Source organism: Bradyrhizobium sp. ORS 278, assembly GCF_000026145.1.
GTDB lineage: Bacteria > Pseudomonadota > Alphaproteobacteria > Rhizobiales > Xanthobacteraceae > Bradyrhizobium.
Genome location: NC_009445.1, coordinates 510,050 through 567,720, shown reverse-complemented (window position 1 = coordinate 567,720; position 57,671 = coordinate 510,050). Strand labels below are relative to the sequence as shown.

General features: G+C 65.1%; 47 protein-coding genes (1 of these 47 cut by a window edge). 20 read left to right on the top strand and 27 right to left on the bottom strand.

The window, feature by feature from the left end:
• The 4 genes from BRADO_RS02595 to BRADO_RS02580 form a co-directional block, all read left to right on the top strand.
• Window positions 1–172 carry the 3' portion of a nuclear transport factor 2 family protein gene (locus BRADO_RS02595; RefSeq protein WP_011923760.1) on the top strand. Its footprint begins 203 nt before the window's first position, so 172 of the gene's 375 nt are visible here — the last part of the coding sequence; the start codon falls outside the window, past its left edge; its stop codon occupies window positions 170–172.
• Window positions 173–202: 30 nt separating this feature from the next.
• The gene (locus BRADO_RS02590; protein ID WP_011923759.1) at window positions 203–1,810 is read left to right on the top strand and encodes a Na+/H+ antiporter; all 1,608 of its coding nucleotides are present in this window, start codon (window positions 203–205) and stop codon (window positions 1,808–1,810) included.
• Window positions 1,811–2,759: 949 nt separating this feature from the next.
• On the top strand, window positions 2,760–2,969 hold the full coding sequence (locus BRADO_RS02585; protein WP_157872501.1) for a hypothetical protein: 210 nt from the start codon (window positions 2,760–2,762) through the stop codon (window positions 2,967–2,969).
• Window positions 2,966–3,253 (top strand): type II toxin-antitoxin system RelE/ParE family toxin, encoded by a 288-nt coding sequence (locus BRADO_RS02580; RefSeq protein ID WP_011923758.1) that lies wholly within the window; start codon window positions 2,966–2,968, stop codon window positions 3,251–3,253. The genes BRADO_RS02585 and BRADO_RS02580 overlap by 4 nt, the downstream gene beginning before the upstream one ends.
• A 34-nt stretch (window positions 3,254–3,287) precedes the next feature.
• Here BRADO_RS02580 and BRADO_RS02575 read toward each other — a convergent pair whose 3' ends face one another.
• Window positions 3,288–3,800, bottom strand: a complete 513-nt coding sequence (locus BRADO_RS02575; RefSeq protein ID WP_011923757.1) for a GNAT family N-acetyltransferase — start codon at window positions 3,798–3,800, stop codon at window positions 3,288–3,290.
• Window positions 3,801–4,156: 356 nt separating this feature from the next.
• Between BRADO_RS02575 and BRADO_RS34885 the strand changes: the two genes are divergently transcribed.
• Complete coding sequence (locus BRADO_RS34885) at window positions 4,157–6,760, top strand: NB-ARC domain-containing protein (RefSeq protein WP_011923756.1); 2,604 nt, start codon at window positions 4,157–4,159, stop codon at window positions 6,758–6,760.
• 124 nt (window positions 6,761–6,884) lie between these two features.
• Here BRADO_RS34885 and ispG read toward each other — a convergent pair whose 3' ends face one another.
• The 3 genes from ispG to BRADO_RS02555 form a co-directional block, all read right to left on the bottom strand.
• The gene (gene ispG, locus BRADO_RS02565) at window positions 6,885–8,186 is read right to left on the bottom strand and encodes a flavodoxin-dependent (E)-4-hydroxy-3-methylbut-2-enyl-diphosphate synthase (protein WP_011923755.1); all 1,302 of its coding nucleotides are present in this window, start codon (window positions 8,184–8,186) and stop codon (window positions 6,885–6,887) included.
• Between the two features lie 13 nt (window positions 8,187–8,199).
• Window positions 8,200–9,153: a DMT family transporter gene (locus BRADO_RS02560; protein WP_011923754.1), complete on the bottom strand. Its 954-nt coding sequence runs from the start codon at window positions 9,151–9,153 to the stop codon at window positions 8,200–8,202.
• A 316-nt stretch (window positions 9,154–9,469) separates the two neighbouring features.
• Complete coding sequence (locus BRADO_RS02555; RefSeq protein WP_011923753.1) at window positions 9,470–9,997, bottom strand: Fur family transcriptional regulator; 528 nt, start codon at window positions 9,995–9,997, stop codon at window positions 9,470–9,472.
• 179 nt (window positions 9,998–10,176) lie between these two features.
• Here BRADO_RS02555 and BRADO_RS02550 point away from each other — a divergent pair, with 179 nt between their 5' ends.
• From BRADO_RS02550 to BRADO_RS02540, 3 genes are read left to right on the top strand one after another with little or no spacing between them, the layout of a single operon-like run.
• Window positions 10,177–10,656: a MarR family winged helix-turn-helix transcriptional regulator gene (locus BRADO_RS02550; RefSeq protein ID WP_011923752.1), complete on the top strand. Its 480-nt coding sequence runs from the start codon at window positions 10,177–10,179 to the stop codon at window positions 10,654–10,656.
• Entirely contained in the window at window positions 10,649–11,806 is a 1,158-nt protein-coding gene (locus tag BRADO_RS02545; protein WP_011923751.1) for an HlyD family secretion protein, read from the top strand. The genes BRADO_RS02550 and BRADO_RS02545 overlap by 8 nt, the downstream gene beginning before the upstream one ends.
• A 4-nt stretch (window positions 11,807–11,810) precedes the next feature.
• The gene (locus BRADO_RS02540) at window positions 11,811–13,367 is read left to right on the top strand and encodes a DHA2 family efflux MFS transporter permease subunit (protein ID WP_041756032.1); all 1,557 of its coding nucleotides are present in this window, start codon (window positions 11,811–11,813) and stop codon (window positions 13,365–13,367) included.
• A 799-nt stretch (window positions 13,368–14,166) separates the two neighbouring features.
• Here BRADO_RS02540 and BRADO_RS02535 read toward each other — a convergent pair.
• A complete protein-coding gene (locus BRADO_RS02535; RefSeq protein WP_041757284.1) occupies window positions 14,167–15,060 on the bottom strand; it encodes a dioxygenase in 894 nt (297 codons plus the stop codon).
• Window positions 15,061–15,172: 112 nt separating this feature from the next.
• Window positions 15,173–16,381, bottom strand: a complete 1,209-nt coding sequence (gene pcaF, locus BRADO_RS02530) for a 3-oxoadipyl-CoA thiolase (protein ID WP_011923748.1) — start codon at window positions 16,379–16,381, stop codon at window positions 15,173–15,175.
• A 551-nt stretch (window positions 16,382–16,932) separates the two neighbouring features.
• Between pcaF and mutS the strand changes: the two genes are divergently transcribed.
• The gene (mutS, locus tag BRADO_RS02525) at window positions 16,933–19,665 is read left to right on the top strand and encodes a DNA mismatch repair protein MutS (RefSeq protein ID WP_041756031.1); all 2,733 of its coding nucleotides are present in this window, start codon (window positions 16,933–16,935) and stop codon (window positions 19,663–19,665) included.
• 201 nt (window positions 19,666–19,866) lie between these two features.
• On the opposite strand, the gene BRADO_RS02520 is transcribed toward mutS, so the two are convergent.
• From BRADO_RS02520 to BRADO_RS02495, 6 genes are all read right to left on the bottom strand, one after another.
• A complete protein-coding gene (locus tag BRADO_RS02520; RefSeq protein ID WP_011923746.1) occupies window positions 19,867–20,376 on the bottom strand; it encodes a TIGR02594 family protein in 510 nt (169 codons plus the stop codon).
• Between the two features lie 113 nt (window positions 20,377–20,489).
• Entirely contained in the window at window positions 20,490–21,281 is a 792-nt protein-coding gene (locus BRADO_RS02515; protein WP_011923745.1) for a hypothetical protein, read from the bottom strand.
• A 189-nt stretch (window positions 21,282–21,470) separates the two neighbouring features.
• Window positions 21,471–21,986, bottom strand: a complete 516-nt coding sequence (locus BRADO_RS02510) for an OsmC family protein (RefSeq protein ID WP_011923744.1) — start codon at window positions 21,984–21,986, stop codon at window positions 21,471–21,473.
• A gap of 56 nt (window positions 21,987–22,042) precedes the next feature.
• Complete coding sequence (locus BRADO_RS02505) at window positions 22,043–22,828, bottom strand: ABC transporter ATP-binding protein (protein ID WP_011923743.1); 786 nt, start codon at window positions 22,826–22,828, stop codon at window positions 22,043–22,045.
• Window positions 22,828–23,676 (bottom strand): ABC transporter permease, encoded by an 849-nt coding sequence (locus BRADO_RS02500; protein WP_011923742.1) that lies wholly within the window; start codon window positions 23,674–23,676, stop codon window positions 22,828–22,830. Before BRADO_RS02500 ends, BRADO_RS02505 begins: the two co-directional genes overlap by 1 nt.
• A 352-nt stretch (window positions 23,677–24,028) precedes the next feature.
• The gene (locus tag BRADO_RS02495; protein ID WP_011923741.1) at window positions 24,029–25,003 is read right to left on the bottom strand and encodes an aliphatic sulfonate ABC transporter substrate-binding protein; all 975 of its coding nucleotides are present in this window, start codon (window positions 25,001–25,003) and stop codon (window positions 24,029–24,031) included.
• 194 nt (window positions 25,004–25,197) lie between these two features.
• Here BRADO_RS02495 and BRADO_RS02490 point away from each other — a divergent pair, with 194 nt between their 5' ends.
• The 4 genes from BRADO_RS02490 (at window position 25,198) to BRADO_RS02475 (ending at window position 32,394) form a co-directional block, all read left to right on the top strand.
• A complete protein-coding gene (locus BRADO_RS02490) occupies window positions 25,198–27,993 on the top strand; it encodes a [protein-PII] uridylyltransferase (RefSeq protein WP_011923740.1) in 2,796 nt (931 codons plus the stop codon).
• Window positions 27,994–28,111: 118 nt separating this feature from the next.
• Entirely contained in the window at window positions 28,112–28,477 is a 366-nt protein-coding gene (locus BRADO_RS02485) for a DUF1304 domain-containing protein (RefSeq protein ID WP_041756030.1), read from the top strand.
• A 1,075-nt stretch (window positions 28,478–29,552) separates the two neighbouring features.
• Complete coding sequence (locus BRADO_RS02480; protein ID WP_041756029.1) at window positions 29,553–30,776, top strand: ABC transporter substrate-binding protein; 1,224 nt, start codon at window positions 29,553–29,555, stop codon at window positions 30,774–30,776.
• A 367-nt stretch (window positions 30,777–31,143) separates the two neighbouring features.
• The gene (locus BRADO_RS02475; RefSeq protein ID WP_011923737.1) at window positions 31,144–32,394 is read left to right on the top strand and encodes an ABC transporter substrate-binding protein; all 1,251 of its coding nucleotides are present in this window, start codon (window positions 31,144–31,146) and stop codon (window positions 32,392–32,394) included.
• Window positions 32,395–32,559: 165 nt separating this feature from the next.
• On the opposite strand, the gene BRADO_RS02470 is transcribed toward BRADO_RS02475, so the two are convergent.
• From BRADO_RS02470 to BRADO_RS02455, 4 genes are all read right to left on the bottom strand, one after another.
• Window positions 32,560–33,177: an ATP-dependent Clp protease proteolytic subunit gene (locus tag BRADO_RS02470; RefSeq protein ID WP_011923736.1), complete on the bottom strand. Its 618-nt coding sequence runs from the start codon at window positions 33,175–33,177 to the stop codon at window positions 32,560–32,562.
• A 41-nt stretch (window positions 33,178–33,218) separates the two neighbouring features.
• Entirely contained in the window at window positions 33,219–33,578 is a 360-nt protein-coding gene (locus BRADO_RS02465) for an SRPBCC domain-containing protein (protein ID WP_011923735.1), read from the bottom strand.
• The gene (locus BRADO_RS02460; protein WP_011923734.1) at window positions 33,575–33,907 is read right to left on the bottom strand and encodes a helix-turn-helix transcriptional regulator; all 333 of its coding nucleotides are present in this window, start codon (window positions 33,905–33,907) and stop codon (window positions 33,575–33,577) included. The genes BRADO_RS02465 and BRADO_RS02460 overlap by 4 nt, the downstream gene beginning before the upstream one ends.
• A gap of 331 nt (window positions 33,908–34,238) precedes the next feature.
• The gene (locus BRADO_RS02455; RefSeq protein WP_011923733.1) at window positions 34,239–34,664 is read right to left on the bottom strand and encodes a DUF1330 domain-containing protein; all 426 of its coding nucleotides are present in this window, start codon (window positions 34,662–34,664) and stop codon (window positions 34,239–34,241) included.
• Between the two features lie 148 nt (window positions 34,665–34,812).
• Between BRADO_RS02455 and BRADO_RS02450 the strand changes: the two genes are divergently transcribed.
• Window positions 34,813–37,041, top strand: coding sequence for a transglycosylase domain-containing protein (locus tag BRADO_RS02450; protein ID WP_041756027.1), 2,229 nt, complete (start codon window positions 34,813–34,815; stop codon window positions 37,039–37,041).
• Window positions 37,042–37,147: 106 nt separating this feature from the next.
• Here BRADO_RS02450 and BRADO_RS02445 read toward each other — a convergent pair whose 3' ends face one another.
• The 5 genes from BRADO_RS02445 to BRADO_RS02425 form a co-directional block, all read right to left on the bottom strand.
• On the bottom strand, window positions 37,148–39,820 hold the full coding sequence (locus BRADO_RS02445; RefSeq protein WP_041756026.1) for an EAL domain-containing protein: 2,673 nt from the start codon (window positions 39,818–39,820) through the stop codon (window positions 37,148–37,150).
• A gap of 319 nt (window positions 39,821–40,139) precedes the next feature.
• Complete coding sequence (locus BRADO_RS02440) at window positions 40,140–40,979, bottom strand: M48 family metallopeptidase (RefSeq protein WP_083794810.1); 840 nt, start codon at window positions 40,977–40,979, stop codon at window positions 40,140–40,142.
• 208 nt (window positions 40,980–41,187) lie between these two features.
• The gene (locus BRADO_RS02435; RefSeq protein ID WP_011923729.1) at window positions 41,188–42,516 is read right to left on the bottom strand and encodes a polyhydroxyalkanoate depolymerase; all 1,329 of its coding nucleotides are present in this window, start codon (window positions 42,514–42,516) and stop codon (window positions 41,188–41,190) included.
• Window positions 42,517–42,640: 124 nt separating this feature from the next.
• The gene (locus BRADO_RS02430; RefSeq protein WP_011923728.1) at window positions 42,641–43,453 is read right to left on the bottom strand and encodes an ABC transporter permease; all 813 of its coding nucleotides are present in this window, start codon (window positions 43,451–43,453) and stop codon (window positions 42,641–42,643) included.
• The gene (locus BRADO_RS02425; protein ID WP_011923727.1) at window positions 43,450–44,241 is read right to left on the bottom strand and encodes an ABC transporter ATP-binding protein; all 792 of its coding nucleotides are present in this window, start codon (window positions 44,239–44,241) and stop codon (window positions 43,450–43,452) included. Before BRADO_RS02425 ends, BRADO_RS02430 begins: the two co-directional genes overlap by 4 nt.
• Window positions 44,242–44,352: 111 nt before the next feature.
• On the opposite strand from BRADO_RS02425, the gene BRADO_RS02420 reads away from it, so the two are divergent.
• Both BRADO_RS02420 and BRADO_RS02415 read left to right on the top strand, forming a co-directional pair.
• Window positions 44,353–45,702, top strand: a complete 1,350-nt coding sequence (locus BRADO_RS02420) for an ActS/PrrB/RegB family redox-sensitive histidine kinase (protein ID WP_041757282.1) — start codon at window positions 44,353–44,355, stop codon at window positions 45,700–45,702.
• A gap of 162 nt (window positions 45,703–45,864) precedes the next feature.
• Entirely contained in the window at window positions 45,865–46,419 is a 555-nt protein-coding gene (locus tag BRADO_RS02415; protein ID WP_011923725.1) for an ActR/PrrA/RegA family redox response regulator transcription factor, read from the top strand.
• A gap of 19 nt (window positions 46,420–46,438) precedes the next feature.
• On the opposite strand, the gene BRADO_RS02410 is transcribed toward BRADO_RS02415, so the two are convergent.
• Together BRADO_RS02410 and BRADO_RS02405 are read right to left on the bottom strand one after the other, a co-directional pair.
• Window positions 46,439–46,849 carry a hypothetical protein gene (locus BRADO_RS02410; RefSeq protein WP_050780942.1) on the bottom strand — a complete coding sequence of 137 codons (411 nt, stop codon included), beginning with the start codon at window positions 46,847–46,849 and terminating at the stop codon, window positions 46,439–46,441.
• Window positions 46,850–47,092: 243 nt separating this feature from the next.
• Window positions 47,093–47,575 carry an MmcB family DNA repair protein gene (locus tag BRADO_RS02405; RefSeq protein WP_011923723.1) on the bottom strand — a complete coding sequence of 161 codons (483 nt, stop codon included), beginning with the start codon at window positions 47,573–47,575 and terminating at the stop codon, window positions 47,093–47,095.
• A gap of 124 nt (window positions 47,576–47,699) precedes the next feature.
• Between BRADO_RS02405 and BRADO_RS02400 the strand changes: the two genes are divergently transcribed.
• Window positions 47,700–49,409, top strand: coding sequence for an alpha-amylase family protein (locus BRADO_RS02400; protein WP_011923722.1), 1,710 nt, complete (start codon window positions 47,700–47,702; stop codon window positions 49,407–49,409).
• Window positions 49,410–49,629: 220 nt separating this feature from the next.
• On the opposite strand, the gene BRADO_RS02395 is transcribed toward BRADO_RS02400, so the two are convergent.
• Complete coding sequence (locus BRADO_RS02395) at window positions 49,630–51,228, bottom strand: alpha-amylase family glycosyl hydrolase (protein WP_011923721.1); 1,599 nt, start codon at window positions 51,226–51,228, stop codon at window positions 49,630–49,632.
• A gap of 145 nt (window positions 51,229–51,373) precedes the next feature.
• Here BRADO_RS02395 and BRADO_RS02390 point away from each other — a divergent pair, with 145 nt between their 5' ends.
• The gene (locus tag BRADO_RS02390; RefSeq protein ID WP_011923720.1) at window positions 51,374–52,042 is read left to right on the top strand and encodes an MBL fold metallo-hydrolase; all 669 of its coding nucleotides are present in this window, start codon (window positions 51,374–51,376) and stop codon (window positions 52,040–52,042) included.
• Window positions 52,043–52,200: 158 nt separating this feature from the next.
• On the opposite strand, the gene BRADO_RS02385 is transcribed toward BRADO_RS02390, so the two are convergent.
• A complete protein-coding gene (locus BRADO_RS02385) occupies window positions 52,201–53,661 on the bottom strand; it encodes a PHB depolymerase family esterase (protein WP_041757280.1) in 1,461 nt (486 codons plus the stop codon).
• A gap of 492 nt (window positions 53,662–54,153) precedes the next feature.
• On the opposite strand from BRADO_RS02385, the gene BRADO_RS02380 reads away from it, so the two are divergent.
• Window positions 54,154–55,392 carry an LLM class flavin-dependent oxidoreductase gene (locus BRADO_RS02380; protein ID WP_011923718.1) on the top strand — a complete coding sequence of 413 codons (1,239 nt, stop codon included), beginning with the start codon at window positions 54,154–54,156 and terminating at the stop codon, window positions 55,390–55,392.
• A 182-nt stretch (window positions 55,393–55,574) separates the two neighbouring features.
• Here BRADO_RS02380 and BRADO_RS02375 read toward each other — a convergent pair whose 3' ends face one another.
• Window positions 55,575–55,985 carry a response regulator gene (locus BRADO_RS02375; protein WP_011923717.1) on the bottom strand — a complete coding sequence of 137 codons (411 nt, stop codon included), beginning with the start codon at window positions 55,983–55,985 and terminating at the stop codon, window positions 55,575–55,577.
• Window positions 55,986–56,477: 492 nt separating this feature from the next.
• Between BRADO_RS02375 and BRADO_RS35335 the strand changes: the two genes are divergently transcribed.
• The gene (locus tag BRADO_RS35335) at window positions 56,478–56,636 is read left to right on the top strand and encodes a hypothetical protein (protein ID WP_011923716.1); all 159 of its coding nucleotides are present in this window, start codon (window positions 56,478–56,480) and stop codon (window positions 56,634–56,636) included.
• 183 nt (window positions 56,637–56,819) lie between these two features.
• Here the strand turns inward: BRADO_RS35335 and BRADO_RS34655 are convergent, their stop codons facing one another.
• Window positions 56,820–57,365 (bottom strand): hypothetical protein, encoded by a 546-nt coding sequence (locus BRADO_RS34655; RefSeq protein WP_162093036.1) that lies wholly within the window; start codon window positions 57,363–57,365, stop codon window positions 56,820–56,822.
• Window positions 57,366–57,671: the final 306 nt, after the last annotated feature.

The window sequence follows — 57,671 nt, the reverse complement described above, 5'->3', positions numbered from 1 at the left end:
GCCGCGCGAGGATTTCATCGTCACCATCGACCGCTCCGACGACAAGACCGCCTTCATCAAGGTGCGCTGCCAGCTGCCGCCGCGCTACTTCACGGATTATCTCGTCGCGATGAAGCTCAAGGACGGTTGGCAGATCGTGTCCAAGTCCTACCGCTACGATCTCCGGGACTGAGCCGGGCGCCGCGTCGCCAGGCCATCGTCGATGGAAGCTCATTTTCAAATTTTCCTGATCCTGCTGGCGGTGCTGGCGGGAACCGCCCTGATTGCCCGGCGCGCCAATCTGGCGCCGGCGATCCTCTTGATGCTCGCCGGCATTGCGCTGGCCTTCGTGCCGACGATGCCGGCGTTCGCGCTGCCGCCGGAGCTGGTGCTGCTCGTCGTTCTGCCGCCGCTGATCTACTCTTCCAGCGTCGCGATGAGCTGGCGCGAGTTCAAACGCAATCTGCGGCCGATCGTGCTGCTCGCGGTCGGCTGCGTGATCTTCACGGCCTCGATGGTGGCCGTCGCCACGCATGTCCTGCTCGGCTTGCCGTGGAGTCTCGGCTTCCTGCTCGGCGCGATCGTGGCGCCGCCGGATGTGGTCGCGCCGCTCGCCATCGCCCGCCGGCTGCATCTGCCGCGCCGGGTGATGGTGATCCTCGAAGGCGAGGGTCTCGCCAACGATGCGACGGCGCTGATCCTTTATCGCTTCGCGGTGGCTGCGATCACCACCGGAACGTTCTCGCTTCCGGTTGCCGCCGGCGAGTTCGCCGCGATCGTGATCGGGGAGATCGCCTTCGGCATCGGCGTCGGCTGGCTGATGCTTCGTGCCCGGCATTACTCCGACGACACCCGCGTCGAGATCACGCTGTCGCTGCTGACGCCCTATCTGGCCTATTGGATACCCGAGCATCTCGGCGGCTCCGGCGTGATCGCCACGGTCGCCTGCGGCCTCTACATGAGCTGGAACGGACCGTTGTGGATCTCGTCGGCGACGCGTTTGCAGGGCGTATTCTTCTGGGACCTCGTTGTCTACCTGATCGAGGGCATGCTGTTTCTGCTGACCGGCTTCCAGATGCGGCTGATCTACGAGAAGTCGAAAGTGTTCCCGCTCGACGAGATCATGATCGCCACCGCGCTGGTGGTCGCCATCGTGGTGATCGCGCGTTTCGCCTGGACGTTCCCGGCGACCATTCTGCCGCGCGTGCTGAGCCGGTCCCTGCGCGCCAGGGATCCCTTGCCGCCCTGGCAGCAGACCTTCATCATCGGCTTCACCGGCGTGCGCGGCACGGTCTCGCTGGCCACCGCGCTGGCGCTGCCGCTGACCTTGTCGACCGGCGATCCCTTTCCCTATCGCGACGAGATCCTGTTCATCGCCTTCGGCGTAATCTTCTTCACGCTGATCGGCCTTGGCCTCACGCTTCCGCTCGTGGTGCGCTGGCTCGGCGTCAGCCGCGCCGGACGTGCCGAGCACGTGCGCGAGCACGAGCAGGAGATCGCAGCGCGGCGCGAGGTGCTCGATCGCGCGCTGCAATCGCTGGAGACGATGACCAATGACCGCGAGCTGTCCGACGAGGTAGTCCGGCTGCTGCGCGCGCGCCACGAGGTACGTGCAAATCAGCTGCCGGAGAGGCTCAATCCCGACGAGTACGACGCCTCCGCGCTCGGCATCGAGCTGACGCGCGAGCTGATCGGCGTCGAACGCAAGACCATTCACGCCATGCTCCGCGACGGCCAGATCACCGACGAAACCCGCCGCCGCATCGAGCGCGATCTGGACCTGGAAGAGGCGAGCCTCGCCAACCGGGAATATGGGCAATTGCCGTTATAGTGGTGAGTTGAGTGGGCACAGCTCGCTCCACCGTCATTGCGAGCGCAGCGAAGCAATCCAGAATGGTGGGCGGGACTCTGGATTGCTTCGCTGCGCTCGCAATGACGTGGATGGAGCCGGGTACACTTACGTCGAGTGAGTTTGGAGACGCAGTTCATCATCCTCGCGCCCGCGTTTCGCGTCCGAGCATTGATCCTCATCTCGCCCTCCCCAATCAGAGGGCGCAGGGAAGGCCGGGCCCCGACTGGGGCCCGTGGCCCGCCTGCGGAAGAAAATGCAGGCGGCAGGTACCACAGGTTCAGCCGGACAAGACCCGGCCCTCCCTGCGCAATGGTTTTAACGGCTGCTTCGCATTCTCCCCGGGGACCGGGCTTTCTTGCCCCCGTCACTGGCAATCATCAGCCAGCTTGGCATCAGCGCCGGGATGTCAGGACCATGCGACTTGACCGTCCGCGCCATGACGTTCGTCCGCGCGCCCGAAGGCCCGCTGCGCCACGCCGCGTCCACCGCATCCCACCTCCACGTTCGTGACGACCGCGAAGCGCCCCTCTTCAGTGAGGCGGGACGGGCGGAAGGATCGATCTGATTTGCCCGACGACACAAGGCTGGCGAGGTGCGACATGGTAACGCACGGGCAACTTGTGTTTCGCAGGCGCCGGCCACACCCTCCGCCGTCATCCCGGCCTTGAGCCGGGATCCATACTCACCAGCGGGTGTGATGACAAAGAAAGCCGCTCCAGCCTGCCTGATAACTAATGACGGTGGCTATGGGTCCCGGCTCAAAGCCGGGACGACCCCGTTGGGGTGGCGAGATCTCGCCAAACATGCTGCTACTGTTCAGCCGCGCTCTCGGCCCTGTTGCAAAATAGTCCAATCGATCACTCACGGAACTGATGCGCGATCCTCCGTCATCTGCTATTATCAGCCTATGACCCGAGAAGCTCTCGAAGTGCTGCTGGAGCGTGTTGCGACTTGGCCGGAGCAGGCTCAGGCCGAGTTCGTGCGATCCTTGGAAGACATCGAGACGCGTCACATCGGTCCGTATCGCCTCAGCGATGAGGAGCGCAAGGCTGTGCAACGCGGATTGCAAGAGATGCGAGAACGAAAGCTCGCCGATGATGCCGCGGTAGCCGCCATCTTCGACCGCTATCGGGCATGAGAGTCCGCTGGTCTCAGTCGTCGCTGACAGAGATCGGGGACATCTTCTCTTACATTCACGAGCGCAGTCCAACGGCGGCAGCTTCGGTTGTCGCTCGTATTGATCGACTGACATCCAGTCTCGCGACCTTTCCCTGGGCTGGCCATGTCACCGACGATCCAAACGTTCGGGTCGTGTCGGTCGTGCGTTATCCCTTCCGGATCTTCTATGCTATCGATCAGGCGGCCGACGAGGTTGTTATCTTGCACGTCCGACATACCGCTCAGGACGAGCCACTTGAGTAACAGCCGCGCCTCTTTGCGCAGCCAACCACCCGTCTCAGCGCTCGATCATCCAGCGCGTCACGGCCTGGTGATAGTTCATCGGGCCGGGCACCGTCTTGTAGGTCTTCAGATAGCGGAAGCCGGCCTTTTGCAGCGCGCGGTTGGGCGCGGTGTTGTAGGCGTTCGGCTCGCAGAACAGCTGCTTGAGCTGCAGGCGGTCGAAATACAGATCGATGCTGCGACGGACGCATTCGGTGCCGAGGCCGCGGCCGCGCAGCTCCGGCTCGGTCACGTGCAGATGCATGTGCGCGCGGCTGCCGTAGACGATACGGTCGCAGCTGGAGAAGCCGATCGGGCGGCCGTCCAGGCGCCAGTTCACGAGCAGTGCGGCTCGCTCGGTGAACGGCGTGTCGTAGAGCGTCTTGAACAGCCCGGCCCACACCGGCTTGGCCGGCATGCGCGTGGGGTCGATACCCATCAGGTCGAGTTGCTCGATGCTGGACGAATAGAAGTAGTCTATGACCAGCGAGGTCTCGGCGAGAGTCATTTCACTGACATCGAGGTTCATCGCGGCATCCTGTTCAGCAGACCTCAAGGTGCTGATCATGCGGGCAGCAGTGGGGCGGCGGCGCGAAGACCGATCAAATGAATTTGGACAAGCAAGCCAGCATAGCGAATTGTCGAAGCACCACGCATCGGAAGCAGCCACTGCGTATATGGTCCACAAGTGCAGCGCACCAATCGTCCGAGCGGCGGAAGGACGATAGACAATTCATCCAAGCTAGGTGCTTAGATGGCAGGGATCGGGAATTAACAACGACCGCTCCCAGGCCTCAATAGGCATACCTCAAAAGTTTTAATTAACCGACCTTCATCTTGTGATAGAATTATTGGCCGAAGAACTTCATCGGCTCACTTTCAGGCATGAAATATATGGCTTTTGCTCCAATCGACAGGGTCGTTTCACGCATCAACACTAACAGCGATTCCGATTTCTCCCTATTCATGGAACTTCTGTATGCCGGCGAGCTCATCGTAAAGTTGACGACGGCTGCCTTCGTTGCCTGCATTGAGGATGATCGAGAAAAACACAGATATCAACTTTGCCACGCGCTTGTGCGGGCAGACGGAATTGGAGAATGGGCAAGTAAGCTAGAGGAGATTCTAGTCGGTCCGCCTGCTCAACACTTAGCACAAGAGCTGGTTACTGATAGACGCGTATTTATGGAGCGGCTCGGCGCCGGTACTTGGCAATACGAAGCTTTAGATCGATTAAACTCAGTTCTGGCAGGAGTACACGCCGCGCAACCAACCGGAGATAAGATAAGCCTCCGTACCTGGTTCTCACGGTTTGCTGAACTCCGGAACAAAACCCGCGGCCATGGAGCGATTACTCCGGCAACTTGCGCAAGGCTAGTTCCCGCGCTCAAGTCCTCGATCGAGCTACTTATCGACAACAATCCCATCTTTCGTCGCCCTTGGGCATATTTGCACAGGAATCTTTCGGGAAAATACAACGTAGTGCCGATCGGCGGAGATGCCACCGCCTTTCGATCCCTGACCACAAACGCAGCTCTAGGAACGAGTCTCCCAGACGGGGTCTACATTTCGGCGGGCAAGCTGCGCCCTGTCGAGCTACTTCACTCCGACCTGAGTTTGTCAGACTTCTATTTGCCGAACGGAGCTTTCAAAGGAAAGTCTTACGAGCTCCACTCCGTGATCACTGACAGCCGCCTCTCGGGTAACGCTCAACCTTACTTGGCTGTTGCAAATAATCGACCTCCCAGCGAGACCGAGGGACAGCGAGAGCTTGACGTAGTTGGAAACGTGTTCACCAATCTGCCGACTGTTCCGAGCGGCTATGTACGACGGCCACGCTTGGAGGCAGAAGCGAGCAAGATCATCAGCAACGATCGCCATCCGATTGTCACCTTGGTTGGACGAGGAGGCATCGGGAAAACATCACTTGTGCTCGCCGTCCTTCATGAGATCACCTCCACAACGCGATATCAAGCAATTGTATGGTTCAGCGCAAGAGACATTGACTTGACAACGGAAGGACCGAAGGTCGTTCAACCCAGAGTGATGGCGGAGAAAGATATTGCCGCTGAGTATCTTGCACTAGTAGGGGAGGATCAGAGCGAAACTTCAAAAAAGACCTCGGCAGTAAGCAGGATGTCTGAGCACATGCGTTCGTGCCCCATCGGACCAACACTGTTCGTTTTCGATAATTTTGAGACAGTTCGAAATCCCGTTGATCTATTCCAATGGATTGATACGAATATCCGATTGCCGAACAAAGTTCTCATCACTAGCCGATTCCGCGAATTTAAAGCAGACTTCCCGATTGAGGTCTTGGGCATGGAGCCTCAGGAAGCTGAGAATCTTATTGATCAATTAGCGATAAAACTTGGTATCAGTCACATCATCTCCTCGAAACAACGGGATCAGATAATCGAGGAGTCGGGCGGACACCCTTACATAATAAAGATTGTCTTAGGAGAGATCGCAAATACTCATTCGTTCAGCAAACCGAGCGCAATGATGGTGCGCAAAGATGAGATATTAGAGGCGCTGTTTGAACGTACTTACGCCAATCTATCGCCTCTCGCCGCCCACACGTTCTTGACCCTTAGCGCATGGCGATCACTGGTACCCCAGCTTGCGCTCGAAGCGGTATTGCTGAGGCACCATCATCGAGAAGGCGTTGACCCCGAACAGGCGATTGAAGAGCTTGTTCGAATGTCTTTAGTTGACCGCACACGAGCAGCGGATAATACGAGCTTTTTAGGGATCCCGCTGGCGGCGGCGCTGTTTGGAGTCAAGAAACTCAATGTTCATCCTCATCGACAGCTAATCGAGAGCGACACGCGCTTCCTACAGGATATTGGAGCCACAGTAACAACTGGGCTGAAGGAAGGAATTGCTCCGCGCATAGAGGCTCTCTTCAAAAAAGTTGCTAAGCGTATCAGTGATGGAAGCGTCTCCTTCGAAGAAATGCGTCCGATACTTGAATACGTGGCACGAAGCTATCACCCGGCTTGGTTGTTGCTTGCTCAAATCAATCGAGAGTCTGAGGGCGAAAAAGGTGTCGAGGCGACTGCAAACTATCTTCGCCGATTTCTCGAGAAAAACCCTTCGGCGGAGGACTCTCAACAAGCGTGGCAACAGCTTATTGCTATATACAGGGCCACTGGGAACGTCATTGGCGGTTGCAATGCATTTCTTCGCGCTGCTGAAATAAAGGATCCGCCGCTTCACCAAATTGCAAGCATGGCTCATTGGCTCAATAGCGAGCGCGAGATAATTGATCAGATGTCGGTGGTAGAGCGAGGCGACCTGTTTAAACCCATTGCGAAACTGCTAGAATCCTATTTGCCAGTCGCTTCAGCAACTGATCTCTCCCGGCTTGCTTGGCTACACTTGCACGCCGGAGACGACGGGCGTGCGCTAGAAGTCGCTCAACTCGGCCTAAAGCGAGAGCCTGAGAATCGATTTTGCCAAGGCTTGGTCGATAGACTTCAATAATCCCTCCGACCTTCGTGGAAGCGTATCGATGCGCGATGTGCCGTGCTAGCCAGCTAGATTTACTCGCGGACATTCTTCACAGACGCACTCCTTGCGTCTGCGAAAAAACTCCCTTCGACCGCCCTTACTCCGCGGCGGTCACGCTCTCCGGCGCCTTGGCGCCGCTGCCGTAGCGCTGGTCGATGTAGTCGATGACCAGGGCCTTGAAGTCGGCGGCGATGGTGGGGCCGCGCAAGGTGCGGAACTTCTTGCCGTCGACGAACACGGGGGCGGCCGGGGCTTCGCCGGTGCCGGGAAGCGAGATGCCGATATTGGCGTGTTTGGATTCGCCGGGGCCGTTGACGATGCAGCCCATGACCGCGACGTTGAGCGCCTCGACGCCGGGATATTTGATCTTCCAGGTCGGCATCTCGTCGCGGATGAAATCCTGGATCGAGCGCGCCAGCTCCTGGAACGTGGTCGAGGTGGTGCGGCCGCAGCCCGGGCAGGCCGCGACCAGCGGCACGAAGGTGCGGAAGCCCATGGTCTGCAGCAGTTCCTGCGCGACCTGCACCTCGAGGGTGCGGTCGCCGCCGGGCTCGGGGGTCAGCGAGATGCGGATGGTGTCGCCGATGCCCTGCTGCAGGAGGATGCCGAGCGCGGCCGAGGAGGCGACGATGCCCTTCGAGCCCATGCCGGCCTCGGTGAGGCCGAGATGGATGGCGTAGTCGGAGCGCGCGGCGAGATCCTGGTACACCGCGATCAGGTCCTGCACCGCCGAGACCTTGGCGGAGAGGATGATGCGGTCCTTTGGCATGCCGAGCTCTTGGGCGCGCTCGGCCGAGTGCAGCGCCGACTGCACCATCGCCTCGCGCATCACGGCCCGCGCATTACGCGGGTTCGCGGACGCCGCGTTCTCGTCCATCAGCTTCGACAGCAGCTCCTGGTCGAGCGAGCCCCAGTTGGCGCCGATGCGCACCGGCTTGCCGTATTTGTTGGCGAGCTCGATGATGGTCGAGAACTGAGTGTCGCGCTTGTCCTTGAAGCCGACATTGCCGGGATTGATGCGGTACTTCGCCAGCGCCTCGGCGCAGGCCGGGTATTCAGTCAGCAGCTTGTGGCCGATGTAGTGGAAGTCGCCGATCAGGGGCGTGGTGATGCCGCGCTTGTCGAGCTGCTCGCGGATGTGCGGGACGGCGGCCGCCGCCTCGTCGCGATCGACCGTGATGCGGACCATCTCCGACCCGGCGCGCGCCAGCGCTGCGACCTGGGCCACCGTCGAGTCGACATCGGCGGTGTCAGTGTTGGTCATGGACTGGACCACGATCGGCGCCCCGCCGCCCACGGCGACGTTGCCGACCATGACTTTGGTGGTCTGATGCCGGGGAGCGGGTCCGGCGACATCGGACGCTAGAGAGTTCTCGGTCACTGTCTCGGGCTTGTTCATGGGCGCTCGGATATCAGGTTTTGGTGACGGTCAGCAATGGATCAGTCGCGGCGGCGACCGCGCGGTTCGGGCGGTTTACGAGAAAAAGCCCAATGATCACAAGCACGGCGGCGAGGCCAAAGGCCAGCGTCAGGGCGTCATGCAGGATGAAATAGCTCGCCACCACGCCGAATAAAGGGGTGATGAAGGTAAATGCCGACAATTTGCTGGCAGAATAGGCCTTGATCAGCGCGAACCAGATCGTGAAGGTCGTGCCCACGACCCAGATCGCCTGATAGGCGAGCAGCCCAAGCACGAACGGACTGGGAACATGGGTCAGCCGCTCGCCGGCGATCAGCGCGGCCGCCGCCATGATCGGGACGGAGACCGCGACCTGGTATCCCAATGCCCGCTCGGGCGCGATGAGGCGCATCCGGGTGCCTTTGATGAAGACGGTGGTGACGCCCCACAGCAGTCCGCCGCCGACCACCAGGAGGTCGCCGAGCAGGACGCGGCTGTCGACATTGGCCTGGGGGATGCCGATCGCCAGCGCCACGCCGGTGAAGCTCATGGCGAGTCCGCCCCATTGCGCCGGGCCGAGCCGCTCGCCGAGGAAGCGGAACGAGCCGAGCGCCACGAAGAACGGCGCGGTGTAGAGGAAGACCACCGCGCGCGAGGCCGAGGTCAAGAGCAGGCCCTGATAGATCAGCACGAACTCGAAGCCGAACAGCGCGCCCGCGATCAGGCCGAGCCACAGCGTGCCGTCGCGCTCGAACATCCTCACGCCGCGCAGTTGCGCGAACACCAGCAGCACCGGCAGCGCGCCGGCCGAGCGGAACGTCGCCTGCAGCATCGGCGGCACTTCGGGCAGCGCCAGCTTGATCGCGATCTGGTTGAACGCCCAGGACAGGCAGAGCACGAGCGTGATGGCAATGGCGCCCGGGCCGAGCGGCCGGGTGGCGGCGGATGAATGAGAGATTGCGGACACGAGGATTTGGGCTCCCTGGCGAGTTCTTGTTTTTGACCGCGGGGACTGCATCCGCGCGATTTCGCCTGATGGAGATCAGGCGGACTAATGGCAACAGCGGCGGTCCCCGCCTCTCCCCGCGCGCGGGGAGAGGTTAAATTGCATCGAAGATGCAATCCGGGTGAGGGGGTTCTCCGGACGGTCGGTGCCCGTGGCTGCCCCTCACCCCAACCCTCTCCCCGTGAAGAACGGGGAGAGGGAGCGCACCGTCGTTGCGGCGATAGCTCGAATACGACGATCAGTTAGGCGTGTACACCTTCCGGCGCAGTGACGGATCTCACGCGGCTTTCTGGCAATGCGCACAGAGACCGGTGATCTCGACCACCGACATCTTCGGCGTGAAGCCCGAGGCGGCGGCGGCGCTCTTCAGGCTCTCTGCGATCGGCGCTGCCGGAACCTCGCCGACGGCGCCACAGCTTTCACAGATCAGAAACGCAACGAGCGCGGTCTGCTCGTGGTCATGGGCGCAGGCGAGGAAGGCGTTGCGGCTTTCGATGCGGTGCACCAGGCCGTTGGCCATCAGGAACTCGAGCGCGCGATACACCGTGATCGGCGCCGGCCGTGCGCCGGCCTTCGTGCTGGCCTTCGTGCTGGCCTTCGTGCTCGCCTTGGCGAGTTCCTCGATGATCTCATAGGCGCCGAGCGGCCTGTGGCTCGACAGCAGCGCCTCCAGCACCTGGCGGCGCTGCGGCGTGAACTTCTGGCCGCGCTGGGCGCAGACGCGCTCGGCATGGTCGAGGGCATCGGCCGCGCAGCGGCCGTGATCGTGGTCCGGCGCGGGAAAGGTGGGTCTGGCGAGGGTCATTGCCGGACAATCTAGCATTTCGAGACCGGCTCGCCAAAGGTCGCGGCGCAGCCATGCATTCCGGACGGACCGGGTACGCAATCAAGGGTCGTGAAAAATTCATAAGCTTGCTTATCATATACGCGACTTATTGCAGCCGAAGCTTAATTCCTCTCCTCCGTTCCCGAATCGAGACCGCCATGACCCGCACGTCCGCGGACGTGAACTTCCTGTTTACGCTGGCCGAGCTGCAGCGCCTGATGCGCGCCTATGCCGACAAGGAGGCCGCGCGCTTCGGCATGACCCGCGCGCAATGGGCCGTGCTGGCCAAGGTCGAGCGCAACGAGGGGATGAAGCAGTCCGAGTTGGCCGACCAGTTGGAGATGCAGCCGATCACCTTGACGCGGCTGATCGACAAGCTCGCCGATGCCGGACTGATCGAGCGCCGCGGCGACGACACCGACCGCCGCGTCAACCGGCTCTATCTGAAGAAAGCCGCGCGCCCGCTGCTCGCCAAGCTGGCGGTGCTGCGCGGCGAGCTGACCGACACCGCCCTTCAGGGCATCAGCCCGGCCGAGGCCGAGCGGCTGATGACCCATCTCGAAGCCATCAAAGAAAATGTGAGAAACGCCCTGCAGTCCCTGTGTGACGAGCAGCGAAAGGAGCAGCGCTATGGCTGAGCCCGCCCTGAAACTCGCCCCTGAACAGAAGGCCAGCCCGGATGCGGCGCCGCCGGCGGCTGCCGCCGCAAAGCCGGCGCGTCCCGGCTTCCTGCGTCGCTATCGCCGCACGCTGCTGCTCGTGGTGCTCCCGCTCGTCGCCGCGATCGGCGGCTTCGTGCTGTATCTCAATGGCGGCCGCTACGTGACCACCGACGACGCCTATGTCGGCGCGCAGAAGGTGCTCATCACGCCCGACATCTCCGGCAAGATCATCAAGGTCCTCGTCAAGGAGGGCCAGCAGGTCGAGAAGGGCGACGAGCTGTTCGAGATCGACGCGGTGCCCTATCGGCTCGCGGTCGACCAGGCCAAGGCGGCGCTGGCGCAGGCGCGCACCGCCTACGACAACCTCACTGCCAACATCAAGATCTACGGCCAGATGCTCGACCTCGCCAATCAGGGCATCGACCTGAAGCAGAAGGACGTCGAGCGCAAGCAGACGCTCGCCAAGAACAATTTCGGCTCGCAGCTCGATCTCGACAACGCCGCCAACGCGCTGGTGACGGCCGGCGCCCAGGCGCAGTTCATCAAGCAGCAGCTCTCCAACGCCAAGACCCAGCTGCTCGGCAATCCCGACCTGCCGCTGGAGGAGTTCCCGCCCTACGTCCAGGCCAAGGCCAAGCTCGAGGACGCGCAGCGCGATCTCGACCACACGACGCTGCGCGCGCCGATGCCGGGCATCGCCACGCAGGTCGACCAGATCCAGCTGGGACGCTTCGTCGCCGCGGGCACGCCGGTGTTCTCGGTGATCGACATCAGCAATCCCTGGGTCGACGCCAATCCGAAGGAGAGCGACTTCACCTATGTCGCGGTCGGCCAGCCGGTCGAGCTCGACGTCGACGCGTTCCCGAACCACCGCTTCAAGGGCACGGTCAGTTCGCTGTCGCCGGGCACCGGCGCGCAGTTCGCGATCCTGCCGCCGCAGAACGCCACCGGCAATTTCGTCAAGGTGGTGCAGCGCGTGCCGGTGCGGATCGCGTTCGACAAGACCGACAAGTTCGTCGCCAGGCTGAAGGCCGGCATGAGCGTCAACGTGTCGATCGACACCGGCCATGAGCGCACGCTCGCCGGCCTGTTCGGATCGGCGCACGCGGCCGGCAAGGACGAGTAGCGCCATGACCGCGCCGGCAGCCTCATCAGCGGTTCCGGGATTCCGCCGCAACATGGTGACGATCTGCGCCATGACGGCGACGATCATGCAGGCGCTCGACACCACCATCGCCAATGTCGCCCTGCCCTACATGCAGGGCACGCTGTCGGCCTCGACCGACCAGATCAACTGGGTGCTGACGTCCTACATCGTGGCCGCGGCGATCATGACCGCGCCGGTGGGCTGGATCGCCAACCGTTTCGGCCGCAAGCGCACCTTCATCATCTGCTCGGCGGGCTTCACCCTTGCGTCCGTGATGTGCGGCCTGGCGCAGGACATCACGCAGATGGTGCTGTTCCGCCTGCTGCAGGGCGTGTTCGGCGCATCGCTGGTGCCGCTGTCGCAGGCCGTGATGCTCGACTCCTACGCCCTGCACGAACGCGCCAAGGCGATGGCGATCTGGGGCATGGGCGTGATGCTCGGCCCGATCATGGGGCCGTCGCTGGGCGCGTGGCTGACCGAGACCTATTCCTGGCACTGGGTGTTCTTCGTCAACCTGCCGTTCGGCGCGGTCACCGTGCTCGGGCTCATGGCGTTCATGGAGGAGACCAAGCCGAACACCGCGCTGACCTTCGACTGGTTCGGCTTCATGGCGCTCGCCATCGGCATCGGCTCGCTGCAGATCGCGCTCGACCGCGGCGAGGACCAGGGCTGGCTCGAGAGCAACGAGATCATCATCGAGTTCATCGTCGCGGCGATCGGCTTCTACTACTTCCTGGCGCATTCGCTGACCACCAAGCGGCCGTTCATCCAGTTCGCGCTGTTCAAGGACCGCAATTTCGTCGGCGGCTGCGTGTTCATGACGGTGATGGGCCTGGTGCTGTTCTCGACCATGGCGCTGTCCTCGCCTTACCTGCAGAACGTCATCGGCTATCCGATCATCACCGCCGGCGTGCTGCTGGCCACCCGCGGCTGCGGCACCTTCGTGGCGATGATGCTGGTCGGGCGGCTCTTGCGCACCATCGAGGCACGCACGCTGATCATCGTCGGGCTGTCGCTGACGGCGCTGTCGCTGTTCCAGATGACCGGCTGGACCGACCAGACCGGCGTGCCCGAGATCGTCACCATCAGCATCATGCAGGGCTTCGGCTTCGGCCTGGTATTCGTGCCGCTCTCGACCGTGGCGTTCCTCACGCTGCCGGGCGCGCTGCGCACCGACGGAACCTCGATGCTGACCCTGGTGCGCAATGTCGCCAGCTCGATCGGTATTTCCATTGCCATCGCGCAGCTCACGGAAGGAACGCGGCGGAACCACGCCATCCTGGTCGAGCACATCAATCCGTTCAATCATGCTCTGCAGATGCCGAACGTGGCGGGCCTGCTGAACCTCTCCACCGATGCCGGCCGCGCGATGGCCGACGCCATGGTCATGGTGCAGGCGCAGATCCTCGCGTTCTCGCACGACTACCAGCTGGTGATGACGTTCATCCTGGTGTCGATCCCGCTCGCTGTGATGATCGGCTCGACGCGAAAGGCGCTGCGCCAGCAGTCCGCGCCGGCCGACCACGCGGTGATGGAGTAGTTAACCCAGGATGAATGTTCCCGGCGCGGAAAATACGTGTGCTATTCGGACGCAGTGCGGCGGGAGTAGCAAAAGAGTGACCGTGACGTGATGGATTTGTAACTTCAATCCGGCGCGTTTCCGGCTATCTTCTGAATACCTCACTCGGTGCTCTGCGTAAGAGTTGCGCGCAGGGACTGCACCTCATGAGCGCCCCACTCGTGATGTGCCGGGCGGGGGCGGTGGCTCCTCCAGCGCCGCCCCCAGCCCCCGGGGATTTTCCCGTCGGCGCGGTGGATCTATCCGCTTCATCCCCATCGCCCGGCTCCCCGCTTCTGCCCAATATGACGTTCGTCGTTCGTCGGGCGACCGCGGCAACATCCGCCTGCCTCAAGATGGATTACGCGGTATGGGTCCCGGCTCAAGGCGGGACGACGAAGGGGGTGGGGCTGGCATCAAGCGCAAAGTTGGCGGTGGCGCGGCTCACTCCCAGCCGTCTTCCCGGACAAGCCCGGCAACGCGATAGCGTTGGCGGGCGCAGATCCGGGACCCATACCGCGTGATCCGTCTTGAGGCAGGCTGGATGTCGAACCTGTCGAGCATCACACATCCGCTGGTGGTTATGGGTCCCGGCATTCGCCAGGACGACAGCGGAGAATGACGCGCCATCGCGGCTACCACACCGGATCTTCGCCCGGCTTGAAGCCGGACTGCACCAGGATCTCGTCGATCAGGGGCTTAAGCGCATACATGCGCAGGAGCTCGCCGGCGAGGCCCTCGCCGAAGCCGACATTGCCGCCGCCCGTACCGTTGCGAAGCGCTACTTGATCGGCGCCCTTGGCAACACGGTGTCACCGGACTCCATGCGGTAGACGTGGTCGAGCGAGTACCAGGCCGCGGTGACGTCGGGCTCGGTCGGATGCGGCTCGTCGTGGCGAATGAAGTTGCCGAGCAGCGCTTTCGTCACGCCGAACTGGACGTCGCTGTCGATGTGCGGGTCGTTGGGGTCGTAGACCTGCGAGATCAGGACCCTGTAGCCCGGCTTGACGATCAGCGCATGCAGATGCGCGGGACGATAGGGATGGCGGCCCTGCGCCTTCAGGAGACGGCCGACGACGCCGTCGGTCGGGATGGGATAGCCGACCATCATCACCGAGCGAAACCAGAATCGGCCGTCTTCGTCGGTGGTGAACTTGCCGCGCAGGTTCATGTCGGCCTGGTCGGGATCCTGGTTTTCGTAGTAGCCGACCGGAGACGCGTGCCAGACGTCGACCTCGGCGCCGGCCACCGGCGCTCCGTTCGGATCGACCACGTGCCCTTGCACGAACAGCGCAGGGCCCGGCGTGGCCGAGCGCAGGATCGAGCCGCCGTTTTCCGTGCGCGGGGAGTTCAGCCGCCAGAACGGGCCGAGCAGCGATTGCGCCGTCTCGGTGTTGCCGCCGTCGCCATTGTTGAGCAGGCAGACCAGCGGCGAGACGCCGAGCGAGCCGGCCATCAGCACGACTTCGTTGTGCGTGTCGTTGGTGCGCTGTCCGAGCTCGGCGATGAGCGCGGCCGCCTCGCGGAATTCGGCCTCGGTGAGACGGACATCGCGGACGAAGCCGTGCAGGTGCCTGATCAGCGACACCATGATCTCGCGCAGCCGCGGGTTGGAGGTCTGCTCCATCACGGCCAGCACGGCTGACGTGACGTCCTGTTCGCGGGAGATTGTCATGGCGCGGTCCTTCGGCATACTCCGTCATTGCGAGGAGCGAAGCGACGAAGCAATCCAGAGCTGCGCGCGCGACCCTGGATTGCTTCGCTTCGCTCGCAATGACGCCGGCGTGTTAGTTGACCATCTCGACCGCCAGGGCAACGCCCTGGCCGACGCCGACGCACATGGTGGCGAGTGCGCGTTTTCCCCCGCGCACTTCGAGGCCGTGCACCGCCGTCATCGCGATGCGGGCGCCGCTCATGCCGAGGGGATGGCCGAGCGCGATGGCGCCGCCATGCGGGTTGACGAAATCGGCATCCTCGGCGACGCCGAGCTGGCGCAGGCAGGCGATGCCCTGGCTAGCAAACGCCTCGTTGAGCTCGATGAGATCGAAGTCGGTGATCTTGAGGCCGAGCCGCTCCAGCAGCTTGCGCACCGCGGGCACCGGGCCGATGCCCATGATGCGTGGCGGCACGCCGGCCGACGCCAGCCCGAGCACGCGCGCGCGCGGCGTGAGGCCGTGCTTCTTCACGGCGGCTTCCGAGGCCAGGATCATCGCGGCGGCACCGTCATTGACGCCCGACGCATTGCCGGCAGTGACCGTGCCGGGATTGCGCACGATCGGCTTCAGCTTGGCGAGACCTTCGAGCGTGGTCTCGGGGCGCGGATGCTCATCCTTGTCGACGATGATGGGGCCAGCCTTGCCACCGGGCACGGCGACCTGTGCGATCTCGGCGGCGAAATAGCCGGACGCGATCGCCTGGCCGGCACGCTGCTGGGAGCGGATCGCGAAGGCGTCCTGGTCGGCGCGCGAGACCTGGAATTCCTCGGCGACGTTCTCGCCGGTCTCCGGCATCGAGTCGACGCCATACTGGCTCTTCATCAGCGGATTGATGAAGCGCCAGCCGATCGTGGTGTCGAAGATCTCGGCCGAGCGCGAGAACGCCTCCGTAGCCTTGCCCTGCACGAACGGCGCGCGCGTCATCGATTCGACGCCGCCGGCGATCGCGAGATCGACCTCGCCCGCGCGGATCGCGCGGCCGGCAGCGCCGACCGCATCGAGGCCGGAGGCGCAGAGCCGGTTGAGCGTCTGGCCGGGAATGGAGTCGGGCAGGCCTGCGAGCAGCAGCGCCATGCGCGCCACGTTGCGGTTGTCCTCGCCGGCCTGGTTGGCGCAGCCGAAGAACACCTCGTCGACCGCGGCCCAGTCGAGATTCGGATGCTTGGCCTTCAACGCCTTCAACGGCGTCGCCGCGAGATCGTCGGTGCGCACCTTCGCCAGCGCGCCGCCGAAGCGCCCGATCGGGGTCCGCACCGCATCACAAATGAACACGTCTCGCATCGCTCTCTCCCGGTGGGTGTTTCTGGTCAGAATTGACGGCGGTTTTAGGAGTGCGATGGGGGCAGGTCAAATGACGGGAACGCGGGGTGGCATGCGTGGAGAAGCCGTATGCGCACACTGCCTCCCCGCGATCGGTGCGCCCCCTCTCCCGCTTGCGGGGGGGGGGAGGGCTGGGGTTGGGGCGCGGCTCGGGTAGTGATCGAGAGGTGCGTCGTGTGGAGAGGCCCCCACCCGTATCGCATCTTCGATGCGATCCGACCTCCCCCGCAAGCGGGGGAGGTGCGAAGACTGACACCGTCCACAACGCGCTAATACTCCTGCCCAAACCTCGCCGTCATTCCGGGGCGGCGCGCGCATCACGGCGAACCCGGAACTCATCGGGCCGCTTAACCTGCCGCACGATGGATTCCGGGTTCGTGCTGCGCACGCCCCGGAATGACGCCGGTGGTTCTCTCTGGCACCGGCGCGAGGCAAGATCGCCATCGTGGAAAACCGGGACAGGCTCCGCAAAGCGGTAGGACCGTCCGGGCAAATTGGCTAGTTTCCGCGCCATGACGATCCAGCAGCCCATCTCCGTCCCGGTTCCGCAGGAGGCGACGCCTGCCGAGGCGCCGGCCAAGCTCACACCGATGATGGAGCAATATCTCGACATCAAGGCCGCGCATCCCGGGCTGATGCTGTTCTACCGGATGGGCGATTTCTACGAGCTGTTCTTCGAGGACGCCGAGGTCGCATCAAAAGCGCTCGGCATCGTCTTGACCAAGCGCGGCAAGCATCAGGGCCAGGACATCCCGATGTGCGGCGTGCCGGTGGAGCGCTCCGAGGACTATCTGCACCGGCTGATCGCGCAGGGCATCCGCGTCGCCGTCTGCGAGCAGATGGAGGATCCGGCCGCGGCGCGGGCGCGCGGCAACAAGAGCGTGGTGAAGCGCGGCGTCGTGCGCGTGGTGACGCCGGGTACGCTCACCGAAGACAATCTGCTCGACGCGCGCGCCAACAACTACCTGCTGTCGATCGCGCGCAGCCGCGGCTCGTCGGGCGGCGACCGGCTCGGGCTTGCCTGGATAGACATCTCGACCTCGGACTTCATCGTCACCGAATGCGCCTTCGCCGAGCTGACGGCGACGCTCGCGCGGATCAATCCGAACGAAGTCATCGTCTCCGACGCGCTGTACTCGGACGAGGCCTTCGAGCCAGTGCTGCGCGAGCTTGCCGCGGTGACGCCGCTGACCCGCGACGTATTCGACGGCGCCACCGCCGAGCGCCGGCTATGCGATTATTTCGCCGTCGCCACCATGGACGGTCTCGCGGTGCTATCGCGGCTGGAAGCCACCGCGGCGGCCGCCTGCGTCACTTATGTCGAGCGCACCCAGGTCGGCCAGCGCCCGCCGCTGGCGCCGCCGGCGCGCGAGGCGACCGGCAGCACCATGGCGATCGATCCGGCCACCCGCGCCAATCTCGAACTGACGCGGACGCTCGCCGGAGAGCGCCGCGGCTCGCTGCTCGACGCGATCGACTGCACGGTGACCTCGGCCGGCTCGCGTCTCCTGGCCCAGCGCCTCGCCGCGCCGCTGACCGAGCCGGCGCAGATCGGGCGCAGGCTTGATGCGGTCAACGCATTCGTTGCCGACAGTGCCGCGCGCGAGGATATCCGCGTGATCCTGCGCGGCGCGCCGGACATGACCCGCGCGATGGCGCGGCTGTCGGTCGGGCGCGGCGGGCCGCGCGATCTCGCGGCGTTGCGCGACGGCATCCTCGCCGCCGACCAGGCGCTGGCGCGGCTCTCCGTGCTCGACCAGCCGCCGCAGGAAATCGCGTCGGTGATGGCGGCGCTGGCGCGGCCGGCGCGCGCGCTGGCGGACGAATTCGCCCGCGCGCTCGACGAGCAGCTGCCGCTGATCAAGCGCGACGGCGGCTTCGTCCGGTCGGGCTATGATGCGACGCTCGACGAGACGCGCAATCTGCGCGACGCCTCGCGCCTCGTCGTCGCCTCCATGCAGGCGCGCTATGCCGACCAGACCGGCGTGAAGGCGCTCAAGATCCGGCACAACAACGTGCTCGGCTATTTCGTCGAGGTCACCGCGCAGCACGGCGACAAGCTGATGTCGGCGCCGCTCAACGCGACCTTCATCCATCGCCAGACATTGGCGGGACAGGTGCGCTTCACCACTTCGGAGCTCGGCGAGATCGAGGCGAAGATCGCGAACGCCGGCGAGCGCGCGCTCAATCTCGAGCTCGAGATCTTCGACCGCCTGTGCGCACAGGCGCTCGCGATCGGCGACGATCTGCGCGCCGCCGCGCATGGCTTTGCCATGCTCGATGTCGCCACCGCCTTGGCCAAGCTCGCGTTGGACGACAACTACGTCCGCCCGGAGGTCGACGGCTCGCTCGGCTTCGCCATCGAGGGCGGCCGTCATCCCGTGGTGGAGCAATCGCTGAAGCGCGAGGGCCAGCCGTTCATCGCCAATTCCTGCGACCTGTCGCCGACGCCGGGACACAAGAGCGGCCAGCTGTGGCTGCTCACCGGCCCGAACATGGCGGGCAAATCGACCTTCCTGCGCCAGAACGCGCTGATCGCTCTGCTAGCTCAGATCGGCAGCTTCGTACCGGCGAGCCGCGCCCGCATCGGCATCGTCGACCGGCTGTTCTCGCGCGTCGGCGCCGCCGACGATCTCGCGCGCGGACGCTCGACCTTCATGGTCGAGATGGTCGAGACTGCGGCGATCCTCAATCAGGCCGGCGAGCGCGCGCTGGTGATCCTGGATGAGATCGGGCGCGGCACGGCGACGTTCGACGGTCTCTCGATCGCCTGGGCGGCGATCGAGCACCTGCACGAGAGCAACCGCTGCCGCACGCTGTTCGCGACGCACTACCACGAGCTGACCGCGCTCGCCGCCAAGCTGCCGCGGCTGTTCAACGCCACGGTGCGTGTCAAGGAATGGCAGGGCGATGTCGTGTTCCTGCACGAGGTGCTGCCCGGCTCCGCCGACCGCTCCTACGGCATCCAGGTGGCGAAGCTCGCCGGCCTGCCGCCGGCCGTGATCAGCCGCGCCAAATCGGTGTTGGCGAAGCTGGAGGCCGCCGACCGCGGCCAGAACGCGCGGGCGCTGGTCGATGACCTCCCGCTGTTCGCGGTGCCGTCGCGCGCGGCGGTGGAGCCCGCGATGTCGAAGGAGACGGAGGAACTGATCGCCGCGGTGAAGGACCTGCATCCGGACGAGATGACGCCGCGCGAAGCGCTGGACGCGCTGTACCGGCTGAAGGCGAAGTTGCCGGCCAAATAACCCTGTCATTGCGAGGCGCTCTTGCGCCGAAGCAATCCAGAGTCCCACCCGAGCCCCTGGATTGCTTCGCTGCGCCGCTGCGCTCGCATGACGGAGGAGAGAGTCGTAGGGTGGGCAAAGGCGCGCAGCGCCGTGCCACCATCTGCAGCACGTGATGGAGTCGGTGGGCACGCTGCGCTTTGCCCACCCTACGCGATCTCGCTAGTCGTTGGAGCCGACGGGGTGGCCGTCCTCGGAAGCGACCTTGATGGAGCCGAGCTTCGGCAGGTCGACCGATTTCGGCCAGAAGTAGCCGACCAGGCGGGTCTTCGGCTCGAACTGCTCGCGGACGGCGTCGCTCTCGTTGCCGCCGAGCGTCAGCACCTGGGTGCGGGTCTCGCCCATGTAGAAGCCGACATGGCCGAGGCCGGAGTTCGGCTTGCCGCGGGTATAGACCGCGATCGCGCCGAGCGCGGGCCTGTCGAGCTTGACGAAATTCTTGTTGGTGCGGAAGGATTGCGACGAGGCGCTGCGCGTGCCGGGAACGCCGCTCTGCTCGAGCTTGGCGTTGGTCCAGATCGCGCACCACGGATCGCCCTCCGCGCCGCAATGCGCCTGGTCGATGAACTTCTGGATGCCGCGATTGTTGCCGGTCTCGTGGAAGCCGAGGTCCTTCAACCCGTTCGCGATCCATTTCGGCTGACCATTGGCAGTCCCATTTGCGGTCGGCATATTGCACCTCCTGCTGCGTTCGACCGATGACCCACCTATCAGTTGCGTTGTCGCGGGCGCCCTCGTGAAGGTTCAAGGCCGGGGACATACAACCATAGCTGATGCGGCCGGCGTCAGGCCGGCCGGCGGCGACCGAGCGCCCACAGGCCGAGATTCCAGCCGACGCAGGTGGCGAGTGCGCCGCTGAGGCCTGCGACGGCGCCGAGATGCAGGCTGCCGAGATGCAGCACGACGACGGCGAGCGAGAAGCCGATCAGGCCCCAGGCGCCGTTGGCCATCACGGCGGCGGTGGCGGGGCCGCCGATGCGCGGCTGCAGGATCAGCATCATCGAAGTGAAGACGATCGGAAACAGCGCGAGGATGCCGGACACGCCCGGGCCAGCCCACCCTGACACCGAGGTGACGGTGGCGACCAGCGTCGCGACCAAGGACGCGCGCAGCGGCACGTCGTACCAGCGCCTGACGATGAGCGGCATCTTGGCGTGGCGATAGCGCTGCAACAGCGGCAGGCAGATCACGAAGGTGACGATGTTGGCGACGATGCCCATCGCGAGCGTCCACTGTACGCTTTTGATGAGGGACGCGAGACCGAGCCACACCGCGACGGCGGTGGCGCTCGCGACCCATACGCTGTGGCGCTGCGCGAGCACGGCATAAGCGAGGCTGAGGAAGATCGTAGCGGCGTTGACCGGCAGGCTCGTGAGCGCGCCTTGCGCGATGAAGGCGGCGTCGTGATCGAGCGCCAGGAACACGTAGGTCGGCCCGGCCGAGATCGGCAAGGTCGCGACCAGCGCGCCGATCACGGGGCCGGTGCGCTCGGCGATCATCGACGCCGACACCACGAACGACGCCGCGATCGCCATCCGCAGGCCGAGCAGGAGCAGGAAGGAGGAGTCGAAGGGCATGTTCAGCCGTCGTCCCGGGCAAGCGGAACGCGGCGATGCGCAAGCATCGTCGCGTGGAAGCGCTGACCCGGGACCCATAACCACAGGCGGTCATGGGAAAGAGAAGGTCGGGGTCACCAGCCGGGGGTAGCCATGACTGACGGTGGCTATGGGTCCCGGCTTTCGCCGGGACGACAACGTGGTGGCAAGCTACGCTGCCACGCGCTTCAGGCTGACCGACACCTTCGGGCCGTTCTTGATGGTCTGATAGACCACGCAATAGCGCTCGGTGAGCTTGAGCAGCAGGTCGAGCTTGTCCTGCGGGGCGTCGGTGTCGACCTCGAAGCGCAGGCGGATTTCCTGGAAGCCGACCGGGGCCTCCTTGTCGACGCCGAGCGTGCCGCGGAAATCGAGATCGCCTTCGGCCAGCACCAGGCCGCTCTTGAGCGGCACCTCGACCGCGGTCGCGACCGATTTCAGGGTGACGCCGGCGCAGGCGACCAGCGCCTCCAGCAGCATGTCGCCGGAGCAGAGCTCGAGGCCGGAGCCGCCGGTGGCGGGATGCAGGCCGGCGACCGCCATGGCGCGGCCGGTCTCGAGCTTGCAGGTCAGGCCTTCGCCGCCGACCTCGCCCTTGGCCTTGAGCGTGATCACCGCAGCGGACGGGTCAGCCTTGTAGCGTTCCTTGATCGGCGCCTGCATGGCGCGCAGTTCGGCAGCATCCATTGTCGTTCTCTCCCGGATTCATTTCGGAACAGATGTACCGGGCGATCGCGACGATGTCACCACCACAGGCCGCCGCCGGGCTCACGCCTGCCCTGCGTATCCAGCAGCGTCCGGTCGAGCGAGCGGTCGAGCGCCGTCAGCACGTGGCGCTTGAACTGCTCGAACAGCGGCGCATTGCGGTCGCGCGGCCGCGACAAATTGATGGTGATCTCCTCGAACAGCCGGCCGGGATGCGGCCGCATCACCAGCACGCGGTCGGCCAGTACCACCGCCTCCTCGACATCGTGGGTGACCAGCACCAGCGTCGGGCGCGTATCGGCCCAGAGGTCGAGCAGATGGTCCTGCAGGTCCTTGCGCGTGAACGCGTCGAGCGCCGAGAACGGCTCGTCGAGCAGCAGCACCTCGGGCTGCGCCACCAGCGCACGCGCGATCGCCACGCGCTGCGCTTGGCCGCCGGAGAGTTCGCGCGGCCAGACCTTGGCCTTCTCAGTGAGGCCGACGCGGTCGAGCGCACGCGCCACGCGCTCGCGGCGCTCGGCCGCGGGCAGCTCGGACAGGCCGAAGCCGATATTGTCGGCGACGCTGAGCCAGGGCAGCAGCCGCGGCTCCTGAAAGATGATGCCGACCTTGGCATGCGGCGCCGTGATCGCCTCGCCGTCGAGCGTCACCGTGCCGGCGCTGGCGCGGTCGAGCCCGGCGACGGCGCGCAGCAGCGTCGACTTGCCGCAACCGGAGCCGCCGATGATGGCGACGATCTCGCCAAGCTGGATCTCGGACGAGAACCGCTCCAGCGCATGCACGCCGTTCGGATAGACCTTGGTGACGGAGGAAAGCTGCAGCATCAGGCCGCTCCGCTCTGGCGCGCAAAGCTGTCCTGCCAGCGCAGCAGCGGCGCGGTCGCGATCTCCAGCAGCCAGTCGGTCGCCTTGCCGATGACCGCGAAGATGACGATGGCGGCGACGATCTGGGCAGGCTTCCCGAGCTGCTGGCCGTCGATCAGGAGGTAGCCGAGACCCTCGGAGGCGCCCATGAACTCGGCGGCGACCACGAACATCCAGCCCAGCCCAAGGCCGACGCGCAGCGCTACGACATAGGCCGGCAGCACGGCGGGCAGCAGGATGCGGCGGATCATCGCCGGGCCGGACAGCCGGAAGACGCGGCCGACCTCGACGATCTTGCGGTCGACCGACAGGATCGCGCCGGTCAGGCCGAGATAGACCGGGAAGAACACGCCAACCGCGATCAGCGCCACCTTCGACGTCTCGAAGATGCCGAGCCAGAGGATGAACAGCGGCACCCAGGCGATCGACGGGATCGCGCGCAGCGCCTGGATGGTGGGGTCGACCAGCCGGCGAGCAAGGCTCCAATAGCCGCAGATGCCGCCCAGGAGCGTGCCGGCGGCGACGCCGAGGCCGAAGCCGATGCCGACCCGCGAGAGCGTCGCGGCGATGTGACGGGACAGCTCGCCGGAGCGGGCGAGCTCGGCAATGGTGGTGAAGACTTTTGAGGGCGGCGGCACCAGCCGGCCGTTCGACCAGCCGGCACGGACGGCGAGCTCCCAGGCCAGGGCCAGGGACAACGGCAGGAGCAGCCCGAGCAGCGGCCGCGCCAAGCGCTTGAGCCACGGCTGGCTGACGGTATGCGGCGGGGCCGCCGCGGCGGGAGCCTGGAGTTCGACGGTCATGGCCATAGTGAGAACAGCGTCTCGCGTGGGAATGCAAGGCGGGGTATGGGACGGTTGGTCATTGGAGCCGACAGCGACGCCACACATTCAGTGTCGTCCCGGCCCCCGCGCCGGGACCCATACTCCGCGGCCGTCGTGGCGAGGCGAGATGCCGCTCCAGCGTGCCTCAAACGCCTTCACGGAGTATGGGTCCCGGATCGGCGCCCGCCAACGCTGTCGCGTTGCCGGGCTTGTCCGGGACGAAACCGGTTTTTTGTCGCGCCACCGGTTTCTGTCGCGCTCAATTTGCTTTTTGTTACGCGCACTTTGCGTGGGCAGCGCGAGTTGTCGGCAAGCGGTCGCGCAAGCGCGGGCGGCGTCAGTTCGTCGGCAACGGCACCTGGTCGTCGATCAGCGCATCCAGCGTCGCCTTCACATCGACCTTGGCATCCACCACGCCGGCCTGCTGCAGCGCGAGGCCCGCCGCCAGGATCGAATCCCGCTGCGGCGCGCCGATGCGGCTGTGGGTCAGGTCGGTGCGCTCCTTGAGCTGCTTGTCGACCACGGTCTCGGGCAGCTTGGTGACGGCGATGAAGGTCTTCTTCAGGTCGTCGTAATTGGCCAGCGCATCCTTGCGCGCGACCTCATACGTCGCCAGCACGCGGCGGACGATCTCGGGATTGTCCTTCAGGAACTGCTCGCGGACGTTGAGGACGCCCCAGGTGTTGGCGTCGGCCTTGCGGTAGAACAGCTTGGCGCCCTCCTCGACCTCGGCCTGCGCCATCATCGGGTCGAGCCCGGCCCAGGCGTCGACGTCGCCGCGGATCAAGGCCGCCTTGCCGTCGGCATGCTGCAGCAACACCGGGGTGATGTCCTTGTCGGTCAGGCCGGCGCCGAGCAGCGCGCGGACCAGGAAGATGTGCGGATCGGTGCCGCGGGTGACGGCGACGCGCTTGCCCTTGAGGTCGGCAACCGAGACGATCTTGGAGTCCTTGCCCGTCACCAGCGCGGTCCATTCGGGGCGCGAATAGACGTAGATCGACTTGATCGGGTTGCCGTTGATCCGGGCGACCAGCGCAGCGGAGCCGGCTGTCGAGCCGAAATCGAGCGAGCCGGCATTGAGGAACTCGAGCGCCTTGTTTGAGCCGGCCGACTGCACCCAGGTGATGCTGATGCCGTCCTTGGCGAACTCCTTCTCCAGGAGGCCCTTCTGCTTCAGGACCAGCGACACCGGATTATAGGTCGCCCAGTCGATGCGGATCTCCTTCACAGGCTCCGCCGCTGTTGCAGCGCCGCATCCCAGTAGAACCACGGCCGCGAGCCCGGCCAAGGCGCGCCTCGACAATCCACCCATCGTCAACCCTCCTGCTGTAAAAACATCATTGTTGTTTCAAGGCGTTATGCCAGGGCTCAACGAGAATTGCTTTTCCTTTGCGAGGCGGATGGAAGCACGATCATCATCCGTCCCGCGCCGGTGACAGCATGGATCGATTGCTGCATTGGAAGTTTCGTGACAGCACGTGCCTTGTTCGATATCCGGTTGCATCCATGGACAGCGTCGCCACAGATTCCAAAGCCTTCACTTCAGCCGATTTCGACAGCGCCGGCATTGCCGCGGCTGTCGATGCGCTGGCCAAGCAGCACTCCGGCCGCGAGGACATGTTCCGCGCCGCCGTCGTCCAGTTCCTCAAGGCCGAGCTGGTGAAGGCGCGCGCCGCCGCCCAGGCGCAGCTGCTTCAGGACCGCCACGGCCGGCATTGCGCCGAGCGGCTCTGCGTCGTGCAGGACGAGATCATCCGCATTCTCTATGCGGCGGCCACCGAGCACCTCTATCGCTCGGACGTGCCGAGCGGCGCCGAGCGGATGGCTGTCGTCGCGACCGGCGGCTATGGCCGCGGGCTGATGGCGCCGGAGTCCGACATCGATCTGCTGTTCATCCTGCCCTACAAGCAGACCGCCTGGGGCGAGCAGGTTGCCGAGGCCATCCTGTATTCGCTGTGGGACATGGGGCTGAAGGTCGGCCACGCCACCCGTTCGGTCGATGAATCGATCCGCCAGGCGCGCGGCGACATGACCATCCGCACGGCGATCCTGGAGACGCGCTATCTCGCCGGCGACAAGCCGCTCTATGACGAGCTGGTGCAGCGCTTCGACACCGAGGTGGTGCAGGGCACGGCCGCCGAGTTCGTCGCCGCCAAGCTCGCCGAGCGCGAGGAGCGGCATCGACGCGGCGGCCAGTCGCGCTACCTGGTCGAGCCCAACGTCAAGGACGGCAAGGGCGGCCTGCGCGACCTGCACACGCTGTTCTGGATCGCCAAATACGTCTACCGCGTGCGCGAGACCGCCGAGCTGGTCGAGCGCGGCGTGTTCGACGCGCATGAATACCGCACCTTCCGGCGCTGTTCCGATTTCCTGTGGTCGGTTCGCTGCAATCTGCACTTCGTCAGCGGCCGCCCCGAGGAGCGGCTGTCATTCGACCTGCAGCGCGAGATCGCGGTCCGGCTGGGCTACACCAGCCACCCGGGCATGCAGGATGTCGAGCGGTTCATGAAGCACTACTTCCTGGTCGCCAAGCAGGTCGGCAACCTCACTGCCATCCTGTGCGCCAAGCTCGAGGACCAGCAGGCCAAGGCTGCGCCGGTGCTGAGCCGGATGATCTCGCGCCTGACCACCGGCTCGACCTGGCGGCGCGTGCCCGAGAGCGACGACTTCATCGTCGACAACAACCGCATCAACCTCGCCGCGCCCGACGTCTTCAAGCACGACCCGGTCAATCTGATCCGCATCTTCCGCCTCGCGCAGAAGAACAACCTCGCCTTCCATCCCGACGCGATGCGCGCGGTGACGCGCTCGCTCAACATGATCAACGCCGAGCTGCGCGAGAATCCCGAGGCCAACCGGCTGTTCATGGAGATCCTGACCTCCAACGACGCCGAGACCGTGCTGCGGCGGATGAACGAGACCGGCGTGCTCGGCCATTTCATCAGCGCCTTCGGCCGCATCGTCTCGATGATGCAGTTCAACATGTATCATCACTACACGGTCGACGAGCATCTGATCCGCTGTATCGGCTTCCTGCAGGAGATCGAGCGCGGCGGCCATGACGAGTTCGTGCTCGCCTCGGATTTGATGCGCAAGATCCGGCCCGAGCACCGCGCCGTCATCTACATCACCGTGCTGCTGCACGACGTCGCCAAGGGCCGGCCGGAGGATCATTCGGTCGCCGGCGCCAAGATCGCGCGGCGCCTGTGCCCGCGGCTCGGCTTCAACAATGCCGACACGGAGCTCGTCGCCTGGCTGATCGAGGAGCACCTGACGATGTCGACGGTGGCGCAGTCACGCGACCTGTCGGACCGCCGGACCATCGAGAAGTTCGCCGCCGTGGTGCAATCGGTCGAGCAGATGAAGCTGCTGACCATCCTGACCACCGCCGACATCCGCGGCGTCGGTCCCGGCGTCTGGAACGGCTGGAAGGCGCAGCTCCTGCGCACGCTGTACTACGAGACCGAGCCGGTGCTGACCGGCGGCTTCTCCGAGGTCAACCGCGCCAAGCGCATCACCGCGGCGCAGGCCGAATTCCGCAACGCCTTCACCGACTGGCCGGAGGACGAGCTCAACACCTATATCGGCCGGCACTACCCGGCCTATTGGCTCAAGGTCGAGCTGCCGCGCAAGATCCGCCACGCCCGCTTCGTGCGGTCGAGCGAGGACGCCGGCCACAAGCTCGCGATCAATGTCGGCTTCGATCCGGCGCGCGGCGTGACCGAACTCACGATCTTCGCGATGGACCATCCGTGGCTGCTGTCGATCATCGCCGGCGCCTGCGCCTCGGCCGGCGCCAACATCGTCGACGCCCAGATCTACACCACCACCGACGGCCGCGCGCTCGATACCATCGCGATTTCCCGGGAGTATGAGCGCGACGAGGACGAGGGGCGGCGCGCGACGCGGATCGGCGAGACGATCGAACAGGTGCTGGAGGGCAAGCTGCGGCTGCCGGACGCCGTGGCGCGACGGACGACGCGCGGCAAGCAGCACAAGGCGTTCTCGGTCGAGCCGGAAGTCTCGATCAACAATCAATGGTCGGAGCTCTACACCGTCATCGAGGTCTCCGGCCTGGACCGCCCCGGCCTGTTGTATGAGCTGACGACGGCGATCTCGAAGCTGAACCTGAACATCGCCTCGGCGCATGTGGCGACGTTCGGCGAGCGCGCCCGCGACGTGTTCTACGTCACCGACCTCCTGGGCGCGCAGATCAATGCGCCGACCCGGCAGGCCGCGATCAAGAGTGCGCTGCTGCATCTCTTGGCGAGCGAGGACGCCGCGGCGCAGCCGGCGGCGTAAAGATATAGCGTGTGAGGATATGGGAGTGTCGGGGTGAGCCGTTGCGGCTCCTCGGCAGAACTTGATTGAGGAGACCCGGCAACGTCGCCGGACTCGAACGGCTTGGGGGAGCCGAACCATGGCATTGATTGCAAACATCGTCGTCGGGCTGATCGGCCTGCTGCACGTCTACATTCTCGTGCTCGAGATGTTTCTCTGGACCAAGCCGGCCGGCTTGCGGGCGTTCAACAACACCTTGGAACGCGCCGAGGCGACAAAGGTGCTCGGCGCCAACCAGGGCCTCTACAACGGCTTCCTCGCCGCCGGCCTGTTCTGGGGCCTGGCCCACCCAGCACCGGCGTTCGCGTTCCAGATCAAGATCTTCTTCCTGCTCTGCGTACTCGTCGCCGGCCTCTACGGCGCGGCCACCGCGAGCCGCAAGATCCTGTTCATCCAGAGCGTGCCGGCCACGATCGGCCTGGTGCTGGTGTGGCTCGCAGGCTGAGCCGGACTGCACCTCCATCACCACTGTCGTCCCGGACAAGCCGTGACGCGCATCAGCGCGTCACGGCGCCGATCCGGGACCCATAATCCCGGTCAGCGTTCGAGGCAGGAACGCCACTCCGAGTCTCCGTCACACGACCGCCTGTGGCTATGGATCCCGGCTCGGCGCCCCGCCGTCGCTGCGCGACGCCAGGGCTTGGCCGGGATGACACTGAATGTGAGGCGGCGGCTCCGGCTACAAAGTCGGTGTCGTCCCGGGCAAGCATGACGGCGCAACGCGCCGGCTTGCGCCGACCCGGGACCCATAATCCCGGGCAGCATTCGAGGCAGGAACGCCACTCCGAGTCATCGCCACACACCCGCCTGTGGCTATGGATCCCGGCTCGGCGCCCCGTCGTCGCTGCGCGACGCCAGGGCTTGGCCGGGATGACACCGAGTGTGAGGCAGCGGCTCCGGCTACAAAGTCGGTGTCGTCCCGGGCAAGCATGACGGCGCAACGCGCCGGCTTGCGCCGACCCGGGACCCATAATCCCGGGCGAGGTTTGAGGCAGGAACGCCACTCCGAGCCGTCGCCACACACCTGTCTGTGGCTATGGATCCCGGCTCGGCGCCCTGACGTGCTGCGCGACGCCAGGGCTTGGCCGGGATGACACTGAATGTGAGGCGGCGGCGGCGATCCAAATTCGCTGTCGTCCCGGACAAGCCGTGACGCGCATCAGCGCGTCACGGCGCCGATCCGGGACCCATAATCCCGGGCGACGTTTGAGGCGGGAACGCCACTCCGAGTCATCGCCACACACCCGCCTGTGGGTATGGATCCCGGCTCGGCGCCCTGCCGTCGCTACGCGACGCCAGGGCTTGGCCGGGACGACACCGGTTGTGAGGACGCGGCTGGGCTCGCAACAGGGCGAGCTTGCCATCATCGAACTCACGCTGTGAGCCGCGCGGTCGGGAACCGCCGCACCCGCCTATTCCCTCGTCTTGCGTCCGCCCAGCCCTTCCTCCACACTCCCACCCAGCGATGGCGCCCTCGGGGCAGACCAGCCGCACAAAACATCAGGAGGAACGCTCACCCCATGCGACAGGGAATTTTCCGTCTTGCCGGCGCGGCCGCGTTGGCCGCCACCCTCTCCGTCACGTCAGCCCAGGCCCAGAAGAAATACGATCCCGGCGCGTCCGACACCGAGATCAAGATCGGCCAGACCGTGCCGTTCTCGGGTCCCGCCTCGGCCTATGCCTCGATCGGCAAGACCCAGGCCGCCTATTTCAACATGATCAACGAGCAGGGCGGCATCAACGGCCGCAAGATCAAGCTGATCCAGTATGACGACGCCTACTCGCCGCCCAAGGCCGTGGAACAGGTGCGCAAGCTGGTCGAGGACGACGAGGTGCTGCTGACGTTCCAGATCATCGGCACGCCGTCCAACGCCGCGGTCCAGAAATACCTCAACGCCAAGAAGGTGCCGCAGCTGTTCGCGGCGACCGGCGCCACCAAGTTCACCGATCCAAAGAACTTTCCCTGGACCATGGGGTACAATCCCAACTACTTCACCGAGGGGCGTATCTACGGCCAGTACATTCTGAAGGAGCACCCCAACGCCAAGATCGGCGTGCTCTATCAGAACGACGATCTCGGCAAGGACTATCTCAACGGCATCAAGGCCGATCTCGGCGACAAGGGCTCGATGATCGTCGCCGAAGCGTCCTACGAAGTCTCCGACCCGACGATCGACTCGCAGCTGCTCAAGATCAAGTCGGCCGGCGCCGACCTGCTATTCTCGGCCGCGACGCCGAAGCAGGCCGCGCAGGCGATCAAGAAGCTGCACGAGCTCGACTGGCACCCCGTGCACATCGTCGACATCAATGCGACGTCCGTCGGTGCAGTACTGCAGCCCGCCGGGCTGGACGCATCGAAGGGCGTGATCTCGGTCAACTACGGCAAGGACCCGCTCGATCCGCAGTGGAAGGACGATCCGGGCATGAAGCGCTATTTCGAGTTCATGGCCAAGTACTATCCGGACGGCGACAAGAACTCGAACTTCAACACCTACGGCTACGGCAATGCCGAGCTGCTCGTAACCATCTTGAAGATGTGCGGCGACAATCTCACCCGCGAGAACGTCATGAAGCAGGCGGCGTCGCTGAAGGACGTCGTCGGCGACCTGTCGCTGCCGGGCATGAAGATCAACACCTCGCCGACCGACTACCGCGTCAACAAGCAGCTGCAGATGATGAAGTTCAACGGCGAACGCTGGGAACTGTTCGGCCCGATCCTGGAGGACAAGGGCCCGGCGGGTTAGTTCGGCTGACGGTCTCGGCGCCTGCCCTCGACTTTCGACCCCCCATGGTGAGGAGCGCCGCGCCCATCAGCTCGCTATTGCGAAAACAACAAGCCCGCGGCGCGTCTCGAACCATGAGGCCCGAACTGGGCCTCGCCCTTCGAGACGCCCGCCTGAGGCGGGCGCCTCAGGGTGAGGAGTGGAAGCTGTCTACTGGTACGGGGCTGCGCGATCGCGCAGCCCTTTTGCATTGCGGCACCGATTGCGCCCGTTCGTCGCTCCAACAAGCGTTGCCTTGTCGACTTGCTTCCTCCACACTCGCGTGCAGCGATGGCGACAAAAGAACCAAGAAGAACCATCGACAGACATCACCGAAGGGAGGACTTGCATGAGAACGTCACTGTTCGGTCTCGTCGGCTTCAAGGCGTGGGCAATCGCGCTCGCTGCGTCGCTGACCGTCGCGCTGCCTGCAACATCCGCCTACGCCCAGAAGAAATACGACACCGGCGCCACCGATACCGAGATCAAGATCGGTCAGACCGTGCCGTTCTCGGGCCCGGCTTCCGCCTATGCCGGCATCGGCAAAACGCAAGCTGCGTATTTGCGCATGATCAACGAGAAGGGCGGCATCAATGGCCGCAAGCTCAATCTGATCCAGTATGACGATGCCTACTCGCCGCCCAAGGCGGTGGAGCAGGTGCGCAAGCTGGTCGAAGGCGACGAGGTGCTGTTCACCTTCCAGATCATCGGCACGCCCTCGAACGCCGCCGTGCAGAAATATCTCAACGCCAAGAAGGTGCCGCAGCTCTTGGCCTCGACCGGCGCCTCGCGCTTCACCGATCCGCAGAATTTCCCGTGGACCATCGCCTACAATCCGAACTACCAGTCGGAGGGGCGGATCTACGCCAAATACATCCTCGCCAACCACCCCAACGCCAAGATCGGCATCCTCTACCAGAACGATGATCTCGGTCGCGACTACATCGCCGGCCTGCGCAGCGGCCTCGGCGCAAAAGCCGATTCGATGATCGTCTCGGAGGCGTCCTACGAGCTGTCCGACCCGACCGTGGACTCGCAGATCGTCAAGCTGAAATCCTCCGGCGCCGACCTGCTCTACAACGCCTCGACGCCGAAATTCGCGGCGCAGGCGATCAAGAAGCTCGCCGATCTCGGCTGGAAACCGGTGCATATCCTCGACATCAATGCGAGCCCGGTGTCGGCGACCCTGAAACCGGCCGGCCTCGACATCTCCAAGGACATCATCAGCACCAATTACGGCAAGGACCCGGCCGATCCGCAGTGGAAGGACGATCCGGGCGTGAAGGCCTATTTCGAATTCATGGACAAGTATTACCCTGAAGGAGACAAGCTCAACACCGTCAACACCTACGGCTACTCGACCGCGGAACTGCTGGTGCAGATCCTGCGCCAATGCGGCGACGATTTGACGCGGGAAAACGTGATGCGGCAAGCGGCCAACATCAAGGGCTTCGTCCCGAGCCTCGCGCTGCCCGGTCTGTCGATCAACACCTCCCCGACCGACTTCCGCATCAACAAGCAGATGCAGATGATGCGCTTCAACGGCGAGCGCTGGGAACTGTTCGGCCCGATCATCGAGGACACGGGGGCGGCGGGGTAGGCCACTCTGCTTCCGCATCCACACTGTCATGCCCCGCGCAGGCGGGGCATCCAGTACGCCGCGGCCTCTCGGGTGATCACAATCGCCGCGGAGTACTGGGTCACTCGCCTTCGCGGGTGACGACACCTGTTGCCTTGGCAATCGCCATCGCCTCGCACGGGCGTATCAGTCGCTGCTGAGACTCTTCAGATCGCGCTGCTTCACGACCCGGTCGATCAGCCCCCAGTCCTGCGCCTCGTCCGCCGTCATGAAGTGATCACGGTCGAGCGTGCGCTCGACATCTTCGTAGCTGCGCCCGCAATGCTCGGCATACAGCCGGATCATGCGGCGCTTGGTCTGCTCCATTTCCCTCGCATGGATCATGATGTCGGACGCCTGCCCCTGGAAGCCGCCGAGCGGCTGATGGACATGAAGGCTGGCATTGGGCAGCGCCGTCCGCTCGCCGGGTTCGCCCGCCATCAGCAGGAACGATCCCATCGACCGCGCCGTTCCCATGCACAGTGTGTGCACTGGCGCCTTGACGAACTGCATCGTGTCGTACATCGCGAGCCCGCTGGTGACCACACCGCCGGGCGAGTTGATGTAGAGGTGTATCGGCCGCTTCGGGTTTTCCGCCTCGAGGAACAGCAGTTGCGCGCAGACCAAAGCGGACACGGTGTCGTTGACCTCGCCGTTGAGGAACACGATGCGCTCGCGCAGCAGCCGCGAATAGATGTCGAAGGACCGCTCGCCGCGGCTGGACTGCTCGATGACCATGGGGACGAGTTGCATCGTGTCGCGCATGCGCGAGCTCCCGTTCAGTGAGTTGGCGATGTGGTGAGTCGTCAGGCCACGCGCATCAGACGGCGCGCATTGCTGTTGGCCGCCTGCGGCGCCCGCCGGAGCAGCATCGTCGCGGGAAGCCCGTGGATGATCCGGAGCCGCGTGCCGCCGTCGTCCTTGGGCACGACCTGGAACGTCACGATGCTTTCGAGGTAAGGCGGCGCGTCGTCGCGCATGCGGTAGCGGACCTCTTCGCCCGGGGTCGAGGAGATCGGCGCGGCGTCGGCGAGGTCGCCTGGAGGCAGCCAGTTGTCGCGCAGCGCCGGGATGCTCAGGGCGCGCCAGACCTTGTCTGGCGACGCATCGAGGTCGTAGTCGAGCACCAGTTCGTCGCCCTGCTGATCCGCCATTTGATCGGTCATTGGTCCATGTCCTTCAGCAGGGTTTTCAACGCATCGACGCGCGACGGCCAGTAGGCTCGGTACTTCGCCAGCCAGCGCGCGATCCGCGCCAGGCCGTCGGGATCGACCTCATAGTTGACGAAGCGGCCCTGCCGCTCTTCGCGCACCAGCCCGGCATCGCGCAGCACCGCGAGGTGTTGCGACATCGCCGGCTGACTGATCGTCAGCCCCTCGCGCAGCGCGCTGGCATTCATGCGACCGGCCGCGAGCTTCTCGAAGATCGCATAGCGCGTCGGATCGGCCAGGGCTTTGAAGATGTCGCTCTCGATCATGACGACACATAAGCACAAACTTATGTGTTGGGCAAGCGCGCATTACGACGGCGGCGCGGGCCGGGAGCTGTCCCCTCGCTGCGTCGGTCTGCCCCGATGCCGCCCCACAATCGGTGTCGTCCCTGCGAACGCAGGGACCCATAACCCCGGGCATCGTTTGGGGCACGACGGTTCAACATGCCGCCTGCCCCAAGATGCATCACGCGGTATGGGTCCGGATCGGCGCCCGCTGACGCGTTGCGTCAGCGGTCTTGTCCGGGACGACACCTTTGATGTTCGCTGGCTTCACGGCCGAGCATTGAGGGCGCGACGCCGTCGCCGAAGGGCTCGTGACCGCGCCATAGGAGCTTCACTCCGGCACCTCGCCAAAGTTCTTCCCCACCGGCAGCACCGCGTGCCTGATCAACCGCGAATCCTCCACTGCCGCCTGTCGATGCTTCACCGCCTCGCGATAGACGGGATCGCGGATCATCTCGACGAAGGCTTGCACGGACGGATATTCCGCGATGAAGCAGTGGTCCCAGCGCTCCTCCTGTGGGCCGATCAGCATCAATTCGAAGCGGCCCTGCCAGACGATCCGGCCGCCGAGGCGTTCGAACACAGGGCCGCTCTCGCGGCCATAGGCGGCATAAGCTTCCGCGCCGCTGACCTTGCGGCCGTCGGGATAGGCGGCTTCCTTGCGCAGCCGCACCAGGTTCAGCATGTGGATCGGACCAGGCCGATCGTTCTCACGGAACTGCGCGAACACCTCCTTGGTGGGGTCGATATGGCCCATGACTCTCCTCGCCTGATCGTTGTTGACCTTGGCTTAACCATAACGCGGCGTTCACACCGCGAAACTCCTAATCGCGCGTTAAGCTTTTCCTAACTGCCCCTTAAACTCCACTCATTACCGTGGTTCGACGGCAGGGCTCGGGTTGCGTATGGCGCGGGGACGGAAACAGGGCGGCGGCGGACGCAAGGAGCCGCGATTCGGCCTTGCGGCGGCGATGGCCGATCTGCGCCTCGATCCCAAGGACCGCATTCCGGCCGGCGAGGACGCGCCGAAGAAATCAACCAACAAGAAGAAGCCGGTCGAGCCGGACGACGAGGACGATGTGCCGGCGCGCGAGCCCAAGGCCAACCAGCCGAAACCCGCGCCAGCGAAATCGAAGCCCGCCCGCGCCAAGCCGCGATGGGGGACGTCGATCGGCCGCATGGCCTATTGGGCTGTCGTCTGCGGCCTGTGGGGCGTGATCGCGCTGGTCGGCGTCGTGATCTGGGCCGGCGCGCATCTGCCGCCGATCCAGTCGCTCGAAATCCCCAAGCGCCCGCCGACGATCGAGATCGTGGGCGTCGATGGCACCATGCTGGCACAGCGCGGCGAGATGGCCGGCGCCAATGTCGCGCTGAAGGATTTGCCGCCCTACCTGCCCAAGGCGTTCATCGCCATCGAGGACCGCCGCTTCTACCAGCATTTCGGCATCGATCCGATCGGCATCGCGCGGGCATTGGTCGCCAACATCCTGCACCGTGGCGTGTCGCAGGGTGGCTCAACGCTGACCCAGCAGCTCGCCAAGAACCTGTTCCTGACGCAGGAGCGCACGCTCGCGCGCAAGCTGCAGGAGGCGGAACTGGCGCTGTGGCTGGAGCGCAAATATTCCAAGCGCGAGATCCTGGAGCTCTATCTGAACCGCGTCTATTTCGGTTCCGGCGCCTATGGCGTCGAGGCGGCGGCGCAGCGTTATTTCGGCAAGTCGGCGCGGCAGGTGACGGTGGCCGAGGCTGCGATGCTCGCCGGCCTCGTCAAGTCGCCGTCGCGGCTGGCGCCCAATCGGAATCCGGAAGGCGCGGCCAAGCGCGCGCAGACCGTGCTCGCGGCGATGGCCGACGCCAAGTTCATCACCGAGGCACAGGCACAGGCACAGATCGCGCATCCCTCCGTCGCGGTGAAGCCTGCCGGCGCCGGCACCGTCAACTACGTCGCCGACTGGATCGGCGAGGTGCTCGACGATCTCGTCGGCCAGGTCGAGGACTCGATTGTCGTGGAGACCACGATCGATCCGAAGCTGCAGAGCGTGGCCGAAGCCGCTGTCATCGACGAGCTCGCGGCCAAGAGCGTGAAATTCAATGTCAGCCAGGGCGCGCTGGTGGCGATGACGCCGGATGGTGCCGTGCGCGCCATGGTCGGCGGCCGCAACTATGCCGACAGCCAGTTCAATCGCGCGGTCACCGCCAGGCGTCAGCCCGGCTCGGCATTCAAGCCGTTCGTCTATCTCACCGCGATCGAGCAGGGCCTGACGCCCGATACGGTGCGCCAGGACGCGCCGCTGGATCTGAAGGGCTGGCGGCCGGAGAACTACACCAAGGAGTATTTCGGGCCGGTGACGCTGACCCAGGCGCTGGCGATGTCGCTGAACACGGTCGCGGTCCGCATCGGCCTCGAGGTCGGGCCGAAGAACGTCGTGCGCACCGCGCACCGTCTCGGCATCGCCTCCAAGCTCGATCCCAACCCGTCGATCGCGCTCGGCACCTCCGAGGTGTCGATGATCGAGCTGGTCGGCGCCTATGCACCATTTTCCAATGGCGGCCTCGCCATATCGCCGCATGTGGTGACGCGGATCAAGACGCTCGACGGCAAGCTGCTCTACATGCGTCAGACCGAGCAGCCGGCGCAGGTGATCGATCCGCGCAGCGTCGCGATGATGAACCAGATGATGCAGGAGACGCTGATCTCCGGCACCGCCAAGAAGGCGGAGATCCCCGGCTGGGTTGCCGCCGGCAAGACCGGCACCAGCCAGGATTTCCGCGACGCCTGGTTCATCGGCTACACCTCTCACCTGGTCACCGGCGTCTGGCTCGGCAATGACGACAATTCGCCGACCAAGAAGGCCACCGGCGGCGGCCTGCCGGTCGAGGTGTGGACCCGCTTCATGCGCGCGGCGCATCAGGGCGTGCCGGTCGCGGCGCTGCCGAATGCGCAAGGAGCAGGGCTCGTGCCGACGCTGGCGCAGATCGCCTCGCAGATCACGGCGCCGACGGCCCCTGCTCCCACTGCCGCCTACTCCGCGCGAACGGCGGCGCCGGGCCCGAGCCGCGGCAACGCGCGGCCCGATCCGGCGGCCGGACTCGACGGCTGGCTGGTGGATCGATTGTTCGGCGGCCAGCGCTGAGCCGGATCGGCGACGCGTTCGCATCCACCACCCCCGTCAGTCCGGGTTCAATCGCCAACGCGCTGACGCGCGTCGCGCGTCCTTGGGGAAAACGAGGCCCCGCCGGTCAGCCCGCCGCCGCAGCCGGCCGCGTCGTCGTCCCGGCGGCAGCCGGACCCGCCGCCTGCGCCAGCGCCCGCCCGACCTGACGCAGCATCAGGCTCGCCCGATGCGCGCTGTAGTCCAGCAGCCAGCGGCTGAACGCGCTCGCGGCCATCGGGCGCGCGAACAGGAAGCCCTGCATCGCGTCGCAGCCGAGCTCGGCGAGCAGCTTGCGCTGTCCCTCGGTCTCGACACCCTCGGCCACCACCTTCACATCGAGGCTCTGGCCGACCCGGACCACCGCGGTCACGATCGCCCGCGTGCCCTGGCCGTTTTCGAAATCGCGCATGAAGCTGCGATCGATCTTGAGCTCGTGGATCGGCAGCTGCGCCAGCCGGCTGAGGCTGGAATAGCCGGTGCCGAAATCGTCCAGCGACAGGCCGACGCCCATGTTGCGCAGCTCGCTCATGGTCGCGATCACGGTGGCGCGCTCGTTCAGGATCACGCCCTCGGTGATCTCCAGCATCAGCATATTCGCCGGCAGGTCGTTGGCGGCGAGGATCTGGGCCACGACGGCCGCGAGGTTGACGTTCTGGAAGTTGATCGGCGACAGGTTGACCGACATGCAGGGAATATCGAGACCCGCGCGGCGCCACGACGCCATCTGCTGGCACGCCGTCTTGATCGACCACACGCCGATCTGCTCGATGAGGCCGCATTCCTCCGCCAGCGGGATGAACTTGGCGGGCGAGACCTCGCCGAGCACGGGATCATGCCAGCGCGCCAGCGCCTCGACGCCGTGGATGGCGCCGTTCCGGGTGCAGATCTGCGGCTGGTAATGCAAGGTCAGCGCCTCGCTGGCGATCGCCTCGCGCAGCGCGGTCGAATGCATCAGCCGTTCCTCGGCGAGCTTGTCGATGTCGGCGCTGAAGAAGCGGTAGGTGGCGCGCCCGGCCCGCTTGGCCTTGTACATCGCCCCGTCGGCCTGCTTGATCAGCGTCTCGATATCCGTCGCGTTGTCAGGATAGAGGCTGAGCCCCATGCTGGCGGACATCGGCACCTGGCGCTTGCCGATCGTCAGCGGCATCGCCAGCGCGGCGGTGATCCGCGCGGCCGCCAGCGAGGCCTCGAGCGCACCGCGGTTCTGCAGCACGATCACGAACTCGTCGCCGCCGAGCCGGCCCAGCATGTCGCCGGGACGGATCTGCGCCCGCAGCCGGTTGGCGAAGGCGACCAGGAACTCGTCGCCGGCGGCATGGCCCAGCGTATCGTTGACATCCTTGAAATTGTCGGCGTCGAGGAAGGCGACCGCGAGATGGCTTCCTTCCGGGCAGGCCTTGATCGCCTCGGCGATCATCGACGGGATGCGGGCGCGGTTCGGAAGGCCCGTCAGCATGTCGTGATAGGCGACCTGGGAGATCGTCGAGCGGACCTCCTGGCGCTCGATCGCGAGCGAGCCGAGCTGAACGCAGGCCGCCACGATCTGCTCGTGCCAGGGGCTGGGGCCGCGGCATTCCCGGAAATAGAAGGCGAAGGTGCCGATGACGCGGCCGTCCTTGCCCTTGATCGGGGTCGACCAGCAGGCGCGCAGGCCAGCATCGAGCGGCCCGGCCTTGTAGGGCTGCCAGCGCGGATCATTGTCGATGTCGCGCGCCAGCACCGGCTCGCAGAGATAGGCCGCGGTACCGCAGGAGCCGACATCCGGCCCGATCGCAACGCCATCGAGGCTTTCGGAATAGGCCGTCGGCAGGCTGGGGCCGCCGAGCGGATGAACCTTGCCTTCGGAATCGACGTGCAGCAGCGAGCAGACCACGTCCGGCGCCAGCTGCTCGACCCGGCGGCACAGCTGATCGGCGATCGTGGTGATCGCCACATCCGATGCCAGGGACGACATGATCAGCTGCTGCAGCGAGCGCAGCTGCTTGGTCTCCCTGATGTCGCTGAGCAGGCCGACCAGGTATTTGACCTTGCCTTGGCGGTTCCGGTGCGCCTTGACGTGGGCGGTGGTCCAGATCTCGTGGCCGTCCTTGTCATAGATCAGCAGGTCCTCCTCGACCCCCTGATCATCGATGATGCATTGCTTCAGGCGTTCGACCATCGCAGGATCGGTACAAGGGCCGACCAGCAGCTTTTCCACCTGCTGGCCCTGCGCCTCTTCCGCAGTGAAGCCGAAGATGCTGGTGAAGGCGGCGTTGGTGTAGAGGATCTTCAGCTCGTGATCGGCGACCACGACGCCGCGATTGCTGCGGTCGGCCACCGACGTCATCAGCGCGTTGCGCTCGCGCAGCTGCACCTCGGTGGTGATGTCGCGCAGCAAGAGCAGCGCGCGCACCGGCGTGAGGCCGGCGGGAAGGTCGCAGCGCGTCAGATGAACGCGGCAGCGGGAGCCGTCCCCCTTGCGGATCGTCAGCTCGCAGGCGAGATCGGGCTGAGCGCGCGCGGGCCTGCCGTCGGCTGCGTCATCCTCCGCCGTCTCGTCGGTTGACCTCGCCGGCATGACGTCCGCTGGCAGGCCCAGATCGATGAGATCGGCACCGGCGAGGCTCGCGGGGTCACGCCCCAGCAGCTCGGCGGCGGCCTTGTTGGCGTGATGGACGCGGCCGTGTCCGTCGAGAAAGACAACCGCCTCCGAGGTACGATCGAGCGCGGCCGAGAGCAGGGGCGCAGGCGCGGCCGTTTGAAACTCGCTTGCAAGCATCGTTCGATTCAAAACGCGCGCCGGGCGTTTCGAGCGAAACGGTCAGCGCTGGGGTTGCAGCGAACGACCCGGCTGCTGCTGGGACGTCACCTTGATGGGTTGGGCAAGATCGAATCTGCGAGATCGTCGTTACAGCGGCGTTAAGGCGCGGATGAATCAAGCGATATCCTCCGGTTGCGGTGGAGGAGGCTTAAGATTTCGATAGCTCCGCGCGGCATTTTGGCCGCGCATGGAACCGTGAAACGGCAATGGCCTGCACCGGGTGGTGCAGGCCATCGTCAGTTCAATCGCCGATCGTAAACTTCGCCGCGCGGTCGCGTCAGTCCTCGACGCCGTAGCGGTGCAGGTCGTTGCCGCAAGTGTCGAGCCACTTCTTGGCGCGCTCGACCGAGCCGCAGATCTTGCCGCACACCTTCCAGAACCGCGGCGAGTGGTTCATCTCGATGAGATGCGCCACCTCATGCGCGGCGAGATAGTCGAGCACGAAGGGCGGCGCGAGGATCAGGCGCCACGAGAACGACAGCGAGCCGGCCGAGGTGCAGGAGCCCCAGCGGCTCGACTGATCGCGGATCGACAGCCGTTTCACCTTGACGCCGAGCTGGTCGGCATAGGCATCGGCCGCCTTCTGCAGGTCACGGCGCGCCTCGCGCTTGAGGAAGTCGAGCACGCGGCGCTCGGTGTGCTCGATGCCGCCGGCCACGCACAGGATCTTCTCGCCGCTGTCGCGCGTCTCGGTCCACACCGTGCCGCGCTCGCCGGCGCGGTGCACGATCTTGTGCGGCACGCCGCGCAACGGCACCAAGGTGCCGGGCAGGAACGGCGCGGCCTTCGGCAGACGGCCGAGACGGGCTGCAATCCACGCGCCATGACGCTGCGCGAAGTCTTTGGCCTCGATGATGGTGCCGCGCGGCGGCATCGTGAGGATCGCCTCGCGATCCGACGGATGAATTCTCAGGGTATAACGTCGCGCACGACGGTGACGTCGCAATCTGATCGAGTAGATTTGCGAGCCATGCTTGACGAGAAGACGCGAGGGTTCGGCGGGCCGCCGATAGAGTAGCGCGCGAGTGGCCATTTCTGTCAGTCCGGGGGGTAAGAACTCGCCCGGATTTTGCCATATCCGCCGCCAGGGAAAGCGCTCGGCGCAAAAACAAATCATTTGCCCAACATACAGGGGCTCGGCGGGTTCCGCACCCCAGAGTTTGGGCCTCCGCACCCTCTGAAGGACTGGATTCAGATTCAGAAGCGTCGCTCAAGAAGCGACGCCACATTCACTGCTTGAGCCGCCCCAAAATTCAGGTTTTCGAAGCCTCTTCAAAGAGTTAACGCGCAGTCGGATTCGACTGCGCGAAACCTCGCCCTCGACGCTATTCAGCAGCAATCGCGAGCAGCGACTTCGGATCGGCCGCCGACAGCATGAAGTCGTTGATGCGTGGCACGATCTCCGACTTGAATCGCGAGCCGTTGAACACGCCGTAATGTCCGACACCGGGCTGTACGTAGTGAACCCGGCGATGATCCGGGATCGACGAGCACAGACCATGCGTCGCTTCGGTCTGACCAAGACCGGAGATGTCGTCCTTCTCGCCTTCGACCGTCATCAGCGCCACACGCGTGACCTTCGACGGATCGACCAGCACCCCGCGATGGGTCATCTCGCCCTTCGGCAGCGCGTGGCGGATGAACACCGTCTCCACTGTCTGCAAATAATATTCCGCAGCCAGGTCCATCACGGCGAGATACTCGTCGTAGAAGTCGCGATGCTTGTCTACTTGGTCGCCGTCGCCCTTCACCAGGTTGGCGAACAGCGCCTTGTGGGCGTCGACGTGCCGGTCCAGGTTCATGCTGATGAACCCGTTCAGCTGCAGGAAGCCCGGATAGACGTCGCGCATCACGCCGGGATGCGGGAACGGCACCTTGGTGATGACGTGGTTGCGGAACCAGTCGATGCCGCGCTCCTGGGCGAGATTGTTCACGCCGGTCGGATTGCGACGCGTGTCGATCGGCCCACCCATCAGCGTCATCGAGATCGGTGCGAATGGATCGCGCTCGGCCTCCATGACGGACACCGCGGCCAGCACCGGCACCGCCGGCTGGCACACCGCCATGACGTGCATGTTGGTGCCGAGGAAGCGCAGCATCTCGATGACGTAATCGATGTAGTCGTCGAGATCGAAGCGACCTTCGGCCAGCGGCACCATGCGCGCGTCCGACCAGTCGGTGATGTAGACCTCATGCGTCGGCAGGAACGCCTCGACCGTGCCACGCAGCAGGGTGGCATAATGGCCGGACATCGGCGCCACGATCAGCAGCCGCGGCTGCGGTGCGCGGAGCGGACGGGTCAGCTTGCGGTCGAAATAGAGCAGGCGGCAGAACGGCTTTTCCCAGATCGAGCGGACCTCGACCGCGGTTCTGATGCCGTTCACCTCGGTCTCGTCGAGTCCCCATTCGGGCTTGCCGTAGCGGCGCGTGGTGCGCTCGAACAGCTCGCAGGCCGCTGCGATCGACTTGCCCATCTCGGTGTGCGCCCAGGGATTGAGCGGGTTCTGAAACAGGATCTTGGTGGCATCGGTGACAGCGCGCGCCGGATTGAGCGAGGCATGCGCCATTTCGTACATCCAGTACATCGGCGTCGTCAGGACCGGACTGCCTTCCGACGCCAGGGGCGGTGCACCGCCAAACTCACCTATCGGCATTCTCGTTCAACCCTCTCTGCAACGCAGCATACTGCCGAATGCGTAATTAAGCGTCAATGCGCTGGGTTGCGAGTTGGTGCCTGAAAGCAGTGAAATGAGCCCGAAAATCCACGGGAAAACGCAATTATTCTCCCGAGGAGAGCAGCGAGCCCGCACGGCGGGCGCTGCGTAACAGGGCAATGAATGCCGCAAACGACGCCAGCAGCAGGGCGGCATTGAGCCCCAGCGCCGTCAGCATCAGATCGGAGCGGAAGACGTGGTCGGTCAGAAGCGCGCGCATGCCCTCGAACACATAGGTCGGCGGCAACGACCAGGCGACCAGCTGCAGCCAGTGCGGCAGCACCTGCACCGGATAGTACACGCAGGCGAGCGGCATCAGCGCGAACATCAGGGTCCACACGATGCTCTCGGCACCGAGCCCGTTGCGCAGCACCAGGCCAGACACGAAGATGCCGACCGCCCATGAGGTGAAGATCAGGTTGCAGAAGAAGGCAATCAGCGGCAGGCCAAGGCTGTAGAAGTTGAAGTCGAAGAACCACACCGCGATCAGGGTCATCGGGATGATGCCGATGGCCAGGCGGACCAGGCTCATGGTCATCAGCGCCAGCAGGAATTCGACCGGCGTCAGCGGGCTCATCATCAGGTTGCCGATGTTGCGCGCCCACATCTCCTCCAGGAACGAGATCGAGAAGCCGAGCTGGCCGCGGAACAGGATGTCCCACAGGATCACGGCGCCGATCAGCGTGCCGCCGGCGCGGGCGAAGAACCCGGCATTGCTGGCGATGTAGGTCTGCAGGAAGCCCCAGGTAATGATCTGAAGGGTCGGCCAGTACATCAGCTCCAGCAGCCGCGGCCAGGACGACAGCAAGAGATACCAGTAGCGCAGGACCATTGCGCCGATGCGGTGCGGGGCGATGCGCAGCGAGAGATCGTTCATTGTGCCGCCTCCCGGTCGCGACCGCGGGCGACGTCGAGGAACACCTCCTCCAGCGTGGAGCGGTTGTAGCGCGCCATGATGGCGGCCGGGCTGTCGTCGTCCGCGATCCGACCGCGCTTCATGATGATCACGCGGTCGCACAGACGCTCGACCTCGAGCATGTTGTGCGAGGCGAGCAGGATGGTGGCGCCGCGGCGCTTGCGGTAGCGCTCAAGATGGCCGCGGACCCAGTCCGCGGTATCGGGATCGAGCGAGGCCGTCGGCTCGTCGAGCAGCAAGAGCTCCGGATCGTTGATCAGCGCTTTCGCCAGGGCCACGCGCGTCTTCTGTCCGGCCGACAGCTTGCCGCTGGCGCGATCGATGAAGTCGGTCAGGTCGAGCTGCGCGGCGAGCTCGGCAATGCGCTCCTTCAGATGAGCCACCGCGTAGAGCCGGCCGAAGATGGTGAGGTTCTGCCGCACCGTGAGCCGCATCGGCATGTCCACATAAGGGCTCTCGAAATTCATTCGCCCGAGCACGGCGGCAGCCTCCCCTGGCATCTTGTGGCCGAGCACCTCGACGGTGCCGGAGGTCGGCTGCACCAGCCCCATGATCATCGCGATCGTCGTGGTCTTGCCGGCGCCGTTGCCGCCGAGCAGCCCGGTGATGCTGCCGCGGCGGATCGAAAAGGAGATGCCGTCGACGGCCGTCGCCGTCTTGTAGATCTTGGTCAGGCGCGACACCGCGATCGCAGGCGAGCCCGGACTGAAAGCCGACGATGGTGTCGGCGCTGCGTCATCTTGCGTCATGTCCCGGGTTCATTGAGGCATTGTGCCGCAAACCGCAACAGGCCACCAACGGCCGGGCCGATTTGTCGCCGCGCCCGCGCGGGTTTAAAGTTCCCGACCATGACCGAAGCCATGACCGATGCCCTGATCATCGATACGCCCGACACGGATTATCGCCATCCGCGCCAGCGCGTCCGGCTCGACACCATCCTGCGGCTGCGCTGGCTGGCGGCGCTCGGTCAATTGAGCGCGATCTTCATCGTCGTGCAGGGATTGGAGTTCGATCTCCCGGTCGTGCCATGCCTGGCCGTCATCAGCGTGTCGGCGCTGCTTAATCTCGGCCTGCAGATCGCCTTCAACCCGATGCAGCTGTTGGAGCCGGCGCATGCCGGCGGGCTGCTCGCGCTCAACATCATCGAGCTGACGGTGCTGCTCTATCTCACCGGCGGCCTCGAGAACCCGTTCTCCTACATGTTCCTGGCGCCGGTGCTGATCGCCGCCACCGCCCTGCCCGTGCGGCTGACGATCATGCTGGGATTGCTGGCCGTGGCCTGTGCGACCGCGCTGTTCTTCATGCACCTGCCGCTGCCCTGGGAGGGCGAGGAGCCGCTGATCTTTCCGCCGATCTATCTGTTCGGCGTCTGGCTTTCGATCGCGCTGGCGATCGGCGTCACCAGCCTCTACGCCTTCCAGGTCACCGAGGAGGCGCGCAAGCTGTCGAACGCGCTGGCCGCCACCGAGCTGGTGCTGGCGCGCGAGCAGCATCTCACCCAGCTCGACGGCCTCGCGGCGGCGGCCGCGCACGAGCTCGGCACGCCGCTCGCCACCATCGTGCTGATCTCGCGTGAATTGGAGCGCGCGCTGCAGGACAACAGCCACGTGACGTCCGACATCAAGACACTGCGCGAGCAGGCGCAGCGCTGCCGCGACATTCTCGGCAAGATCACCCAGCTGTCATCGGTGGGGTCGATGTACGACCGGATGAAGCTGTCGACCTTGATCGAGGAGACGGTGGCGCCGCATCGCGACTTCGGCGTCGAGATCAAGGTGCGCGTCGCCGTGGCCGCCACCAAGGAGCCGGTCGGCTCGCGCAATCCGGCCATCCTTTATGGTGTCGGCAACATCCTGGAGAACGCGGTCGACTTCGCGCGCAATGCCGTCGAGGTGAATGCCTGGTGGAACAACGACACGGTCGAACTGGTGATCTCCGACGACGGCCCCGGCTTCGCGCCCGACATTCTCAAGCGCATCGGCGAGCCCTATCTGTCGCGCCGCCGGAGCGGCGAGGATGGCCAGGGCGGTAACCAGGGCGGCGGCCTCGGACTCGGCGTGTTCATTGCCCGCACCTTGCTGGAGCGAACCGGCGCCAAGGTCTCGTTTACCAACCGCACCTTCCCCGATCATGGCGCCGTGGTCCAGATCGTCTGGCCGCGCCGGCGTTTCGAGGCCGTCGAGGATGGCGAGGACGACCAGCCGGAATGATCATGCCGCGCGCCACTGGTATACAGAGACGGACGGCACCGGCGCGGCGTCACGCCGCAGACTGCGGCATCCCGTGATCTTGGCAGCGAGCCATGCAGGCGCCATATGACACCCATGACAGATCGTCTCGCAACATCGAGCCTTCTTGCTAAGGATATGACCGTGGGCGCCATCGCCGAACTGACGAACCACCCGGACCGCTCTCTGCTGATCGTCGAGGACGACAAGCCGTTCCTGGAGCGGCTGTCACGGGCGATGGAGACTCGCGGCTTCACCGTCACCTCCTGCGAGAGCGTCGCGGAAGGCATCTCGCAGATCGGAAAATCGGCGCCGGCCTTTGCCGTGGTCGACCTGCGTCTCGGCGACGGCAACGGCCTCGACGTCGTGTCCGCGCTGAAGCGCAAGCGGCCCGAGGCGCGCGCCATCGTGCTGACCGGCTACGGCAACATCGCCACGGCGGTCACCGCGGTGAAGATGGGCGCCGTCGACTACCTCGCGAAGCCGGCCGATGCCGACGACGTCGTCGCGGCGCTGCTGTCGACCACCAGCGAGAAGTCGGAGCTGCCAGCAAACCCGATGTCGGCCGACCGCGTCCGCTGGGAACACATCCAGCGCATCTACGAGATGTGCAACCGCAACGTCTCCGAGACCGCGCGCCGCCTCAACATGCACCGCCGCACCCTGCAGCGCATCCTGGCGAAGCGCGCGCCGAAGTAGCCGGTCCGAGCGCCCTCGCTCAATGTGTTTTCACGAACGCCTGCAGCGCATGAAACACCGTGCGCCGCGGGTTGCGGCTGCACCAGTTGCGCATCCAGCTGTCCATCTCGGTCAGGTCGAGCTTGATCTGCATGCCCTCGTCGCCACGCGCCGCGTTCACGGCCGAGACGTATCCCATCATCCATTGCTGATATTTGGAGATGGCGTTGACGTAGGGCCCGTCGGGATTGCCGATCGCCTTGTAGGTGCCGGGCGGCTGCTCCTCGGCGGCGACGATGAACTTCTCGCAGGAGTCGGCGCCGACGCCGATGACGTAGAACGCCATCTCCTCCGCGCGGGCTTGGCCCACCAAGACGTGGCTCCCCGACGAGTGGCTCCCCAAGAGTTGGCTCGCGCCGAGCAGTATCAATGCCAAGACCACTCGTCGCATCTCGCGTCCCTGCCTGCACCCCTGGGCTGAAATACCGTTCAAGCCTTAAAATGTTGCGACATGGTGCGCCTTATGCGGGGCAATTGTCGGGCGGAGACAGGGACATCGACCTGGATTCGCGAACGGAGTCGCTAGACGGTCACAGTTGGACCCGGTCACACGACGAAGTGATCAGCGGCTCTCGTCGAGCCGGTACCCGGAGGCCGCCCTGCCCTCGGCAGGGACGGTCATTCCAGGGCTACGTCAGACTTCGGCGTGGCCTTGGGGGTCGATCAGGCGGTTCATCCGCTGGGCGGCGGCGAGCGCGAAGCGCACCGTCATCAGCTTGCGGGTCGGTGCCGGCAATTTGTGCTCCGGCGCCTCGCAATGCAGGTGGGCGCCGTAGGCATCGGCCACGATGAGGCCGGTGCTCTTCGGAAACAGCTCGCACGGCAGGTCCTGGGTAAAGGCGAAGAACAGCCGGTCGCAATGAGCGCGATACGCCTCCCATTTGTGGTCGGCGCGCAGGTCCTCGACCGAAGACTTGATCTCCACGATCCAGATCGCGCCGCGCGCGTTGAGCGCCACGAGATCCGCCCGCCGTCCCGACGGCAACGGCAGCTCGCTCACCGTAGCGAAGCCGAGCGAGCGCAGCAGTCGCGAGGTGCCGCGCGCGATGGCCAGCGCCGTCTCCGACTGGCGGCGATCGGCGGGGACCAGGCTGATCCTGGCGGCGGATGATTCCATCCTTTGAGCATAGCCGATTTCGCGCCTCGCCCAAGCGCGCTGATCCCCGCGGAAACGGAACCCGACGGGAGACTTCGGCTTATCAACCGGCCGCCCACAGGGGCGTCGCAACGGGGCGCCGTCGATGATCGATGATCTCTGGTACAAGAACGCCGTGTTCTACTGCCTGTCGGTCGGCACCTACATGGATGCCGACGGCGACGGCATCGGCGATTTCAAGGGGCTGACGCGCCGGCTCGATTATCTGCACGGCCTCGGCATCACCGCGATCTGGCTGATGCCGTTCCAGCCTTCGCCGCAGCGTGACGACGGCTATGACGTCGCCGACTATTACGGCGTCGACCCGCGCTACGGCACGCTCGGCGATTTCGTGCAGTTCACCCATGGCTGCAAGCAGCGCGGCATCCGCGTGATCATCGACCTCGTCGTCAACCACACCTCCGACCAGCATCCGTGGTTCATCGATGCCCGCAGCGCGAAGCACTCGCGCTACCGCGACTGGTATGTCTGGTCCGACAGGAAGCCGGCCAATGCCGACAAGGGCATGGTGTTTCCCGGCGTGCAGAAGACGACCTGGACGCGCGACAAGCAGGCCGGCGCCTACTACTTCCACCGCTTCTATGATTTCCAGCCCGATCTCAACACCTCGAACCCGGAGGTGCAGGCCGAGATCCTCAAGATCATGGGCTTCTGGATCCAGCTCGGCGTCTCCGGCTTCCGCATGGATGCGGTGCCGTTCGTGATCGCGGCCAAGGGCGCCGATGTGAAGAAGCCGGTCGAGCAGTACGAGATGCTGCGGACGTTCCGGGAATTCCTGCAATGGCGGCAGGGCGAGGCGATCATCCTCGCCGAGGCGAACGTGCTGCCGGACACCGACATGGAGTATTTCGGCGACGACGGCGACCGCATGCACATGATGTTCAACTTCCACGTCAACCAGCATCTGTTCTATGCACTCGCCGCCTCCGACGTCAGGCCGCTCGCCAAGGCCTTGCAGGCGACCAAGCCGCGGCCGGCCGCGGCGCAATGGGGCCTGTTCCTGCGCAATCACGACGAGCTCGATCTCGGCCGCTTGAGCAAGCCCCAGCGCGACGCGGTGTTCGCCGCGTTCGGGCCGGACAAGAGCATGCAGCTGTACGATCGCGGCATCCGCCGGCGGCTCGCGCCGATGCTCGGCGGCGACCGCCGCCGGATCGAGCTGGCCTACAGCCTGATGTTCACGTTGCCCGGCACCCCGGTGATCCGCTACGGCGACGAGCTTGCGATGGGCGACGACCTCAAGCTGCCCGAGCGCAATTGCGCGCGCACCCCGATGCAATGGTCGACCGAGCCGCATGGCGGGTTCACCAAGAGCGAGACGGCCGTGTCGCCCGTCATCGACCACGGTCCCTACGGCTACGAGCACGTCAACGCCGCTAAGCAGCGGCGCGATCCCGATTCCATGCTGAACTGGACCGAGCGCATCATCCGAATGCGCAAGGAGGTGCCGGAGGTCGGCTGGGGCGATTTCCAGGTGATCGCGACGAAGGACCCGGCCGTCCTGATCATGCGCTACGACTGGCGCAACAATTCGGTGCTGTTCGTGCACAATCTCGATGAGAAGCCGCGCGAGATCTCGTTCGATGCGGGGCTGCCGGATGACACCGGCAAGCTGCTGATCAATCTCCTGTCCGAGGATCACAGCCACGCCGACGACCGCGGCCGCCACACGCTCGTTCTCGAGCCCTACGGCTACCGCTGGTACCGCGTCGGCGGCCTCGACTATCTGCTGCGGCGGAGCGACATCGAGACGGAGAGCCCGGGAAAGCGCGCGAGAAAGGGGCGAAAGCGGTGAGGCCCTGCATTGTCCATGGGACTATGAGTTGGCCACAGCGCCTCCTCAATTTCGGTGTCGTCCCGGGCTCGACCCGGGACCCATAACCACGGGCCGTCGTTTGGCGACGACTCGGAGTTGCCAGCCTGCCTCAAGCGGCTCCCTGTGGTTATGGGTCCCGGGTCAAGCCCGGGACGACACTGAATGTGGAGTGCCGCCGCCGCGCAACAATGACCGGCAACTACGCCCTCCGCCCGATCACGACACCCTCATTGCCGCGCAGGTCCAGCGTGCCGTCGATCCGCTCGCCGTCGCGGTCGAGCCAGGTGGACAGCAGGAGGTCGCCGTCGAGGCCGTTGCCTTCGGTCGCGATCGACACCGGCTCGTCGGCGAGATTGAGCGCAACCGTGAGCACCTCGCCGTCACCCTCGCGGCGGTACAGCAGCAGATCGCCCTGCGCCGCGACGGGACGGTAGTTGCCGGTGACGAGCACGCGGTGCTGCTTCCGCAAGCGGATGAGCGCGCGGTAGAGGTTGAGGATCGAGCGGCGGTCGGCGCTGAGATTGACAACGTTCTCGCGGGTGTAATCCTCGGCGACCGGCAGCCACGGCGTGGCGTGGCTGAAGCCTGCCCCCGGCAGCGCGCTCCATTGCATCGGGGTGCGGCAGCCGTCGCGGCCGACGCCGATGCCGGGCACGTTCCTCTCGAAGGGATCGCGCACCTGCTCCGGGCTGATCGTCACCTGATGCATGCCGATCTCGTCGCCGTAATACAGCGTCGGCGTGCCGCGCAGGGTGAGCAGCAGCATCGCCGCCACCCGCGCCTGGTCTTCGCCGACACGGCTCGCCACGCGCGGCCGGTCATGATTGCCGAGCACCCAGTTCGGCCAGGCGCCGGCCGGCAGCGCAGCCTCGTAATCGGCGATGATGGTCTCGATCTCGCGCGCGTGCCAGGGCGCCGACAGCAGCGCGAAATTGAACGGCAGGTGCGCGCCGCCGAGGTCCTTGCCGTAATAGGTCATCAGCCGCTCGAGCGGCAGGTAGATCTCGCCGATCAGCACGCGGTCCTCGAACTCGTCGATGACCGCGCGCATCTCGGCCACGACCTCGTGCACCTCCGGCTGGTCGGCGGAGTAGCGCGAGATGATCTGCTCGTGCGGCGGCCGTCCACCGTGATAATCGGGATTGGCCGGATTGTCGCGAAACGCGGCGTCCTTGATCAGGTGCCAGATCACATCGACGCGAAAACCGTCGACACCCTTGCGCAGCCAGAACCGCATCACGTTGTAGATCGCCGCGCGCACCGCCGGATTGCGCCAGTTCAGATCCGGCTGCTGCGCCAGGAAGGCGTGATAATAGTACTGGCCCGTCCTCGAATCGAACTGCCACGCGCTGCCGCCGAATTCCGACAGCCAGTTGTTCGGCGGTCCACCATCGGCCGCCGGATCGCGCCAGATGTACCAGTCGCGGTGCGGATCGTCGCGCGACTGCCGCGCCTGCAGAAACCACGGATGCTGATCGGAGGTGTGGTTCGGCACGAGATCGAGGATCAGCTTCAGCCCGCCGTCATGCGCGGCCTTCACCAGCGCGTCGAAATCCTCCATCGTGCCGAACACGGGATCGATGCCGGTATAGTCGGCGATGTCGTAGCCGAAATCGGCCATCGGCGAGGTGAAGATCGGCGACAGCCAGATCGCGTCGACCCCGAGCGTCATCAGATAAGGCAGGCGATGGATGATGCCGGTGAGATCGCCGACCCCGTCGCCATCGCTGTCCTGGAACGAGCGCGGATAGATCTGGTAGAAAATCCCCTCGCGCCACCAGGCGCCCTGCTCCGCCATCTCAAACCGCTTTCTGCTCGCAACCGTGCGGCCTAACGCCGGAACAGCCGGCAGGTTCACAAGCCCGGCCGTGCTCTTGGCATGAGGCCGCTACGAACGGACGTTTTTCGCTTGGCGCATTGCGAAAAATCGGCATGCTGGCGCCATGAGCGAACAGAACCAGATCAAGGCGAAGGCCGGCGCAATGATCGTGCCCGTCACGCCATTCGAGCAGAACTGCACCATCCTGTGGTGCGAGGCCACGAAGAAGGCGATCGTGATCGATCCTGGCGGCGACGTGCCGAACATCCAGGCGGCGATCGCGCAGGCCAACGTCACGGTGGAGAAGATCTGGCTGACCCATGGCCACATCGATCACGTCGGCGGCGCCGCGGATCTACGCGATGCACTGAAGGTGCCGATCGAGGGCCCTCACATCGCCGACAAGTACCTGCTCGACAACGTCGTCGAGAGTGGCAAGCGTTTCGGCATCACGGGCGTGCGCGACGTCACGCCGGACCGCTGGCTGGAGGAGGGCGACACCGTCCAGATCGGCGAGCTCGTCTTCGACATCCTGCATTGCCCCGGTCATTCGCCGGGCAGCGTCGTGTTCTTCAACAAGCAGATGCGCTTCGCCCATGTCGGCGACGTCCTGTTCAACGGCTCGGTCGGCCGCACCGATCTGCCCGGCGGCAGCCATGAGACATTGATCAGCTCGATCAAGGACAAGCTGCTGCCGCTCGGCGACGACATCGGCTTCATCTGCGGCCACGGCGCCGGCTCGAGCTTCGGCCAGGAGCGGATGACGAACCCGTTCTTGACAGGGATGGCTTAGTTGACGTCCGTCATTCCGGGGCAGCCCGCAGGGCTGAACCCGGAATCTCGAGATTCCCAGATGCGCAATCGCGCATCCGATGTCTGGTCCTTCGGACCATCCCGGAATGACGGCTTTGACGATCAACCGATGTCCCTCAGATGTTCCGCGTCTAAAGCCTATTTCAGCCCCGCTGCTTTCAGCGCGCGGTCGATCACGGCGGCGACGTCGATCACGCGTCGGGCCTTTGGAGTAGGCGGCAGCTCGGCGGGACTCGGCGGCGCCTTCACCGCGATGACCGGCGGCGGATCGGCCGGCGTCATGTCGACAGCTTTGGCCACCGGCGGTCTGGCAACGGGCGGCTTCACCTCGGCCGGCGCGTCGGCAGGTGTTGCGCTGAGCGCCTTGATCTCGCCGGGCTCTGCGGTGGAAGCATCTACCTTGCGCTTCGGCGGCCTCGCCGCGCGGTTCGACTTCGCGCGTGCCGGCTTGGCTGTTTTCACTGGCTCGGGCGAAGCCTTGGCCTCCACCGGCTCGGCGGCATCCTCGGGCCGCCGCAGCATCTTGGTCAGCGTCGGCAGCACCGAGATCGGCGACACCTCGGGAATCAGCCTGGTGCTCGGCGAGGTCACCGCCGGCTTGGGCTGCCGGATCCAGTCGGTAACGCCGAAGAATTTCGCGATCAGATAGGACGAGGAGATGCCGGCCTCGAGCAGGAACGGCCCGGCCTTGCCGTAGCGCTTGTCGTTGGCGGCGACGCCGATCGGCGTGCCATGCGCCATGTTGGTGATGGTAAAGGATTCCACCACCGTGACGCCGTCGGAGTTCCACCACTGCTCATGCGGATAGCCGTTGACCTCGTTCGCGGCCATCGGCGCCAGCGGCAGATGATGCAGATCGAGCCATTGCTTGACGATCTCGCCGGCATTGTCCGGATGCACGGTGTAGTCGGCGGTGCCGTGCCACACCGACAGTTTCGGCCATTTGCCGCGATGGTGGGAGGCGCGGCGCACGAGATCGCCGAGCTCGCCGGCGGGACGCGCCGGCGGCATCCGCATCTGCAGGATCGCATCGCGCATGTTGCGCGCCGTGCCGAACGGCAGCCCGGCGATGACCGCGCCAGCCGCGAACAGGTCCGGATGCGCCGACAGCATCGCCATCGTCATCGCGCCGCCCGCCGACAGGCCGGTGACGAAGATGCGGTTGGAATCGATGGCGCAGTCGGCCACCATGCGCGCGATCATCTCGCGGATCGAGGCGACCTCGCCCTGACCGCGCGTGATGTCCTCGGACTGAAACCAGTTGAAGCAGCGCTGCGGATTGTTGATGCGCTGCTGCTCCGGCATCAGCAGCGCGAAGCCGAAATGTTTTGCGAGCGTCGACCAGCCGGCGCCGAGATCATACTCCGCGGCGCCCTGCCCGCAGCCATGCAGCACGACGACGAGCGGCAGCAGCGGCTGGCGCTGCGCCGGCACATAGGCGAACATTTTCAGCCGGCCGGGATTGCTGCCGAACTCTTCGACCTCGACCAGCGGGCACTCAGGTGCGGGTCGCAGCTGACGATGGAAGTCGCCGAACCCGGTGATGCCGTTCAGCTCCCGCAGCCGCCGCAAATATTCAACATTTTCAGCGAGGGACAAATGCGGCTCCTTGGCGGTCTCGTCTTTCGGCAATCTCGTCTTTCGGCGGTCAGGTCTTCACGTCAGCGCGGATCAACTCCACCATCACCCAGATGGTTGCTGCAGCGCAAAAGAAAAAGCCCGCATGAACGCGGACGTCAGCAATTTGATTGCGAATTTCGGTCTCGCTGCGATCAAAATGCCACGCGAACGCGGCGCTTCACGCAGTCGTCACCGAAACGCGAACCCGACCTTGCGAGAATCGCGGCTAGGATGAGGGCGGTCAACCGCGCAACTGCTTCGAAGCGATGGCAGCGAGACGAAGGCCGTCAACACCCCGCCTGCGCGAATCGCGCGATCTCACGCGAGAGTGTGCGCAGCGGTGAGCGATCAGTAAACAACAAATGGCAGGCATGCACTGCTCGCGAATGACAGCAAGATGATTGCCTGCGCACGGCGCGCCAATTAGCCTCAACACCAAGCAACGATGATATTCCATTCGGGAGAAAACAGATGGCGCGGCTCAAGTTCGGCGCATTCCTCGCTCCGCATCATCCGATCGGCGAGCATCCGATGCTGCAATTCCGTCGCGACCTCGATCTGGTCTCGCAGCTCGACGAGCTCGGCTATGACGAGTTCTGGTGCGGCGAGCATCATTCGAGCGGCTGGGAGATGATCGCCTCGCCCGAGATGTTCCTCGCCGCCGCCGGCGAGCGCACCAAGCGCATCCGGCTCGGCACCGGCGTCATCTCGCTGCCGTACCATCATCCCTTCAACGTCGCGCAGCGCATGGTGCAGCTCGACCACATGACCGGCGGCCGCGCCATCTTCGGCTCCGGCCCCGGCGCGCTCGCCTCGGATGCGCACACACTCGGCATCGACCCGATGACGCAGCGCGACCGCCAGGACGAGGCGATCGCCATCATCCGCCGGCTGTTCAACGGCGAGCGCGTCACCGCCAAGAGCGACTGGTTCACGATGAACGACGCCGCGCTGCAGATCCTGCCGCTGCAGGAGGACATGCCGTTCGTCGTGGCGTCGCAGATCTCACCGTCGGGCATGACGCTCGCCGGCAAATACGGCATCGGCATCATCTCGCTCGGCTCGATGTCGACGCAGGGCTTGATGGCGCTGCCTCAGCAATGGGAGTTCGCCGAGGACGCCGCGAAGAAGCACGGCACCACGGTGAGCCGCGCCAATTGGCGCGTGCTATTGTCCTGGCACATCGCCGAGACGCGCGAGCAGGCGCGGCGCGAGGCCGGTGCCGGGCTGATGCGCTGGCACAACGAGTACAATGTCGGCACCTTGATGCGGCCGGGCCTCAAGACCTTCGCCTCGCCCGACGAAGCCGTCGACAAGACCGCCTTCGTCGAAGGCGCGGCTTCGACGATCGGCACGCCTGACGATCTCGTCAAGACGATCAAGAATCTGATGCAGGTGTCCGGCGGCGTCGGCGCCATCATCGGCTTCGTGCACGACTGGGCCAATCCGGAGAATACGCGGCGCAGCTGGGACATGGTCGCGCGCTACGTCGTGCCGGAGATCAACGGCTATATCGACGGCCTGCGCCGCTCGCAGAAATTCGTCATCGAGAACCGCGCCATCTTCGAGCGCGCGGGGCAGGCGGTGATGGCCAAGATCATGGACAACGACAAGGCGGCTGCGGCGCTGTCGCAGACGGGCCCGGGACGGATCGCGATCCCCGCGGTCAATGCGCCGGACCTGCAGGAGGCGGCGAAGCGCCGACGATGAACGAATAACGTAGGGCGGATCAGCGCAGCGTAATCCGCCGCGTCTCCGCAAACGAGATCCGGTTGTCTTGGCTACAGGGCCGGGACCGCATGAGCCAATCATGCGATGTCACTCTGCCACTCGAGCGACGGCGGATTACGCTGCGCTAATACTACTGAGTGAAATCCGCCCTACGCCCCCTATTATCTCACCGCGGCGACCAGCCTCTCGCAGTCGGCGAGCGTCGCGATCTGCTTCAGCGTCTCGCGCAGCGCCGGCAGGTCGACCGGCTTCTGGAACTGCGGATAGACGACGAGCCCGAGCACGGTGGCGAGCCGGACGTGTTCCTCGCGGGTGCCGTCCTCGGCGCCGCTGATGAAGATCACCGGCGTGCGTATCTTCAACTCGTTGAGCAGCAGCAGGATGTCGGCGCCGCAGCGGTCGCCGAGCGACAGGTCCAGCGTGATGCAGTCGTATTTGTTCTTGCGCAGCAGTTCGGCGGCGGCGTCGACCGAGGTCACGCAGGTCGCCTCATAGCCGCACTGGACGGCGATCTTGCGCAGGATCGACAGATGCACCTCGGCATCCTCGATCACCAGCAGCTGATTGCTCATGGTCGTGCCCCGTTGCCTGTTTGCCAGAGCTGAAATTCCGGCCGTTCGTATCCGGGGCGGATGGCCGTGAAGTTAAGAATTCGGTCCGTAGATCTACGGAGTCCCGCGACCGCCGCTTTCGACAGCGGCCTTCTCATCGGATGCGGCGATCGTCAGCGAGCCGCGCACGCTGACGATCGAGAGCACCTCACCTCGATCGTATCACGCGCAAGACTGCAACGAGGCTGGCTGGCGAAGGGAGGTCAGCGCCACCCCCGCCGTTCGCCGAGGCATCGTGCCTCGACGGTCCTTGTTGAGACAAACAGACGGCTCGCCCGACACGGCCACGCGCAGCCATGCGACGCCCGCGGCGAGGCGGCACCAGGATTTCTTAACCCGGCCCTGCGATGCTCACGGCGAATCGCGCGCGGCTTGCAAGCGCCGCGCACACGGATGATGCGTCAGCCAGCCCGCCGTCTCTCCCGGCGGGCTGTTCTGCGAGAAAGGCCATGGATGTCGCTCTCCTCAGCCAAGAACTACGCCCTGCGCGCCGAACGGTCGCAGGATCCCAAGGAGGCGGCCGACCTGCTGGCCAAGGCGATCCTCGAGCTGGCGGCCTCGATCGAGGCCACCGATGCCAAGGTGAAGAAGATCAACAAGTCGGCCGGCTGATTGTGCTGCCGGCAAGCGCGTGGCGGCCTCCGGCAACGGCCCGATCTGCTCGCCTTGTATTTGCAAGCGGATAGCGCAGGCCTCTGGCGCGTCACGACCGAGAGGCCGTCGATCGGCGCATTCATCGAGAGGACGCGCGCAGGCTTCCTCGCGCATCGTCGCTGGCGGAGCAGCCAATCGAGGTCAGCCGCGGGCGTTGCGGCATGTCCGACCGTTCGCTGCCACCTTGACGGTCTCTGGCATTGGCCCGCGGGCCGACTGAGCCAGATCGAGGCGTTCCGGGCGAAATGGTATATGGCGGGCAAAGTCGCTTTCTATAGCCTTTTCAAGCTGATTTGGCCTGTCCAGATGTTCGTTAAAAAATAAATATCTTTCGCATTTACGAAATTCATGTTTCTCTATGCTCATCCCGCGCTGCTTCGAGAGGGGCGCTTCGCGATCGTCACGAGACGTTGGGCTGCGGGATGCGGTGGCTGCGGGTTTGCTGCAGCGGGCTTGATGCCCGCCGACGAACGGCAGGCTTGCGGACGTGAAGACGCGTGGTCCTGGCGCCCCGAAGCTGGCGCCAAACGGTCCGGTGACGATGATCCGGATCGTGACGGTGGCTAAAAAGCCGGACACCGGGGAGATCGCGGCATAAGCGTGAAAACCATCGCGCGGGGAATGCCGGGTGTCCTCGGCTGAACCTGTGGTGACTGCCGCCTGCTTTTTTTGCTGCAGGCGGGCCATGGGTGCGGCCAGCGCCCGGCATTCCCCGCGCCCTCTCTTCGAGACGGGCGGAATGGTCCAGACCTCGGACGCCCGGCGCGCCGCGAGAACGAACCCTCCTGCGGCGCCACAGAAAGGCCGGTCACACGACCGCGAGCGTATTGCATCCGCGCTGCAACCGCCTATCAATGGGGGCCACGGGGTCTGCCACCGTGCCGCCGACGGAAGCGGAGGTCAGATCCAAGACGCCAATTCCAAGACGCCAATTCCAAGACGCCAACTTCAAGGCGCTCATTTTCCAAGGCGCTCATTCCACGACGCCAATGT

Excerpts from the sequence above, each read along its gene's own strand:
- BRADO_RS02545 (WP_011923751.1), top strand. The coding sequence starts at position 10,649 with ATGGCTGAGCCCGCCCTGAAACTCGCCCCTGAACAGAAGGCCAGCCCG.
- BRADO_RS02510 (WP_011923744.1), bottom strand. The coding sequence starts at position 21,986 with ATGGATGCTGCCGAACTGCGCGCCATGCAGGCGCCGATCAAGGAACGC.
- BRADO_RS02435 (WP_011923729.1), bottom strand. The coding sequence starts at position 42,516 with ATGCCGATAGGTGAGTTTGGCGGTGCACCGCCCCTGGCGTCGGAAGGC.
- mutS (WP_041756031.1), top strand. The coding sequence starts at position 16,933 with ATGACGATCCAGCAGCCCATCTCCGTCCCGGTTCCGCAGGAGGCGACG.
- BRADO_RS02405 (WP_011923723.1), bottom strand. The coding sequence starts at position 47,575 with ATGGAATCATCCGCCGCCAGGATCAGCCTGGTCCCCGCCGATCGCCGC.
- BRADO_RS02465 (WP_011923735.1), bottom strand. The coding sequence starts at position 33,578 with ATGACCGATCAAATGGCGGATCAGCAGGGCGACGAACTGGTGCTCGAC.
- BRADO_RS02540 (WP_041756032.1), top strand. The coding sequence starts at position 11,811 with ATGACCGCGCCGGCAGCCTCATCAGCGGTTCCGGGATTCCGCCGCAAC.
- BRADO_RS02495 (WP_011923741.1), bottom strand. The coding sequence starts at position 25,003 with ATGGGTGGATTGTCGAGGCGCGCCTTGGCCGGGCTCGCGGCCGTGGTT.
- BRADO_RS02550 (WP_011923752.1), top strand. The coding sequence starts at position 10,177 with ATGACCCGCACGTCCGCGGACGTGAACTTCCTGTTTACGCTGGCCGAG.
- BRADO_RS02455 (WP_011923733.1), bottom strand. The coding sequence starts at position 34,664 with ATGGGCCATATCGACCCCACCAAGGAGGTGTTCGCGCAGTTCCGTGAG.
- BRADO_RS02505 (WP_011923743.1), bottom strand. The coding sequence starts at position 22,828 with ATGCTGCAGCTTTCCTCCGTCACCAAGGTCTATCCGAACGGCGTGCAT.
- BRADO_RS02580 (WP_011923758.1), top strand. The coding sequence starts at position 2,966 with ATGAGAGTCCGCTGGTCTCAGTCGTCGCTGACAGAGATCGGGGACATC.
- pcaF (WP_011923748.1), bottom strand. The coding sequence starts at position 16,381 with ATGCGAGACGTGTTCATTTGTGATGCGGTGCGGACCCCGATCGGGCGC.
- BRADO_RS02375 (WP_011923717.1), bottom strand. The coding sequence starts at position 55,985 with ATGAGCAATCAGCTGCTGGTGATCGAGGATGCCGAGGTGCATCTGTCG.
- BRADO_RS02475 (WP_011923737.1), top strand. The coding sequence starts at position 31,144 with ATGAGAACGTCACTGTTCGGTCTCGTCGGCTTCAAGGCGTGGGCAATC.
- BRADO_RS02440 (WP_083794810.1), bottom strand. The coding sequence starts at position 40,979 with ATGATTTGTTTTTGCGCCGAGCGCTTTCCCTGGCGGCGGATATGGCAA.
- BRADO_RS34655 (WP_162093036.1), bottom strand. The coding sequence starts at position 57,365 with ATGGCCCGCCTGCAGCAAAAAAAGCAGGCGGCAGTCACCACAGGTTCA.
- BRADO_RS02555 (WP_011923753.1), bottom strand. The coding sequence starts at position 9,997 with ATGACCCTCGCCAGACCCACCTTTCCCGCGCCGGACCACGATCACGGC.
- BRADO_RS02575 (WP_011923757.1), bottom strand. The coding sequence starts at position 3,800 with ATGAACCTCGATGTCAGTGAAATGACTCTCGCCGAGACCTCGCTGGTC.
- BRADO_RS02400 (WP_011923722.1), top strand. The coding sequence starts at position 47,700 with ATGATCGATGATCTCTGGTACAAGAACGCCGTGTTCTACTGCCTGTCG.
- BRADO_RS02445 (WP_041756026.1), bottom strand. The coding sequence starts at position 39,820 with ATGCTTGCAAGCGAGTTTCAAACGGCCGCGCCTGCGCCCCTGCTCTCG.
- BRADO_RS02395 (WP_011923721.1), bottom strand. The coding sequence starts at position 51,228 with ATGGCGGAGCAGGGCGCCTGGTGGCGCGAGGGGATTTTCTACCAGATC.
- BRADO_RS02490 (WP_011923740.1), top strand. The coding sequence starts at position 25,198 with ATGGACAGCGTCGCCACAGATTCCAAAGCCTTCACTTCAGCCGATTTC.
- BRADO_RS02500 (WP_011923742.1), bottom strand. The coding sequence starts at position 23,676 with ATGGCCATGACCGTCGAACTCCAGGCTCCCGCCGCGGCGGCCCCGCCG.
- BRADO_RS02520 (WP_011923746.1), bottom strand. The coding sequence starts at position 20,376 with ATGCCGACCGCAAATGGGACTGCCAATGGTCAGCCGAAATGGATCGCG.
- BRADO_RS02410 (WP_050780942.1), bottom strand. The coding sequence starts at position 46,849 with ATGCGACGAGTGGTCTTGGCATTGATACTGCTCGGCGCGAGCCAACTC.
- BRADO_RS35335 (WP_011923716.1), top strand. The coding sequence starts at position 56,478 with ATGTCGCTCTCCTCAGCCAAGAACTACGCCCTGCGCGCCGAACGGTCG.
- BRADO_RS02470 (WP_011923736.1), bottom strand. The coding sequence starts at position 33,177 with ATGCGCGACACGATGCAACTCGTCCCCATGGTCATCGAGCAGTCCAGC.
- BRADO_RS02390 (WP_011923720.1), top strand. The coding sequence starts at position 51,374 with ATGAGCGAACAGAACCAGATCAAGGCGAAGGCCGGCGCAATGATCGTG.
- BRADO_RS02515 (WP_011923745.1), bottom strand. The coding sequence starts at position 21,281 with ATGCCCTTCGACTCCTCCTTCCTGCTCCTGCTCGGCCTGCGGATGGCG.
- BRADO_RS02535 (WP_041757284.1), bottom strand. The coding sequence starts at position 15,060 with ATGACAATCTCCCGCGAACAGGACGTCACGTCAGCCGTGCTGGCCGTG.
- BRADO_RS34885 (WP_011923756.1), top strand. The coding sequence starts at position 4,157 with ATGAAATATATGGCTTTTGCTCCAATCGACAGGGTCGTTTCACGCATC.
- BRADO_RS02380 (WP_011923718.1), top strand. The coding sequence starts at position 54,154 with ATGGCGCGGCTCAAGTTCGGCGCATTCCTCGCTCCGCATCATCCGATC.
- BRADO_RS02450 (WP_041756027.1), top strand. The coding sequence starts at position 34,813 with ATGGCGCGGGGACGGAAACAGGGCGGCGGCGGACGCAAGGAGCCGCGA.
- BRADO_RS02430 (WP_011923728.1), bottom strand. The coding sequence starts at position 43,453 with ATGAACGATCTCTCGCTGCGCATCGCCCCGCACCGCATCGGCGCAATG.
- BRADO_RS02485 (WP_041756030.1), top strand. The coding sequence starts at position 28,112 with ATGGCATTGATTGCAAACATCGTCGTCGGGCTGATCGGCCTGCTGCAC.
- BRADO_RS02425 (WP_011923727.1), bottom strand. The coding sequence starts at position 44,241 with ATGACGCAAGATGACGCAGCGCCGACACCATCGTCGGCTTTCAGTCCG.
- BRADO_RS02590 (WP_011923759.1), top strand. The coding sequence starts at position 203 with ATGGAAGCTCATTTTCAAATTTTCCTGATCCTGCTGGCGGTGCTGGCG.
- ispG (WP_011923755.1), bottom strand. The coding sequence starts at position 8,186 with ATGAACAAGCCCGAGACAGTGACCGAGAACTCTCTAGCGTCCGATGTC.
- BRADO_RS02480 (WP_041756029.1), top strand. The coding sequence starts at position 29,553 with ATGCGACAGGGAATTTTCCGTCTTGCCGGCGCGGCCGCGTTGGCCGCC.
- BRADO_RS02420 (WP_041757282.1), top strand. The coding sequence starts at position 44,353 with ATGACCGATGCCCTGATCATCGATACGCCCGACACGGATTATCGCCAT.